Below are 57,671 nucleotides of genomic sequence, written 5' to 3'. Positions count from 1 at the left end.
GAAGGTCGACGCGGTCACCACCGACGACGCGATCCTGAAGGGCTTCGCGGCGCAGGCGCCGTCGCAGCTGAAGGTCGTCGGCAAGCCGTTCCTCGACCCGACGACCGGCAAGGCCTACCCGGAGAAGTACGGCATCGGCCTCGGGCACGACGACAAGGCCCTGCGCGACTTCGTGAACGCCTCGCTGGAGGCCGCGTTCAGCGACGGCACCTGGCAGAAGATCTACGACGGCACGCTCGGCAAGTCGGGCTCGGCGGGCAGCCCGCCCACCCTCGAGAAGTACTGATCCAGCCATAGACGGGGCGCCGCCTATCCAAACGGCGGCGCCCCGTCCCATGAACAAAGCGCGCCCCGCGAACAAGGCGCGTGCCGTGGACGAGCAACAAAGGGCGGAAGTGGAGGTCACCCCGGCGTGAGCGACTTTTTTCATGTCCTGACGGACAACTGGGACGTCATCGGCTCCCACTTCTGGGAGACGGTGAAGCTCTTCCTGATCTCCGCCGTCGGATCGATCGTCCTCGGCACGCTGCTGGTCGCGATGCGGGTCTCCCCCATCCCGGCGCTGCGCGCGTTCGGCAGCTCCTATGTACTGCTGCTGCGAAACACGCCGCTCACCCTGATCTTCGCGCTGCAGGTCTTCGCGCTGCCGAAGCTCGGCGTCAACTTCGAGTTCTTCACCGGCGCGTGCGTGGCGCTGACCGCTTACACGAGCGCGTTCGTGTGTGAGGCGCTGCGCTCCGGCATCAACACGGTGCCCGTCGGGCAGGCCGAGGCGGCCCGCGCGCTGGGCATGACGTTCCTGCAGGTGCTCACCAACGTGGTGCTGCCGCAGGCGTTCCGCACCGTCGTGCCGCCGCTGGTCAGCGTGCTCAACGCCATGCTGAAGAACACCACCGTCGCGGCCGGCTTCTCCGTCGCCGAGGCCGGCGCGATCACGTTCTACCTCTCCGAGCGCGGCGAGAACCAGATCTACGGCCTGCTGTGGATCACGATCGGGTTCCTGATCCTCGTGGTGCCGCTGGTGACCCTGCAACGGATGCTCGAACGACGCTGGAAGGTCGCCCGATGAGCAACGTTCTTTACGACCTGCCCGGCCCGAAGGCCCGCGTGCGGTACCGCATCATCGGCATCGTCAGCGCACTCGGCATCGTCGCGCTGCTCGCGTACGTCGTCTGGCGCTTCTACGACACCGGCCAGTTCGAGGCGCTCCGCTGGGAGCAGTTCCAGTACACGAAGATCCAGCAGGACCTCCTCGACGGCTACCTCACCACGCTGCGCGCCGCCGGCGCCGCGGCCGTGCTCGCGCTGCTCCTCGGCGCGCTGCTGGCGACCGCGCGCCTGAGCGACCACGCGGTCTTCCGCGCGCCGGCGTCGGGCTTCGTCGAGCTGTTCCGCGCCATCCCGCTGCTGATCCTGATCTTCTTCGCGTACTACGGCCCGATCCAGCTCGGCTACAAGGTCGGCCCGTTCTGGCCGCTCGTGATCGGCCTCACGCTGTACAACGGCGCGGTCCTGTCCGAGATCTTCCGGGCCGGCATCCTCGCCGTGCACCGCGGGCAGTCCGAGGCCGCGTACGCGCTGGGCATGCGCAAGTCGCAGGTCATGACGTCGATCCTGCTGCCGCAGGCGGTCCGGGCCATGCTCCCGGCGATCGTCAGCCAGCTGGTCGTGCTGCTGAAGGACACCGCGCTCGGGTTCATCATCCAGCTGCCGGAGCTGCTGTACTACGGCAAGCAGTTCGGCGGCCGGCTGCTCTTCGGCTTCCCGTACGTCCCTGGGTACCTCGTCGTCGCCGCCGTCTACATCGGCACCTGCGGCCTGCTGTCGTGGTTCGCCTTCTGGCTGCAGAAGCGGCTCATGGGCGGCCCCAAGCAGACGAAGACCGCCGCGCGCCCGGTCAAGCTGGCCGACGTCAACCAGGCCGTCTGAGCCTGGCCGTTGGTTGATTGGCAACGTTGCGCGTAGTACGTACGCTGCGCGGGTGGCGGACACCGGCTTTCGTTTGGGCATCGACTTCGGCACCTCGAACACCGTCGCCGTCCTCCGCTGGCCGGACGGGCGCACGAAGCCGCTGCTGTTCGACGGTTCGCCGCTGCTGCCCTCCGCCGTGTACGTCAACGCCGACGGCACCATCCTCACGGGCCGTGACGCGGTGCACTCGGCGCGCCTCCAGCCGCACCGCTTCGAGCCGTACCCGAAGCGCCGCGTCGAGGAAGGCACCGTCTGGCTCGGCGAGCAGGACGTCCCGGTCCTCGACCTCGTCACGACCGTCCTGCGCCGGGTCGCCGCCGAGACGTACCGGGTCGCCGGCGCGTACCCCAACGAGGTCAACCTGACCCACCCGGCGACCTGGCCGCCGCAGCGCCGCCAGACGCTGTCGCAGGCGGCCACCGCCGCGGGCTTCCCGAGCCCCTTCCTCTCGTCGGAGCCGGTCGCCGCCGCGTCCTATTTCGTCGGTACCGTCGGCACGCACGTCCCTGTCGGCGGCATCGCCGTCGTGTACGACTTCGGCGCCGGCACCTTCGACGCGAGCGTGGTCCGCCGCAACGCCGGCGGTGGCTTCGACGTCCTCGCCAGCGAGGGCCTTCCCGACGCGGGCGGGCTGGACGTGGACGCCGCGGTCGTGGCGTACCTGGGCCGCGCGTTCACCGGCCGCGAGGGCGATCAGTGGCGCCGCCTCACCAACCCCGAGAGCGAGTCCGACCGGCGCGCCGCCTGGCAGCTGTGGGAGGACGCCAGGCTCGCCAAGGAGATGCTCAGCCGCGCCGCGACCACGTATGTCCATGTGCCGCTGTACGACGAAAGTGTGCCGATCGGGCGCGAGCAGCTCGAGCAGCTCGCCCGGCCGATCCTCGACCGGACCGTGACGGCGACGCAGCTCGCGGTGTCGTCGGCGGGCGTCGCCGGGCAGCCCCTGGCGGCGGTGTTCCTGGTCGGCGGCTCGTCGCGCATCCCGCTCGCCGCGACGCTGCTGCACCGGGCGTTCGGGCTGGCACCGACCGCGATCGAGCAGCCCGAGCTGGTGGTGGCGGAGGGCGCGCTGCACCTCGCGCCGCCGACGGGGCGGGCGCATGTCGGAAGCGCGCCGACGCCGGTCGCGTCGGGGCCGTTCGGCCCGGTGCCGACGTCGGGGGTGCCGTCGCCGTCTTCCGGTGGGCCGTCCTCTGGTGGGCCTACGTCCGGTGGGCCGTCTTCCGGTGGGCCGTCGCACGAGGTCAGCGGGGACGTCGCGACGCAGCCCGTGTCGGCGACGCCGGTGTCCCCGGGGTTCAGCATGCCGTCGATGAACCCCGGGTTGCCGCCGCTGTTGCAGACCGGATCGATGCCGGTGGTGCCGAGCCGTCAGCAGCCGCCGCAGGTGTACCAGCAGCCGCAGCCACCGCAGCAACGGCCACCCGTTCCGCAGCAGCCTGCGCCGCACCAGCCGCCCGTGCCGCAACAGCCGGTCCAGCGCCCGCCGGTGCCGCAGCAGCCGCCGGTCCAGCGGCCGCCGGTCGGTCAGCCCGTGCCGCAGCAGCCCGCGCAGTACCAGCCGCCGGTTGTCCCGCAGCAGCCCGTCCCGCCGGTTCCGCAGCAGCCCGTTCCGCCGGTCGTTCCGCAGCAGGCGCCCGCGCAGTACCAGCCGCCGCTGCAGCAGCCGGTCCAGCCGCAGGTGCAGCAGCGGCCGCCGGTCGTCCCGCCGGCGCAGTTCCAGCAGGCGCCGCCGGTACAGCGGCCGCAGGTGAACGCGCCGCACCCGGCCGGGCCTCCGGTCAACGCCGTGCAGGGCTGGGCGCCCACGTCCGGTCCGCCGGCGTCCGGGCCGCCCGCCTACCCGTCGTCCGCGCCGCCCTCGGCGAACGGCCGGCGCGGCAAGACGCTCGTCGCCGCCGTCGGTGGCGGGGTGCTCGCCCTGCTGCTGGTCGTCGCGGGCATCGTCTGGGCCGTCAACCGCAACGGTGACGACGGCGAGCCGGGCATCGGCGGCAGCCCGACCAACCAGGCGGGGCCCGCGGCGTCGCCGGCCTGCGGGCACAAGGTCGGGTTCCTCGGCATCCTGGCCGGAACCGGCTCCAAGGACAGCAACGGCATGCGCAACGCGACCAAGCTGGCCGTCGACGACTACAACGCCAAGCACGCCGGCTGCAACGTCGGGTTCGCCGAGTTCGACACGAAGGGCACCGAGGAGGGCAGCAAGGCCGCCGCCGAGAGCCTGGTCGCCGACAGCGAGGTGATCGGCGTCGTCGGTCCGTCGTACCGCGCGGAGGTCCTCGGCGCCGCCCCCGTCCTGGAGAAGGCCGGCATCCCGTTCTTCACGACGTACGCGCCCGACATCGACCTCGCCGCGAAGAACTGGTCCACGTTCCACCGGCTCATCGCCAACGACAAGGAGCAGGCGGCGGCCGGCGCCCGGTACATCAAGAACACGCTGCGCGCCTCGAAGGTCGTCCTGGTCTACGACGACTCCGACTTCGGCGGCGTCGCCCGGCAGGCGGTCACCGCCACGCTCGGCAGCAGCGTCACCACGAGCGTCTCGATCCGCCGCACCGCCACCGACTTCTCCGCCGCCGTCACCCAGGTCTCGAACGCCGCCCCCGAGGCCGTGTACTACGCGGGCGAGGCCGACGACGGCACCGCGTTCCTGAAGGCCCTGCGCGCCGCGAAGCCGGCCATCGCGGTCGTCGTCAGCGACCGGCTCTTCACCCAGCTGTTCGTCGACACGCTCGGCAAGGCCGCCGACGGCATCGTCGTCACCTGCCCCTGCATCCCGAGCGACCACGCCGGCGACGACTACGCGTCGCGCTACCAGGCCGCGTACAAGACCAGCGCCGGCTACTACGGCCCCGAGGCCTACGACGGCGCGAGCATCATCCTGGCCGGCTTCACCGCCGGCAAGGCCACCCGCGCCGACATGCTCGCCTTCGTCAACAAGTACGACGCGAAGGGCATCGCCCGCCCGTACAAGTTCGCCTCGAACGGCGACCTCTCGGTCCCCGACCCCCTGATCTGGTCCTACAAGATCGGCGGCGGCTACGCGTCGTCGGAGAGCTCGATCGCCCCGTAGCGGCGCGCTGCGGGCGTCCGCAGCGTCCCCTCGCTCACGTCCGGCCGCCGGCCCACCTCACGCCGGCGGCCTGTGTCGGGGATGCATGGGCCTTTCGGCAGGCCTAGCGGGCGATCTCGGTGACGCGCGACTCGCGGACGACGGTGACGCGGATCTGACCGGGGTAGGTCAGCTCCTCCTCGATCTGCTTCGCGACGTCGCGGGCGAGGACGGCGGCGCCGATGTCGTCGACGTCGTCGGGGCGGACCATGACCCGGATCTCGCGGCCGGCCTGCATCGCGAAGACCTTCTCGACGCCCGACTTGCCGGCGGCGATCTCCTCGATGCGTTCGAGGCGCTTGACGTACGCCTCCAGGCTCTCCCGGCGGGCGCCGGGGCGGCCACCGGAGCAGGCGTCGGAGGCCTGGGTGAGGACGGCCTCGATCGTCTGCGGGAGGACCTCGTTGTGGTGGGCCTCGATGGCGTGCACGACGTCCTCGGACTCGCCGTACTTGCGGGCGACGTCGGCGCCGATCAGCGCGTGGCTGCCCTCGACCTCGTGCGTGAGCGCCTTGCCGATGTCGTGCAGGAACGCGCTGCGCTTGATGAGCTTCGGGTCGAGGCGCAGCTCGCTGGCCATGATGCCGGCGATGTGGGCGGTCTCGACGAGGTGCTTGAGGACGTTCTGGCCGTAGGAGGTGCGGTAGCGCAGCCGCCCCAGCAGCGTCATCAGCTCCGGGTGCAGGTCGGTGATCCCCACCTCGACCAGGGCGTCCTCGGCGGCGCGCAGGCAGAGGCGCTCGACCTCGTGCTTCGCCTGCTCGAACACCTCCTCGATCCGGTGCGGGTGGATCCGGCCGTCGAGGACGAGCTTCTCCAGCGTGAGCCGGCCGATCTCGCGCCGGACCGGGTCGAAGCACGACAGCAGGACCGCCTCGGGCGTGTCGTCGATGATCAGGTTGACCCCGGTCGTCGACTCGAACGCGCGGATGTTGCGCCCCTCGCGGCCGATGATCCGGCCCTTCATCTCGTCGCTGGGCAGGTGCAGGACGCTGACGACGCTCTCCGCGGTCTGCTCGCTGGCGACCCGCTGGATGGCGTCGACGACGATGTGCCGGGCCCGCTGGTCGGCGGTGTTGCGGGCGTCGTTCTCGATGTCGCGGACGAGGAGGGCGGCCTCCCGCTTCGCCTGCGCCTCGATCGTCTCGATGACCTCGACCCGGGCGGCCTCGGTCGTCAGGCCCGCGACCCGTTCGAGCTCCTCGCGGTGCCGCTCCTCGCCGGCGGCGATCTCGACCTCGCGGCGGGTGAAGGCCGCCTCGCGTTCGAGCAGGTCGGCCTCGGTGCCGGTGATGCGCCGGTCACGCTCGGCGAGCCGCTCGGCCTCCTCGGCGAGCAGCCGCTCCCGTTCGTCGAGCCGGCGCTGGCGCCGCTCCGCGTCCTGCGACTGCTCCTTCGCGACCGCGGTCAGCTGGCTGACCTCCCGCTCCCCCGCCCGGCGCGCGGCCGCCCTGGCCTGCTCCGCGTCGACCTCGGCCTGCCGGTGCGCCCGCTCGAGCAACGAGTCGGCCTCGGCCCGCGCCGCGTCGAGGATGCGCCGCGCCTCCGACCTGGCGGAGCTGGCCTCCGCTTTGGCGGCGGCGGCTTCGGTACGCGCAGCGGCCGCCACGGCCCGCGCCTCGTCCACGGCGGCGGTGGCGTCCTCGGCGGCGGTGCGCAGGGATGCGAGCGAGTGCTCCTGCCGGTCCTTCTCGGCGAGGAACGCGGGATCCTCGGCGGCAGGCTGAGCGGGCGCGGCGGCCGTGGCGTGCAGCCGGCGCATGATCTTCAGCGAGACCAGCAGCGCGGCGAGGACGCCGAGGCCGATGACGACGACCACGACGACGAGCACGACCTGCAGGCCGGTCACGCGGTCACCTCGGCGGCACTGGTCGCGTGCTGACGACCTGCGAGTCGTTCGCGGAGGATGGCAGGGGCGCACTCCGTCACGACGTCACCTCGCTCCGCTCGGCGCTGCGCAGGGTGGCGCAACGCGGGATGTTGTGGAGGAGACGCCCGACCACAGCCTGCCATCAAGATGTATCAATATCGGGACACAGGGTGCCCCGAAGACCGGTCGACACCACACCTCCCGCAAGGCATGGCGCTTATATGTCGTGCATAAACGTTGCTGATCTGTGACGCGATCTATGTTGTGCGGTAAACCCGCGGTGGTTGGGCGGTCTCCATCTGGTAACGCCGAGGCTAGGTCGTGAAGGGCGCTTCGGTCAAGGACTCATGATCGGGCACCATACGGGACTTAAGTCCGTCAAGACCCCCGCCAGGCGAAACACCCTACCAGTGACATTTGACCAGACCTTTCCGGCATGTCGGTCGCACTCACCCCGAAATTGTCGACCGCCAGTAGTCACCCGTTCGCAACCTGCTCAACCTCGGCATCAGTCCTGCTGCAATCATTCCACCACACACCGTGCGCCCACCAACCACACCATCGAAGCTCGTCGCACTCCACCCCTTCCGCCGCGCCATCGACGCCAGGTGGCGTTCTGCCAGCTGTCCTCACCTCGCCGACACCTGAGCCACGCCCATACCCTCCGGCGCCCCCTTCTACGCGGTGACGCTTCTCTCGGGGTTGGCGACCGGCCGGTGTACGTGATCCACGGAGAGATCTGGTCGCGATCGCGGCCAGACCCGTCCTTCGATCAAGCCGCCGGCGAACTCAGCCGCGCTCTCCTCGGGGTTGGCTCGGCACTGCTCCGGCTGTAGAACGTGCCGGCGTCAACACCGCCCAGAAGCTCGGCGCCGCCCCTAGGCAGAATCAAGCGCGGCCCGAGGCAGCCTCGGCGTCGATGCCGTCCGCGAACTCAGCCGCGCCCGCCCAGGGCGGGCTCAGCGCTGGTCGGGGTCGATGGCGGCGTCGGCCAGGGCGTCGGCATCGATACCGTCGGCGAACTCGGCGGCGTCGTCCCGGGCCGCCAGGCCCTCCTTGACCAGGCGGATGGCCATGCCCGGGGGGTACCCCTTCCGCGCCAGCATCCCGACCAGCCGGCGGAACACCGCCTCGGGTGGGGCGTTGGACTCGACGCGGAGGCGCCTGGCGACCAGGGCCCTCGCGGTCTGCTCCTCGACGTCGGGGTCGAGCTCGTCGAGTGCCTCACCGACCTCGTCGGACGAGACGCCCTTGCGGCGCAGCTCCCCCGCCAGCGCCCTGCGGGACAGTCCCTTCCCGTGGTGCCGGCTGGCCACCCACGCCCGGGCGAACGCGGCGTCGTCGATGATGCCGACCTCGTCATACCGGTCGAGGATCTCGTCGGCGATCTCGTCCTCGACGCCACGCTTGCGCATGGCGGTGGCGAGCTCGAGCCTGGTCCTCGGCCGGACGGCGAGCTGCCGCAGGCAGATCTCCCGGGCCGCCTCCCTCGGATCGAGCGGCGCCGCCGGCTGTCCACCACGGCGGGAGCCGCCCCGCCGCCCCGACCGGCCTTCCGAGCCGTCGCCCCGCCGCCCGGCCCCGTCCTGCTGAGGATCGGACTGAGGCCCGGCCTCCGCGGGATCTCCCCACAGCCCTGCCTCACCCTGCCGCTCCGGAATGAAGCCGCGACCGAGACCGTCCGGCCGCTCCGAGACAGAGCCACGCCCGGGACCGTCCTGGGACTGCCTGCGTGCCCCGCGCTTCTGACCCGATCGGCGACCCCGGCTGGAGCCACCACCGGCGTCACGGTCCGACGCCGGAGCGGCGGCGGCCGGCAGGTCCCCGGCAAGACTGCCGCTCCAGGGATCCCCGGCGGCGTCGAGCGGAGACGTGGACGACCGCTCGCCGGCCGCGCCACGCGGCGCGGCGGATGCCCGCCCGCGCCGGGTGCCGCGCTCAGAACCAGAACCAGAACCGGAGCCAGGGCCAGGGCCAGGGCCGGAACCGGAGCCAGGGCCGAAGGCCTGACCAGGTGGAGCACCGCCCAGAGCTGTCGGCCAGCCCGGCGGGATCTCGCCGGATGGAATCCCGCGCCCCGGGGCGGTCGGCCAGCCGGGTGGGAGCTCCCGGGTGGTCGTCGGCCACGGCGGCGGAGCGCTGTCCGTGCTCACACCCGCCACAGCATCACCGGACGGGTCGCGCGGCGTCGCTCTCGCGGCCGCGGCGCCGCCCGGCTGGGCCTCGGCGGACAGCCACGGGTTGTCGTCGCTCATGTCAGCGAGGATCCAGGGCACGCCGCTCGCCGCCGGGTCAGAACCAGCGGACGCACCCGCCGCGGGGTCGGGACCGGTGAAGGAGGGCTCAGCGTCCTCGGGTTCGGTTGACTGCTGGCTGGGATCGTCGGATCGCCGCCTGCCCGGCACGAGCACACCTCCGAAAACCATGAACAGCGCGGGCGGGCCGGCCGTGGGACGGACCTCCAAACCAGGAGACCCTCCCACGAACCGGCACCGATCGCCGCGTGAGCCGCGCTAGGCCAGACGCAGGGCGCAAGGGTGTGGGGCCCAGCGCCAAGGAACAGCGCCCGGAACGGTCAGAAGTCGACCGGAGCCACCTCGGGGCCGCTGGCGGCGTCCGTGGCCTGGCCGACACCCACGCCCAGCTTCTCCTTGATCTTCTTCTCGATCTCGGCGGCGACGTCGGGGTTCTCCCGCAGGAACTTGCGGGAGTTCTCCTTGCCCTGGCCGAGCTGGTCGCCGTCGTAGGTGTACCAGGCGCCGGCCTTGCGGATGATCGTCTGCTCGACACCCACGTCGATGAGGGAGCCCTCGCGGGAGATGCCCTTGCCGTACATGATGTCGAACTCGGCCTGCTTGAACGGCGAGGCCACCTTGTTCTTCACGACCTTGACGCGGGTCCGGTTGCCCACGACGTCGGTGCCGTCCTTGAGGCTCTCGATGCGCCGCACGTCGAGGCGGACCGACGAGTAGAACTTCAGCGCGCGACCACCCGTGGTGGTCTCCGGGCTGCCGAACATGACGCCGATCTTCTCGCGGAGCTGGTTGATGAAGATCGCCGTGGTGCCGGCCGTGTTGAGGGCACCGGTGATCTTCCGCAGCGCCTGGCTCATGAGGCGGGCCTGCAGACCGACGTGGCTGTCGCCCATCTCGCCCTCGATCTCGGCGCGGGGCACGAGGGCCGCGACGGAGTCGATGACGATGATGTCGAGCGCGCCGGAGCGGACCAGCATGTCGACGATCTCGAGGGCCTGCTCACCGGTGTCCGGCTGGGAGACGAGCAGCGCGTCGGTGTCGACGCCGAGGGACTTGGCGTAGTCGGGGTCGAGGGCGTGCTCGGCGTCGATGAACGCCGCGATGCCACCCTGGGCCTGCGCGTTGGCGATCGCGTGGAGCGCGACGGTCGTCTTACCGCTGGACTCAGGCCCGAAGACCTCGATGACCCGGCCGCGGGGCAGCCCGCCGATGCCGAGCGCCACGTCGAGGGCGATGGATCCGGTCGGGATCACGGACATCGGCGCGATGACCCGCTCACCGAGCCGCATGACCGAGCCCTTGCCGAACTGCTTGTCGATCTGTGAGAGGGCGAGCCCGAGCGCCTTCTCCCGGTCAGGTTGCACTGCCATGTCCGTCACCCCTGAGTTCGCGGTCTTCGTCGGCGTTCGTTTATTCACGCTGACAAGGTAAGCGCCGGGTATGACAAAAAATCGGCGCCGACGCCTGAGGAGATTACCCGTACATCTGTTCGATCAACGAGCCGACACGCCAAAAAGTCACCTTAACCTGCTAGGAACACGCTCCGGGTATGCGGCGACTACGGCGCGCCACACCACGGCCGCGTCCTCGCCACCCGCGAGGGCTTCCTTGATCGTCTTGCCGCCGAGCTGGGTCAGCACCTGATCGTTGGCGATGCTACCGGCGTACGCCGCGCCGAACGCCTCTTCCAACCGCTGCCAGAAATCTGTCAGTCGCACGCGGCCAAGACTAAGACCTCCGCAGCGCCAGCGCGGCCAGCGGCACCACGGCGATCCCCGCCAGCACCGACAACGTGGCGAACCCGAACAGGTCGACCACGACCCCCGCGAGCGCGCCCGCGGTGGCCGCCGACACGCCCATGATGACGTCGGACAGCCCCTGCACGCCGGCGCGCTCCCGGACGGGCACGGACTCCGACAGCAGCGTGGATCCGGCCACCATCGTGCAGCCCCAGCCCACCCCGAGCAGGCCCATCCCGGTCGCCAGCCGGACCGTGTCGTCGCCGGCGGTGCCGCTCAGCGCGCACGCCGACGCGAGGAGCACGACGCCCGCCAGGATCACCGGTCGGCGGCCGAACCGGTCGGCGGCCCAGCCGACGACGGGCGACAGCGCGTACATGCCGGTGATGTGGATGCTGATCACCAGCCCGACGATGCGCAGCAGGTCACCGTGCGCGTGCACGTACTCACCGATGTGCACCGGGGTCATCGACATGACGCCGACCATCACCACGTGGCCGACCGCGACGGCGGAGACGCCGAGCCGCGCGCCGACACTGGCCCGGATCGCCGCGTAGGCCGACGACCAGGACGACGGCTTGTCGGACGCATCGGACAACGCCAACGAACGCGCCGTCAGCAGCGGATCCGGCCGCAGCAGGACGAACAGGGCGACCGCCCCGGCAGCGAACGCCAGAGAACTGAACAGGTACGGCCCCGCGTACTCGGGCGCACCCCACGGCATCGTCACCCTGTCCGCGAACGGTGCCAGATTCGGGCCGACCACCGCACCCAGCGTCGTCGCCCACACGACCAGCGACAGGTGCCGCGCCCGGCGGTCGCTGTCGGCGAGGTCGACGGCGGCGTACCGCGACTGCAGGTTGGCCGCCGAAGCCCCGCCGAACAGGAACGTGCCCACGAACAGCAGCGGCACGAGCCGCCACGACACCGCGGCCACCACCAGGAGCGAGCCGAGCACGCCCACGCCGTACGCGAACACCAGCCCCGGCCGCCGGCCGCCGGTGCGCATCAGCCGCGTCGCCGGGATCGCGATCAGCGCCGCCCCGATGACCGCGGCGCTGCCGGAGAGCCCCGCGGCGCTCGGGCCGGCCATGTCGGCGGCGAGCAGCGCACCGATCGACACCCCACTGGCGACGCCGAGCCCGCCGATCACTTGCGTGGACACGAGCAGGCCCAGGGTGCGCCGCTGGAGGACGGCAGGTGCGTCGATCACGCCGTCATCCTGGCGTAGGCACCGCAGCCCGCACCACCCCTTACCGCAGAGGCGGCGGCTACTCGTACTCCGCCAGCAGCGCCGCCAGGGCGGATACCGCGTCCGCCGCGTCGGCGCCTGTGGCGGACACCACCACCGAGGAGCCCGCGCGGGCGTTCAGCCCCATCACGCCGAGCACGCTCCGGGCGCTCACCCGCCGCTCGCCTGCGGTGATCTCGACGGTACTGGTGAACCCCGCAGCTGCCCGGACCAGCGCGCCGGCCGGGCGTGCGTGCAGGTCCGCCGGCAACACGACCGTCGCCTCAGAGCTTGCGGACATCGCGGGCCTCCGTCGCCGCCCGGATGCACTCCGCGAGGTCGGCACCGGCGCCGGCCAGTACCGCCGAAGCCACCGCCCCCTCGACGAACGGCGCGTCCACCAGGGTGGCCGTGTTGGCGACCCGGTCCTCGAGCACGGTCTGCGCGGTGAGGACGGCGCTGCCCAGGTCCGTCAGGACCAGCACCCCGGCGCCCCGGTCGGCCCGGTCGATCGCGACCAGGATCCGGTCGTAGCTCGTGCCGAGCCCGCCGTCGTCCGTGCCACCCGCCGCCTCGATCGGGACTTCCTCCCCCGCGACCTGCACGAGCATGTCCCGCAGCCCGTGCGCGAGCCGTTCGCTGTGTGAAACCAGCACGATTCCCACCATGTGTGCCACGTGAGCAATGCTATGCAGCCGCCGTACCGCCAAAATGCTAGGCATGAAGAAGTTCATCAACGATCCGGACGCCGTGGTCCGGGAGGCCCTCGCCGGGATGGCCGCCGCGCACCCTGAGCTGCGCGTGGACCTCGACGAGCAGATCATCGTCCGGGCCGACGCGCCCCGCCCCGGCAAGGTCGGCCTCGTCTCGGGCGGCGGCTCCGGCCACGAACCGCTGCACGGAGGGTTCGTCGGGCTCGGGATGCTCGACGCCGCGTGCCCCGGCGAGATCTTCACCTCCCCCGTCCCCGACCAGATCCTGGCCGCCACCAGGGCCGTCGACGGCGGTGCGGGGGTCCTGCACATCGTCAAGAACTACACCGGCGACGTCATGAACTTCGAGATGGCCGCGGAGGACGCCGAAACCCCGATCGAGAGCGTCCTCGTCGACGACGACGTCGCGGTCGACGGCTCCACCTGGACGGCGGGCCGCCGCGGTACGGGCGCGACCCTGCTGGTCGAGAAGATCGCCGGCGCGCTCGCGGAGCAGGGTGCGGCACTCGCCGAGGTCGCCGCCGTGGCGCGGGACGTCAACGAGCGGTCGGCCTCGTTCGCGATCGCCCTCACCGCCGGCACGACCCCGGCCGCCGGCAAGCCCGGGTTCGACCTGCCGGAGGACGAGATCGAGGTCGGCGTCGGCATCCACGGCGAGCCCGGCCGCGCCCGCGAGCAGCTGCGCCCCGCCCGCGACCTCGCCGCCCGCATCGTCGAGCCGATCCTCACCGCCAAGCCGCTCGCGCCCGGCAGCGAGGTGATCGTGCTGGTCAACGGGCTGGGCGGGACACCGCTGCTGGAGCTCTATCTCATGTTCAGCGAGGTCAGCCGGCTGCTGGCCGATGCTGGTGTACGGGTGGCCCGCAGCCTCGTCGGCAACTACGTCACCAGCCTGGACATGGCCGGGATGTCGCTCACCGTGTGCCGTGCCGACGAGCGGATCCTGCGCCTCTGGGACGCCCCGGTCCGCACCCCCGGCCTGCGGTGGGGTGCCTGACATGGATGCCACTCCGCCCTCCGGCGGCCTGACGTCCGGCTCCGACGGGACCCCGCCGTCCGGCGGGGTGCCCGGGGTGGACGCCGCGCTGGCTCGTGCGTGGGTCGCGGCCGTCGCCGCCTCCGTCACCGCGCACGCCGCCGAGCTGACCGACCTCGACGCCGCCATCGGCGACGGCGACCACGGCGTCAACCTGCGCCGCGGGTTCGACGCGGTGGTCGCGGCCCTCGCCGCGTTCGACGCGGACACGGCCGGCGCGGTCCTGACGAAGACCGGCACGACCCTGGTGTCGAAGGTCGGCGGCGCGTCCGGCCCCCTGTACGGCAGCCTCTTCCGCGCCCTCGGCAAGACCCTGTCCGACGACTCGTCCGTCACCGCCTTCGGCGCCGGCCTGCGGGCTGGCCTGGACGCGATCGTGCGGCTCGGCAAGGCCGAGCCCGGCGACAAGACCATGGTCGACGCGCTCACCCCGGCCATCGCCGCGTTCGAGGCCGCGACCCCGTCCGGTCTCGCGGCCGCCGCCACCGCGGCGGCCACGGCGGCGGCGGACGGGGCGGCCGCGACGACGCCGCTGCAGGCCCGCAAGGGCAGGGCGTCCTACCTCGGCGAACGCAGCGCCGGCCACCAGGACCCGGGCGCCACGTCCACCGCGCTGATCTTCGCCGCTCTCGCCGACGTGACCTAGACCCCGAGGCTGCGTCCGATGATCTCTTTCATGATCTCGGTCGTGCCGCCGTAGATCGTCTGGACGCGGCTGTTCAGCCAGGCCTTCGCGACCGGGTACTCCATCATGAAGCCGTACCCGCCGTGCAGCTGGACGCAGCGGTCCGCCACCTTGTTCTGCAGCTCCGTGGTCCACCACTTCGCCTTGGCCGCGTCGGCGACCGTGAGCCGCCCCGCGTTCTGCTCGACGATGCACTGGTTCAGGAACGTCCTGGCGATCGTCACCTCCGTGTCGAGCTCGGCGAGCACGAACCGGTTGTGCTGGAACGACCCGATCGGCTTGCCGAACGCCTGCCGCGTCTTCGCGTAGTCGAGCGTGATCGCGAGCACCTGCTCGGCCGACGCCACGGCGGCGACGGCGATGCCGAGCCGCTCCCGCGGCAGGTTCGCCATCAGGTGGTAGAAGCCCGAGTTCTCCTGCCCGAGCAGGTGGTCGGCGGGGATGCGGCAGTCGTCGAAGAACAGCTCGGCGGTGTCGTTGGCCTTGAGGCCCACCTTCTCCAGGCGGCGCCCCCGGGTGAACCCGGGCGTCCCCGACTCGACCACGAACAGGCTGATGCCGTGCGCCCCGAGCGCGGGATCGGTCTTCGCCACCACGACGACGAGATCCGCCAGCTCACCGTTCGTGATGAACGTCTTCTGCCCGTTGAGGACCCACTCGTCCCCGTCCCGCACCGCCGAGGTCCGCACCCCGGCGAGGTCGCTTCCGGCGCCCGGCTCGCTCATCGCGATGGCGGTCACGATGTCCCCGGAGCAGAACCCGGGCAGCCACCGCTTCTGCTGCTCCTCCGTCGCCAGGTCCGTCAGATACGGCGCCACGACGTCGTTGTGCAGCCCGAACCCGAGCCCGGACGCCCCTGCCGCGACGATCTCCTCGACGAGCACGGCGTTGAAGCGGAAGTCCTTCTGCCCGCCACCCCCGTGCTCCTCGTCGACGTCCATCCCGAGCAGCCCGGCCGCGCCCGCCTTCCGCCAGACCTCCCGGTCGACGATGCCGGCCTTGTCCCACTCGTCGTTGTACGGCACCGCCTCGCGGGCCAGGAACGCCTTGCACAGTTCCCGGAAGGCGTCGTGCTCGGCTTCGTACAGGTGCTGTTCCATGACGTGCAGTGTTCTCCGTGAGACGCGGTCTCGCCTACCCCTATCGTGCCCTGCCCGGCGGGCGTGAATCAGAGGCCGAGCATGCCGTACAGATGGTCCGGTAACGGTTCGGCGCCGGCCGGCGCGGTGGTGGTCAGGCTGGTGCCGAAGTCGGAGTAGGTGGCGGTGACGGGGTTGTCGGGGATCTCGACCTTCATCGCGACGAGCCGGTCGTGGTCGTCGACCGTCGCCTCGAACGGGATCCTGGTGGCGACCTGCCCCAGCTGCATCACCTGCGGGATGTTGACGGGCCCCCAGGTGGTCACGCGGGTCATGTCGACGGTGCCGTTGTAGGAGCGGTTCTCGCGGCGTACGTCGTGCGTCGCGGCGATCAGCGCCTGGATGCCGGTCGGGTCCTTGACGGCGCTGAGGCCGAGCGAGCCGGGCCGCGTGATGCGGGCGGGATCGACGCGGAACCAGGTGGCGCCGTCGAAGCCGGGCAGGGGCAGGCCGGTGAGCCGGGTGTACGCGGTCCCGCGCACCGCCACGGTGTCGATCTTCAGGGTGGCACCGTCGGAGGTGACGCTGACCGTGGCGTCGAGCAGGTCCGCGACCGGGTCGATACCGCCGGTGTAGCTGCCCTCCTTGGCCACCACCTTGAACCGGTAGCCGCCGTTGATCAGCGCGCCGAGGCTCTTCGCCAGCTCGCTCTGCGAGGGTGCGACCGACGGGCCGGCGGTCGGCTTCGGCGGGTCGCTCTTGCCGAACGAGCACCCCGCCAACGCCACCGCCGCGACCAGCCCCACCGCCAGCGCGCCCACCAGCCTGCCGCGCCGCGCACCACCCCGCGAACCCGCCGGCTGAGCGCTCCACGCACCAACCCGCGGACCCGCTGGCCGAGCGCTCCACGCGCCGCCCGGCAGGCCCGCTGCCCGAACGCTCCGCCCGCCGCCCGGCAGGCCCGCCGCCCGAACGAGCAGCGCGGACAGGCGGGCCGGTGCGGGCGACTGGCCCGGGGCGGATGGCCGGAGTGGCTGGTGTCGTGGCATGGGGGGTCAGCCGTTGAGCAGGCCGTAGACGGCGGCGGGGGCGGCGGCGACGTCGGCGGCCTTGGGCGCGGCGACCGTGACCGGCTGTCCGTGGCCGGTGTAGTCGACCGTCAGGGCCTGCTCGGCGACCGTGCCGTAGGCCGGGACCGTGATCTTCAAGGACACCAGGTGCTTGCCGTCGAGGGTGGCCGTGAACGGGGCCGACTTTGCCTTGTCGCCGAGGGCCTGCAGCACCGCGGCGTCGTCGATGCCGAGGTCGCCGCCGCTGCTGAGGTCATAGGTGCCGGTGATGGTGGTCGGGTCGCTCTGCGTGGCGGTGGCGACGCGGGACATGAGCCCCTGGCTGACGGTCGGGTCCTTCGCCTCGATCAGCCCGATGATCGCGTCCTTCTTGACCTTCGTCCGATCCAGCTTGTACCACTTCTTGGCGTTGATGCCCGTGGTCGGGATGCTGGTCTTGAAGTAGTAGTCGGTGCCGAGGGTGATGCCCTCGATCGTGTACTTGACACCGCCGGCGGCGACCCCGTCGACCTTCACCTGCTGCTTGCCGGCGGGGTCGATCGAGCCTGTGAACGTGCCTTCGGGGATCTTCATCGTGTAGCTGTAGGTGCCCGCGTTGAGGTCCTTGACGGCCGCGGCGAGCGTGTCCTTCGCGGACGGTGCCTGCGACGCGCTGCCGCTGGAGCCCTTCGAGGCGCCGCTGGTCGTGTTGTCGTCGCCGCCCCCGCAGGCTGTCACCAGTGCCAGTGCGACCGTCGCGACGGCGATGCCGAACGTCCTGAACGTGCTGCTGCGCATGCCATTCCCTCCTTGATGACGCGCCCTGAGAACGCTGCTCCCTGCCCAACAGCGCGCAGACGACTTCGGGTGCGTCGATGGCCACGGAACCCCGCAACCACCCACGGAGACTAACCGCCGGGTCCGACAATTCCGCCCCGCGGGTCACGCCTGCAGCCGGGAGGTGCCGGTCAGGCGCCGCATCACCGCGTCGGCCACCCGTCCGGCGTCCCGGGGGTCGAGGCAGGCCGTCGTGATACGGATCCCAGGGGGTGTGAGCAGCCGATACATGGATCCGGGCGCCACGGCGATGCCGTCCTCGCGCAGCCCCGCGACCATCGACGTCTCGTCCGGCACGGGGAGCCAGACATTGATGCCGCTGACGCCGCGGGCCGGTAGGTCGCCGAGCGCGGCGCGCATCGCCTCCCGGCGGGTCGCGTAGACGTCGCGGGCACGGTCGACCGTCGTGGTGGCGTCCGGGTCCTTCCACAGCTCGACGACCAGGCGTTGCAGGACGGTGGAGACCCAGCCCGCGCCGAGTCGCATGCGCCCTTCGATCCTTGCGACGGTCACCTCGTCGCCGACGACCACCGCGACACGGAGATCCGGCCCGTACGGCTTGGACAGCGACCGGACGTATGCCCACGCACCGGTCGAGCCGGCCAACGGGTGCGCCCTGTCGTGCGCGAGCTCCGCCGCGTGGTCGTCCTCCAGGACCAGCAGCTGGCGGTACATGCCGAGCTGACGCCGCAACGCAGCGGCTCGCCGCCCGGAGATCACCGCTCCGGTGGGGTTCTGGGCGCGGGACGTCACGACCAGTCCGGCCACCCCCGCGCTCAGCGCCGCCCGCAGTCCTTCCTCGGTGGGGCCCTCGTCGTCGACGGGCACGGACACGGGCGTGTAGCCGAGCGCCGCGACCAGGTCCAGGAGGTTTGCCCAGCCCGGGTCCTCGACCGCGACCTTGTCGCCGGGGCGCAGGTGCGCGACGAGGGCGCGCTCGATCGCGTCGAGGGCCCCGCCCGTGACGGTGAGGCGCCCGGACGGGATGCCGTCGGCGGCGAACCGCTCACCGGCCAGGTCGAGCAGCTCAGGCAGCGGGCCTCCCCCGGAGTAGCCGACCGCGGGCATGGTTTCGGCTAATCGGATCAGATGCGGCGCGTACATCGGCAGCAGCGCCCGATCAGGGGCACCGCTGGCCAGGTCGAGGCCGCCGGCGGGCACCGCCAACCCGTGCTGGCCGCGCCTGGCGACAGGGGGGCGCGGACGGACCCGCGTGCCGCCGCGGCCCGCCGTCTCGACCAGGCCCCGCTCGCGTAACGACCGATAGGCGGCCGCGACGGTGGCGGGGCTCACGCCGAGGCCTGCCGCGAGCGCACGGACGGACGGCAGCGCCGCGCCCGGATCGAGCTCGCCGGTGCGGATGCCGCGCTCGACGCTGGCCGAAATCTCGGCTGCCGTCGCGCCGGTCGGCTGGTACTGTACTGCCACAGTTCAGGGATTGTACTAGAACAAACGAGGTCATGGTGGAAACCTACCAGCGAACGCCGAAAACGACGCCGAGACGGATGAGCGAGCGCGCGTCGTACGACGCCGATCTGGTGCACTCGGTCCTCGATGAGGGATATGTCTGCCACGTCGGATTCGTCGTCGACGGCGAGCCGCGGGTCCTGCCGAACCTGCACGCGCGCATCGGCGACACCGTCTATCTGCACGGCTCGACCGGGAGCAGTTCGGCGCTCGCGGCCCGCCCCGGCGGCCTGCCGATCTGTGTGACGGTGACGCTGATCGACGGGCTGGTCCTCGCCCGCTCCCAGTTCCACCACAGCGCCAACTACCGCTCCGTGGTCGCGCACGGCGCCGCGCGGCTGGTCACCGACCCCGGCGAGCGCGACCGGGCGTTCGCGGCGCTGGTCGACAAGATCATGCCCGGCCGCGCCGCCGACAGCCGCCCGCCGGACGCGAAGGAGCTGGCCAAGACCGCGGTGCTGGCCCTGACGCTGCAGGAGGTCTCGGCGAAGGTCCGCACCGGCGGCGTCGGCGACGACGAGGCAGACCTGCTCTTGCCGCATTGGGCGGGTGTTGTACCGCTGAAGCTCGTCGCCGGGCAGCCAGAGCCCGCACCCGGAGTGCTCGTGCCGCTCCCCGGCTATCTTCGCCCTGCCGAGGACGGCTGGCGGGGCACGCCGACGCTGCGGGGACGGCACGTCGTGCTGGAGCCGCTCGACCACGTGCACACGGAGGGCCTGTTCGCGGCGCTCGACGACGCCGAGGTCTGGACGCACCTCACCGTCGCCCGACCCGCCTCGGCCGCCGGGATGGCCGCGATCGTGGACGCGGCGATCAAGGATCCGGCGCGGACTCCCTTCGTACAGCGGGATCCGTCGACGGGAGAGATCCTCGGCAGCACCTCCTTCTACGCGATCGACGAGGCGCGCCGCTCGATCGCGATCGGGCACACGATGCTCGGCCGCCCGCACTGGCGCACGGCGATCAACACCGAGTCAAAGCTGCTGCTCATGGCGCACGCGTTCGACACGTTGGGCGCGGTCCGGCTCGAGTGGCACACCGACGTCCGCAACGAGCGCTCGCAGCAGGCGATCGCGCGGCTCGGCGCCGAGCGTGAGGGTGTGCTGCGCGCACACCGGCAGCGTCCCGACGGCAGCTGGCGCGACACGGTCTGCTTCTCGATGCTCGCCGACGAGTGGCCTGCGGCCCGGGACCGGCTGACCGCGGCGTTGGAAGCGGGCGGACGCTGATGCTCGGCGTGACCAACCCTTGGACGTATCTGCTGGGCACGGCCGCGATCGTGCTCCTGCCCGGCCCCAACTCGCTGTACGTGCTGTCCGTCGCCGCCCGTCGCGGCGTGCGGGACGGGTATCGGGGCGCTGCCGGGGTCTGGCTCGGCGACGCGGTGCTCATGGTCCTCTCGGCCGGTGGCGTCGCCTCGTTGCTGCACACCTATCCCTGGCTGTTTCTCCTGGTGAAGTACGCGGGCGCCGGCTACCTGGCCTATCTCGGCATCCGTCTGGTGGTCGACACCGTGCGGCGGTTACGGGCACCCGCCTCGGCACCGCAGCCGGAGCCGCCGGCCGACCGCCCGTTCCGGCGTGCGCTGGTGATCAGCATGCTCAACCCGAAGGCGATCCTGTTCTTCGTGTCGTTCTTCATCCAGTTCGTCGACCCCGGCTATGCCCATCCGGCAGTGAGCTTCCTGCTGCTCGGGATCGTCGCCGAGGTGCTGAGCGCGATCTATCTGTCCGTGCTCATCTTCGCCGGGCGGTATCTGGCCGAGCAGTTCCGCTCCCGGCGGAAGCTCGCCGCCGGGTTGAGCACCTCGGTCGGCGGCCTGTTCCTGGCGTTCAGCATCAAGCTGGCGACGGCCAGCATCTCCTAGCGCCGCGACCGGTCCCGGAACGCATGGAGGGTCCCCCACTGGTTATGGGGGACCCTCTTCGCTGCCCGGCCAGGCAAGTCATCAGTGCTCGACTATCAGGTCGGCGCGACCGAGGTCGCGGAGCAGGTCGTTGACGACGCGGTCGTCGTCACCCTGACGGCGCCGGTCGGCGGGGGCCCGGCCGCCGGTCAGCAGCGCCAGCCTGGCGCCGCCGCCGGTGCGGGCCGGGCCGTCGCCGGCGGCGCCGCGGTAGACGAAGTAGTGCACGGCGGCGCGGACGCGGGCCCGGTCGACCGCGCTCGACCTGGCGGTGTCGGCGATCAGGCGGCGCAGGGCCTCGGCCATCCGCTCGGCGTGCCCGACGTCCGTGGTGCCGCATCCGGTGCGCAGGGCGGCCAGGTATGCGTCCAGCTGGCGCAGCAGCACTTCCGACTCCTGGCGGATCGCCCGCTGGGCGATCGTGCGCTGTGCTGCCACCGGCTGCTCCTGTGTTCTGGGGATTGGTGCATCTTAGCCAAATTCCCCCTTTCGTACAAATCGGACTAATCCTATCGGCGGCGTCGAGCGGTCGGGGGAAAGTGTCGTACCCCGGGGGCAGGATGGAGGCATGGATGAGCTGGGTCGGTTCGGGGCGGCGACGCGGGAGTGGTTCGGTGCGGCGTTCGCGGCGCCCACCGCCGCGCAGGCGGGCGCGTGGCAGGCGATCAGCGCCGGCCGGCACGCCCTCGTGGTCGCGCCGACCGGCTCCGGCAAGACCCTGGCCGCGTTCCTGTGGTCCCTCGATCAGTTGGCGGCCCGACCAGACGTGGAGGCGGCGAAGCGCTGCCGGGTGCTGTATGTCAGCCCCCTGAAGGCGCTGGCGGTCGACGTCGAGCGCAACCTGCGGGCCCCCCTCGCCGGCATCAGGCAGGCGGCGGCGCGACTCGGGCAGGAGCCGCCCGACATCAGGGTCGGCATGCGCACCGGTGACACCCCGGCCGACGAGCGGCGAGCGTTCACCAAGACCCCGCCCGACATCCTGATCACCACACCCGAGTCGCTCTTCCTGCTGCTCACCTCGCAGGCCAGGGAGTCGCTGCGCAGCGTCGAGACGGTGATCGTCGACGAGGTCCACGCGGTCTGCGCGACGAAGCGCGGCGCCCACCTGGCGCTGTCGCTGGAGCGGCTCGACGCCCTGCTGGAGCGGCCCGCGCAGCGGATCGGCCTGTCCGCGACCGTCCGCCCGATCGAGGAGACCGCCAGGTTCCTCGGCGGGTCCGCGCCCGTCGAGGTCGTGCAGCCGCCCAGCGCCAAGACCATCCAGGTCGAGGTGCAGGTGCCCGTCGAGGACATGACCGCCCTCGGCGAGACCGACCCCTCGCAGGACGACGACGGGGCGCCCCGGCAGGCGTCGATCTGGCCCGCCGTGGAGGAGCGGGTCCTCGACCTGATCGAGGGCCACCGCTCCACGATCGTGTTCACCAACTCGCGACGCGGCGCGGAGCGCCTCTGCGCCAGGATCAACGAGCTGTCCGCGGCCCGTGCCGGCATCCCCGCACCCACCCCGCCACGGACGCCGGCGGAGATGATGGCGCAGGCCGGCACCGCCAACGGTGCGGCGCCCGTCGTGGCGCGCGCCCACCACGGCAGCGTCTCCCGCGAGGAGCGCAAGCACATCGAGGAGGCGCTCAAGTCCGGCCAGCTGCCGGCGGTCGTCGCCACCTCCAGCCTGGAGCTCGGCATCGACATGGGCTCCGTCGACCTGGTCGTGCAGATCGAGGCGCCGCCGAGCGTCGCCGCCGGCCTGCAGCGGGTCGGGCGCGCCGGGCACCAGGTCGGCGCCGTGTCCCGCGGTGTGGTGTTCCCGAAGCACCGCGGCGACCTCGTCTCCTGCGCCGTCGTCGCCGAGCGGATGGTCGAGGGCGGCATCGAGGAGCTGCGCTATCCGCGCAACCCGTTGGACGTGCTCGCCCAGCAGATCATCGCGATGGTGGCCATGGAGCCGTGGCACGTCGACGAGCTGGCGGCCCTGGTGCGCCGCACCGCCGTGTTCGCCGAGCTGCCCGAGTCGGCGCTGTTCGCGGTGCTCGACATGCTCGCCGGGCGCTATCCGTCGACCGCGTTCGCCGAGCTGCGCCCCCGCATCGTGTGGGACCGCACCGACGGGGTCCTCACCGCCCGCCCCGGCGCCCAGCGCCTCGCCGTCACCAGCGGCGGCACCATCCCCGACCGCGGGCTCTTCGGCGTGTTCCTGGCCGGCGCGGAGAAGGCCGCCCGCGTCGGCGAGCTCGACGAGGAGATGGTCTACGAGTCCCGCGTCGGCGACGTGTTCCTGCTCGGCTCGACCTCGTGGCGCATCGAGGACATCACTCCCGACCGGGTGCTGGTCTCCCCCGCGCCGGGCGCCGCCGCGAAGATGCCGTTCTGGAAGGGTGACTCCCCCGGCCGCCCCGTCGAGCTCGGCCGCGCGATCGGCGCCCGGCTGCGCGGCTTCGTCAAGGCCGGCGACGAGGCCGCCCACCAGCAGCTGCGCAGCGGCGGGCTCGACGAGTGGGCCGCTGACAACCTCCTGGCCTACCTGCGCGAGCAGCGCGAAGCGACGCGTCACCTGCCCGACGACCGCACCGTGCTGGTCGAGCGGTTCCGCGACGAGCTCGGCGACTGGCGGATGACCGTCCACTGCGTCCTCGGCGCCCGGGTCAACGCGCCGTGGGCCCTGGCGATCGCCCGCCGGCTCAACGAGCGCTATGGCGTCGACGCGCAGGTCATGCCCAGCGACGACGGCATCGTGGTCCGCCTGCCCGACATCGCCGACGAGCCGCCCGGCGCCGACCTGGTCGCGTTCGACCCCGACGAGATCGCCGGCATCGTCGAGGAGACCGTCGGCACGTCGGCCATGTTCGCCGCCCGGTTCCGCGAGTGCGCCGCCCGCGCCCTCCTCCTGCCCCGCCGCGACCCGCGCCGCCGCCAGCCGCTGTGGCAGCAGCGGCAGCGCTCCGCCCAGCTGCTCGACGTCGCCCGCGACTATGCCGACTTCCCGATCACCCTCGAGGCCGCGCGGGAGTGCCTGCAGGACGTGTTCGACGTCGCCGGGCTCGTCGGCGTCATGCACGACATCGCCGGGCGCAAGCTGCGCCTCGTCGAGGTGGAGACGCCGCGGCCGTCACCGTTCGCCCGGTCGCTGCTCTTCGGTTATGTCGGCGCCTTCCTGTATGAGGGCGACTCACCGCTCGCCGAGCGCCGGGCCGCCGCGCTCGCCCTCGACCCGACGCTGCTCGCCGAGCTCCTCGGCCGGGTCGAGCTGCGCGAGCTCCTCGACCCCGAGGTCGTCTCTGAGACCCAGCGGAGCCTGCAGTGGCTCGGCGACCAGCGCACCCCGCGCGACGCCGAGGACGTCGCCGAGATGCTCCGCGTCCTGGGCGACCTGTCCGACGCCGAGCTCACCGCCCGCGGCGCCGACCCCGCGTGGGCGGCGGAGCTGGGCGCGCAGCGCCGCGCCATCCAGGTCCGCGTCGCCGGGGAGCCCCGCTGGATCGCGGTCGAGGACGCGGCCCGATTCCGCGACGCCCTCGGGGTGGCGCTGCCCGTCGGCCTGCCCACCGCCTACCTGGAGCCGGTCGCGGACCCGCTCGGCGACCTCGTCACCCGCTATGGCCGCACGCACGCGCCGTTCACCGCGGCGACCTGCGCGGCCCGCTTCGGGCTCGGTGTCTTCGTCGTCGAGCAGGCGCTGCGCCGCCTGCCGGCGATGGTCTCCGGCGAGTTCACGCCCGGCGGCGCGGGCACCGAGTGGTGCGACGCGGAGATCCTCCGGCTGCTGCGCCGCCGGTCCCTGGCCGCGCTGCGCCGCGAGATCGAGCCCGTGCCGCCCCGCGCGCTGGCCCGCTTCCTGCCGCAGTGGCACCAGGTCGGCTCGTCCCGGGCCCGGGGCATCGACGCCGTCGCCGCCGCGGTCGAGCAGCTCCAGGGCATCGCCATGCCGGCATCCGCCCTGGAGCGGCTGATCCTGCCGGCCCGCGTCGCCGACTACACGCCTGCCTACCTCGACGAGCTGTGCGCGTCCGGCGACCTGCTCTGGTCCGGGGGCGGCGCCATCGGCGAGCATGACGGGTGGATCAGTCTCGCGTTCGCCGACACCGCGTCGCTGCTCCTCCCGCCGCCCACGGACGTCGGCGGCCCCGTCCACGCCGCGATCCTCACCGCGCTCGCGGGTGGGCATGCCTTGTTCCTGCGGACGCTGGCGGAGCGGGTCAACGAGATCCTCGCCTCGGCTCCGCCGGCGTCAGCGGTGGGCAGGGAGCTGCCGCCCGCGGCCGGGTCGTCGCCGAGGGGTGGCACGAGCTCGTCGTCCGCGGCTGGGGCCTCCGCGGCCGGAGGTCGGGCGCGTCCGGGCGGGAAGGGTGTCAGGTCATCGGCGTCCGGTGGCGAGTCGACGCCGTGGTCGGTGTCCGGCGGCGGGTCCGAGGCGTTCCCGGCATCCGGTGACGGGTCCGTGGTCTCGTCGGGGGCCGGTGGGCCAGCGCCTTTGTCTGAGCCTGACAACAGAGCTGTGGCCTTGCCCGCAGCGGGCGACGAGGCCACCACGCGAGGGCGTGCGGGTGATTCCGCCGGTGGCGCGGAGCCCGAGGCGGTCGTGCCGCCGCCGGTTCCTGTCGCCAGGCTGCGGAGGGCGAAGGCGGCACCCGGATCGATCAGCGAGACCCTGCGCGGCGTCGAAGCGTCGCTCCACGCCGGGTCGGGGGGCTCACGCGACGCCGGCGGTCCGGGTGGGGACTCGGACGGTTGGGGTGCGCCGGGGTTCGTCAGCGAGGCGGAGGTGCTCGACGCCGTCTGGGATCTGGTGTGGGCCGGGCACCTGTCCAACGACACGCTCGGCCCGCTGCGGGCGAAGCTCGGTGGGGGTGGAGCGCACAAGGCGAAGCCGGCGGCGCCGCGGTCGCGGTACCGGCGCGCGGGCATCGCGGCGGCGCGGGCGTCGCTCGCCGGTGGGCGGTCAGGGCCGCCGACCGGGGCCGGGCGGTGGCACCGGCTGCCCGATCGGGACCTCGACCCGACCCGCCGGGCGACCGCCAACGCCGAGCTGCTCCTGGACCGGCACGGAATCGTCACCCGTGGGGCGGTGATGGCCGAGGATCTGCCGGGGGCGTTCGCCGGCGTGTATCCGGTGCTCGCGGCGATGGAGGAGCGGGGCGCCGCCCGGCGGGGCTACTTCGTCGAAGGTCTGGGCGCGGCGCAGTTCGCGCTGCCGGGGGCCGTCGACCGGTTGCGGGGCGGCACCGACACCCGCGACGCGTTGGTGCTCGCCTCGACCGATCCAGCCAATCCGTACGGGGCCGCGCTGCCCTGGCCCGAGCGGGTCGTCGACGCCGGTGATGGTGAGCGCTCCGGGCACCGGCCTGGGCGCAAGGCGGGCGCGCTCGTCGTCACGGTCGGCGGTGACCTCGTCATCTATGTGGAGCGCGGAGGGCGGACGCTGCTGTCGTACGTCGAGGACACCGAACTGCTCGCCCTCGCCGCGAAGGCCCTCGCCGACGCCGTCCACGGGGGTGCGCTCGGCGCGATGTCGGTCGAGCGCGCCGACGGGGAGTCCATCCACGCGTCGGCGCTCGGTGACGCGCTGTCGGCGGCAGGGTTCCGGACCACCCCGAAGGGACTCCGCCTGCGGAACTGATCCACACCCCGATCAAGCGCTCCCCCGCGGAGCTGAGCCACACGCCCGACCGAACGCTCCACCCACGGGACTGAGCCACACCTGGTCAAGCGCTTCACCCATGGAACTGAGCCACAAACCTGATCAAGCGCTTCACCTGCAGAACTGAACCGCACGCGGTCGAACGCTTCGGCTGCGGAGCTGGCGACCGGCACGCGACCATCGCGTGTGACCACGGAAGGAGACGGCGCGATGAGTGAACTCGCAGGCGAGCGTCGGGTCTCGCTGTTCGAGCACGCCGGTGGTGCCCCGGCGTTCCAGGCGCTGGCGGCGGCGTTGCATGAGCGGTGCCTTGCGGATCCGGTGCTCAACCATCCGTTCGGGCATCCGGGGCATCATCCTGAGCATGTGCAGCGGCTCGGGACGTACCTGGCCGAGGTGTTCGGCGGTCCGCCCGCGTACTCGCAGACGTGCGGCACCCACTTCGGCATGCTCGACCTGCACGCGCGGATGGGCGCCGACGACGACCTCGGGGAGCGGTTCGTGCGCTGCTTCGTGCTCGCATGCGACGACGCCGGCCTGCCCCCGGACCCGGAGTTCCGGGCGGCGCTGCGTGACTACATGACCTGGGCGGCGGCGGACGTCATGCAGTACTCGCCGCCGGGCTCCCAGGTGCCCGCCGACGTCACGATGCCGCGCTGGACCTGGGACGGACCGCGGTGAGCCGGCCCGGCGGCCAGGGTCAGACCGGCTCGGCGCGGCGCTCCAGCTGGATGATCTCGTCGCCGTCGAAGAGGTGGGTGGTGCGGCCGTTCGGGACGTAGCCAGCGGCGGCGTAGAGGCGTTGGGCGCGTTCGTTGGATCGACGGGTCCACAGCGTCGTGCGGGTGTAGCCGAGGGCGTCGACCGCGCGGAGGAGGTGCTGTCCGTAGCCGTTCGACCAGTGGGAGGGGTGGACGAACACCATCGACACGTGACCGTACCCGGGAACCAGCGCACCCTCGCCGTCGTCAGCACGACCCGGCTCGACCAGCGCCATGCCGACCACCGTCCCGGCCATGCCGACCACCGTCCCGGCCTCGGCAGGCACCGCCCCTGGCCCGCTCGTCGCCGCCGCAGCCCGGGCCGGAGCGACCGCAGACTCGCCCTGTCCGGCCGTCGAACCAGCGGGTGCCGACCCGGCACCGGCGAGCGCGGCCGCAGCACCCGTGCGTCCGGCCGGGGAACTGGCAGGTCCGGCCACGGAACCGGCGAGGTCCGGTACGTGCTCGGTGAGCGCCGACCCGGATGGAGCTGGAACAGCCACCGGACCGGCAGCCCCGGCAGCAGAGCCAGCAAGCCCAGGCGCGGAGCCAGCGAGCCCAGGCGCGGAGCCAGCGAGCCCAGGCGCGGAGCCAGCGAGCCCAGGCGCGGAGCCAGCGAGCCCAGGCGCCGGGGCAGTGGACGGGGGCGTGGGCAGGGTGGCGATCAGGACCTGGGCGTCCGGGGCGGCCAGTTTCTCGCGGACGCGGGCGAGGCGTTGTGGGGTTGGAGGGAGGCCGCGGGCGGTGTTCGCCGCGTGCCAGACGTCGGCTGCGGCGGGCAGGTCAGCGGGGCGGGCGGGGCGGACGGCGATCACTCGGTCGATTGAAGCACCTGACGGGTCAGCGGGGTCAACCGCTGGCAGAGGGTGGGGTGGGGCCAGGTGACGTCGCGGAGCTCGTCTGCGTAGGAGCTCCAGTAGTGGCCGCTGCCGTCGTGGTCGAAGTAGGCGTGGGACTCGTACGCGACGCGGTGCAGCGGGTCGCGGATCCAGGCTCGCGGGTGCATGAGGCCCCACGAGGGCGGGCCCATCGGCATGTAGCCGCTGACGAGCAGGGCTCGGCGGTCGTCGATGTCGCGGAGGGCGTCGACGGTCTGCTGGGAGGCGCGTTCCCAGATCAGGGCGCCGGCGCGGCCGTCGGCGGCGAGGCGGGTGGGTTCGTTGAGGAGGCCAAGGCCGATGACGGCGGGGTTGTCGGCGGCGGGGGCCATGCGGCGCCAGAAGTCCGCCAGCGCGGTGGTCGGCAGGCCGGGGCCGCCGAGGCGCAGGAGGGTCTGCTGGTGGCGGCCGCCGCCGAGGGCGAAGTCGCCGTACCCGTGCAGGTCCAGCACGACGAGGAGGCCGGCGGCGCGGGCGTGGTCGAGCGCGAGGCGGACCCGGGCGACCTCCTCGGAGGACAAGGGGCCGAAGGGGACGGGCTGGAGGCGTTCCCAGTTGACGGCGAGGCGCACGAGGCGGATGCCGCGCGAGGCCAGGAACTCGTAGCTGGAGGGGGTTTCGTACGTGTAGTCGTCGCCGTACCGGCCGGGGTTGGCGCTGCCGAAGCCGCCGTTGACCTCGGAGGTGGCGAAGGAGCCGGCGGCCAGGTTGACGCCGCGGAGGTAGCCGGCGGAGGTGCCGTGGCGCTCGACGACGTGGGCCTGCGGGCCGACGACGTCGACGTCCATGCCGTGCGCGACCGGGCGGTAGACGGCCATCGGGTAGTTGGCCGGCCAGGTGCCGGCCGCCCAGGCGGTGACGGGCAGACCGACGGCGTCGGCGGCGGTGTACCAGGCATCGGCGACCGCGGACCACTGCGCCGCGTCGCGGTCGGCGGGCCAGCCGATCTCCCCGATGAACCCGGTCGCGTTGTTGCGGCGCAACCAGGCGGAGAAGTTGGCCAGCCCGGCGACGGCCCTGGCCTGGACGATGTCCGTGGTGCACAACGTCTGCAGCGCGCGCGGCCACGACACCGGCACGACCAGCGCCGTCACGAGCAGCAGCAGCACCATCGCCAGCGCCGGAGCTTTGCGAGCCACCGCACGCCACTGCCCGGCCGCCCCCGGGTCACACCCCCGAGAACCCCAAAAGGGCCTAGGCCTTCCTGGCCACACCCCCGTAGACGGAGACCTGGGTGTCGGTGACGTCTGGCGAGACCTCGGCGTCGGGGCGCCACTTCGTGACGAGCGGCAGGCCGGGGTCGACGAGCTCCAGACCGGTGAAGAACCGGGCGATGTCGGCGTGCGGGCGGACCTGCATCGTCACGCCCTGGCGGGCGTAGATGGCGGCGACGTGCTCCCAGGCGACGGGGTCGAAGTCGCCGGTGAGGTGGGACAGCGCGAGGTAGCTGCCGGACGGCAGGGCGTCGACGAGCTCCTGCACGATCCGGTACGGCTCATCTGCGTCGCCCACGAAGTGCAGGATCGCGATCAGCAGCAGGCCCACCGGCTGGTCGAAGTCGATGACCTCGCGCAGCTGCGGCGAGTCCAGGATCCGCCGGGTGTCGCGCAGGTCGGCGTCGATGTACTCGGTGCGGCCCTCGGGCTTGCTGGTCAGCAGCGCGCGGGCGTGGGCGAGGACGATCGGGTCGTTGTCGACGTAGACGATCCGGGAGTCGGGCGCGATCGCCTGGGCGACCTCGTGCACGTTGGGTGACGTCGGGATGCCGGTGCCGATGTCGAGGAACTGCCGGATGCCCGCCTCGCGGGCCAGGTACTCCACCGCGCGGCGCAGGAACGCCCGGTTCTCGCGCGGGGGGATCCGGCTGTTGGGGTTGGCCCGCAGGCCGGCCTCGGCGGCGCCCCGGTCGGCGGGGAAGTTGTCCTTGCCGCCCAACAGAAAGTCGTAGACCCGGGCCGGGTGTGGCCGGTCCGTCTGCAGGTCGACCGGCTCGTGGGCCTCGTCGGGCTTGGGCTTCATCCAGTCGGCGCCTGACATGTCCCACTCTCCGCCAGTTGTGATGCCATGTGTGATCGATCGGACGGCTGGATCATATGCCGGGACATCACCCTCCGTCACTCTCGACCACGTGCGGCGACGACACACCTACGAACCGTGAGCGACGGTCACGCGGTCGCCGGCCCGGACGCCGAGTACCTCGGCGGCGCTGCCACCGTTGACCGCGACGGCCAGGTAGCCGGCGGAGTCGGTGAACACCACGAGCCCGCCGGTGGGCGCGTCGCCGAAGGTGCCGCCCGAGACGGCCGGCGTGCCGTTGACGGTGACCGAGCCCCCGGGGAAGGAACCGGGCGAAGCCAGCTGCAGGTTGCCGAACCGGTCGACCGTCAGTACCGAGGCCACCACACCGGACGGCGTCACCTCGAGGAACGGTGGCGGTAGTCGTACAAGAGCCGCGGTGGCACTTCCTGCCAGGGACAGGTCGGCGCCGGCGGCGAGGCGGGCGGCCACCGGGGCGAACACGTCGCGGCCGTGGAAGGTGCGCGACACGTCCGGCGCGAACCACCCCGCGTTGGTGAGGTGGACGGCGCGACGGATGCCGCCGAGGGCCTCCGCCGCCGGGATCAGCAGGCCGTTGTCCGGCCCCACGAGGAACCCGCCGTCCGCGGCCTCGATCGCGATCGGCCGGCGGGCGGTGCCGACCCCGGGATCGACGACGGCGAGGTGTACGCCACGCGGCAGCGACGGCACTGTCTGCGCCAGCACGTGCGCCCCGCGGCCGACGTCGCCGGGCGGCACGAGGTGCGTCACGTCGATGACCCGCGCGGCGGGCGCCAGGCGGGCGATCACCCCGTGGCAGGCGGCGACGAACCCGTCCTCGAGCCCGTAGTCGGTGGTGAAGGAGATCCAGGGGTCCATCAGGATAGTGTCGGACGCATGCGGCTCTGCGTGTTCATCGAACCTCAGCTCGGCGCCACGTACGAGGACCAGCTCGCCTTCGCGCAGCACGCCGAGCGGCTCGGCTTCGAGGGCTTCTTCCGCTCGGACCACTACATGGCGACCCGCGGCGGGGCGCCCGGCCCGACCGACTCATGGGTGACGCTCGGCGCGCTCGCCCGCGAGACGTCCACGATCCGCCTCGGCACGCTGGTGTCCTCGGCGACGTTCCGGCTTCCGGGGCCGCTCGCGGTGGCGGTGGCGCAGGTCGACGCGATGAGCGGTGGCCGGGTCGAGCTGGGGCTCGGCACCGGATGGTACGAGCGGGAGCACCTGGCGTACGGGGTTCCGTTCCCCCCGGTCGGCGAGCGGTTCGACCGGCTGGAGGAGCAGCTGGAGATCGTGACCGGGCTGTGGGCGACGCCGGACGGCGCCACGTTCAGCTACCAGGGCCGCCACTACGACCTCACCGACTCGCCCGCGCTGCCGAAGCCCGCGCAGCGGCCCGGCCCGCCGATCATCGTGGGCGGCAAGGGCCTCAAGCGGACCCCGCGGCTGGCGGCGCGGTTCGCCGACGAGTTCAACGTGCCGTTCTCGAGCCTGGCGGAGACGACCGCGTCCTACGACCGGGTCGTCGCCGCGATCGAGGCCGAGGGGCGCGACGGGCGGGCGCCGATCGTCTTCTCGTTCGCGCAGACGATCGTGTGCGGCGCGACCGAGGCGGAGGTCCGGCGGCGGGCGGAGGCGTCCGGGCTCGACCCGAAGGGGCCGCCGGCGTCGGGCGGGCAGCTCTACGGCACGCCGGCGCGGGTGGCGGAGCAGCTGGCCGACTTCATGAAGGCGGGCGCGTCGCGGGCGTTCCTGCAGGTGCTCGACCTGCACGACCTGGAGCACCTCGACCTGCTCGCCACGGAAGTGGCGCCGCTGCTCCCATAAGCTGGGCCGGTGCCCGAAGGCGACACCGTCTGGAACACCGCCCGCGTGCTCGCCGACGCCCTGGAGGGTCACGAGCTGACCCGCAGCGACTTCCGGGTGCCGAAGCTCGCGACCACGGACCTCGCCGGCTGGCGGGTGCACGAGTCCGCCAGCTACGGCAAGCACCTGCTGCTCCGCCTGACCCGCGAGCCCGACCGCGCCTACACGCTGCACTCGCATCTGCGGATGGACGGGGCGTGGCGCACGTACCGCCCGGGCGAGCGCTGGACCGGCCGCCCCGCCCACCTGATCCGGGTCGCGCTGCACGCCGCGACGGCCGTCGCCGTCGGCTTCCACCTGCACGAGCTCGCGCTGGTGCCGACCAGGGACGAGCGCCAGCTGATCGGGCACCTCGGGCCCGACCTGATGGGCGACGGCTGGGACCCGGCGGAGGCGGTCTCGCGGCTCGCCGCCAGGCCCGACCGGCACATCGCCGACGCCCTGCTCGACCAGCGCAATCTCGCGGGCATCGGCAACCTGTACAAGGCGGAGGTCCTGTTCCTCAGGGGGGTCAACCCGTGGACCGAGGTCGGCGCGGTGCCGGACCTGCCCGCGATGGTCGACCTGGCACACCGGCTGCTGAACTCCAACCGGGGCCGCTGGACGCAGACGACGACCGGTTCGCTGCGCCGCGGCGAGACCAACTGGGTGTTCGAGCGCGCCGGGAGGGAATGCCGTCGATGCGGCACCCGGATCGAGCGCTGGACCGGCGGCGACCACGACCGGATCACGTACTGGTGCCCGCGCTGCCAGCCGGTTGTCTCGGCGACACCTGGCCCGTAGGCTGCGAACTCGCTGGTCAGGCGAGGGAGTGCTGGGCGTGCACGGAGTTCACCGGTTGGGTCCGACGGATCGGACGCTGCTGTGGGGCACGGCGGCGCTGCTCGTGTTCACGCTGGGTGCCGTCACGGTCGCGCGCTCGAACGGCGGACCGGTCGTGGGCGCCGACGACACCCACCTCTGCTACAACTCCGCGGGCGTCGGGGCCGCCTGCCTGCCGCCGGCTCCCACCGGTTTCGAGGACGCCGCTGTACCGTCAGCGCCGGCACCGTCACCCGTCGCCACGACCTCGTCAGCGGCGCCGCCACCGGTGGTGCCACCCGTGGTGCCTTCGCCCACGTCGAAGCCGCCCTCATCCACCGCCGCCTCGCGGTCTCCGGCGGCGAAGAAGACCGTCCCGGCGTGGGCCGTGGGCGTCGCCTACACGGTCGGGGCGCAGGTGGCGTACCAGGGCGGCGTCTATGCGTGCAGGCAGGCGCACAGATCACAGTCGGACTGGTCACCGGCCGCCGCGCCCGCGCTGTGGAGTCGGCTGTCGTGAGGCTCACGCCCGCGCACTGATCGTTGCGGGCACGCGGTAGGGTCTTGGGCGTGACGCTGGGTGTGGTGTTGTACCGGTGCATCACCGGCTGAGCCGGCGGGGGCTGTTCGCCGCCTCGGCCGCCACGCTCGTGGCTTCCGCGCTCGGCGCCTGCGACGGCACTCCGCTCGCCTCCGCGACCCCGGCCCCGACCCTGCGACCGCCCGACGGCACGCCGCTGGCCGTCTGGGAGCTGACCGGCGGCCTGGTCGGCACGGCGATGCTCGCCCTGCGCGCGCCCCGCCTCGTCGTCTTCGGTGACGGCGACGCGATCGCAGATGCCGCGTACCGGTCCCGCCTCGACCCGGACGCGCTGCAGAGCCTCGCCGCGGGCCTGCTCGCCGACCTGGGCTCCAGCGACGCGCAGAAGCCGCGGTCCGCCGCGCCGACGATCCTCAACGCGCCCGTGACGAGGGTGAGCACGTGGTCGCCGTCGGGGCCGCTCGCGTTCACCGCCGAGGGGTTCGACGAACTGAAGACCGACCACGTCTACGCCGACGTCCTGTACGACGCCCGCGACCGCCTCGCCGCCGTGCACAAGTCGGTGGCGGCGACGGCCCAGCCGTACCTGGCGGACCGGGTGCGCCTGGTCGCGATGCCGGTCGACGGCGAGCCCGCCACCGTGAACCCCTGGCCGGCCGACGTGAAGCTGCCCGCCCCCGACGCCGGTGGCCTCCGCAAGGCGGACCTGTCCGGCGAGGACGCGCGGGCCGTGGTCCGCACCCTGACCCGCGACCTGGACCAGCGCGGCGCCTGGCCCGCGTACACGTCGGCGTCCGGCGACACGGTCAGGGCCAGCTGGCGCTACCTGCTCCCCAACGAGTAGCCGCCGCGCGGCGCGTGGGATGCGGCGCGCGGCACGCTTCAGGCGGTGCTGGCTCGCGGGGTCGAGCGCAGGTCCGCCATCGCCTCGGCGACGCCCTTCAGGAACGCCGTCGCATCCGCCAGGTTGCCGATCGTGGCGCTGTCCTCGGCGACACAGCCGGCCGCCGCCGTGACGAACTGCTCATACGCCGCCACGCCCTGCTCCAGCTGCGCCGCCAGGGCGGCATGGGCGGGCCGGAGCGAGTCGCCGGCCGGGCCGAGGCTCATGGCACGCTCGACGGACGCGGTCCGCTGGGCCAGGTCGCGCAGCGACTGCTCGGCGACGGTCGCGTCGAGCACGGCGGCCTCCGCGTGCGGCCCGAGCCGGCCGACCAGCCCGCCCAGCATCGCCGAGGCCCGGTCGAGGCGCCGCCACGGCTCGGCGACCGTCAGGCCGCGGAGCTTGAACGACTCGCGCTGCCGGCCGAACTCCGCGATCGCCGTGCGCCCCGCGGGCAGCTTGGCGACGATCCCGACGAGCTTCTCCCGGGCCTGGGCGCCGACGAGGGCCGGGTCGGGCTCGGGCGGCACCGGCAGGGCCCGGAAGGCCCGCAGGTCCATCCAGCGCCAGATGGCGATCGCGATGGAGCCGCCGGCACCGGCCGCCCAGAAGGCGTCGGGCAGCCCGAGGCCGCTGTACGGCACGAGAATCGCGGTGGCGCCGGTCAGCAGGCCGGCCCGCACGGACCAGCCGCGCGCGGAGCGGTGCAGCCGCCGCAGTCGCTTCAGATGCTTCGCCCGCTCCGACGCCATGACCGGCACTCCCCCCAATAGAACGTTGAACTCGTCAGCCGGCGCTGGCGGTGTCTTCCGCTTGCTTGTCCTTCAGGCTCGCCCGGATCTCGTCGAGGCGGGCGACGCCGGCGTCCCGCGGGCCCGGGGAGGCCGCGGCGGGCGTGCTGGGCGTCGCGGGCGCGGCGGCGAGCTGGTCGCCGGCCATGCTCGCGCGGATCTGGTCGAGGCGGGAGCTGCCGGCCATGTCGAGCGTGGTGCGCTGGACCTCCAGCATGCGGCCCTCGACGGAGTTGGAGGCGAGCTCGGCGCGGCCCATCGCGTTGGCGTAGCGGCGCTCGATCTTCTCGCGCACCTCGTCGAGCGACGGCGTGTTGCCCGGCGCGGCGAGACCGCTCATCGACTCGAGGGACTTGGCGACGGTCTCCTGCATCTTGGCCTGCTCGAGCTGGCTGAGCAGCTTGGTGCGCTCGGCGAGGCGCTGCTGCAGCAGCATCGCGTTGTTCTCGACCGCGCGGCGGGCCTGGGCGGCCGCGTTGAGCGACTGGTCGTGCAGCGTCTTCATGTCTTCCATGCCCTGCTCGGCCGCGACGAGCTGGGTGGCGAAGATCTGCGCGGTCTGCTCGTACTCCGTGGCCTTGGTCTCGTTGCCCTCGGCGCGGGCCTTGTCGGCGAGGGTGAGCGCCTGCCGGGCCGAGGCCTGCAGCTTCTCGACCTCGCCCATCTGCCGGGACAGCCGCATCTCGAGCTGCCGCTGGTTGCCGATCACGGCCGCGGCCTGCTGCACCAGGGCCTGGTGCTGGCGCTGCGCCTCCTCGATCGCCTGCTGGATCTGCACCTTCGGATCGGCGTGCTCGTCGATCTTGGCGCCGAAGAGCGCCATCAGGTACTTCCAGCCCTTCACGGCGGGATTCGCCATCTCGCGGTCCTCTCTGCGCCGGCACTACAAACGTGCGGCTTCCATCGTGTCAGGCGAGCGCGAGAGCGTCACGCCCAGCGTCAACTCAAACGGTGGGATAATGCGGACAAAGCGGTGTGAAACACGTGCGACTCAGGGTGATCTCAGGGATGCGCACTACTGCACCTGCTCCCCGGTGAGCGCCGAGCGTGACAGCCGCTCCGCCTCCGCCAGACCGTCGCGCATGGCCTCCAGCCCGGCGGCGAGCTCTGCCACCTTCACCGCCGTGAGCGACGTGCCGACGTCGGACGCCGCATGGAGGGCCAGCAGCTCGGCCATCCGCGCGACCAGCCCTTCGAGACCCAGTACAGCGGACTGCATCCGCGCGAGCAGCATCTCGCGGGCGTCGTGCAGCCGCCGTGCCACGCCGAGCTGGTCGGTCACCGCCCGCAGGGCCCGCTCCCGCTCCGCCCGCAGCGGCCCGGCCGGCAGCCCGCCGATCCCCTGCGCCAGCGTCGCCCGGTCATGCTCGAGCCGGGCGACGTCGATGCCCGCCGACGTCCGCTCGACCAGCGTCACCTGACCCGCGAACCTGACCAGATCCCCCAGCGCCTCGGCCGCCCGCCCGTCGACCCCGGCCACCTGCACCCGCAGGACGGCGTCGGAGGGCGTCTCCGCTTGCCGATGCAGCGTCTGTACCGCCGTCTCGGCCCTCCGCAACCACCGCTCAGCGTCCCCACCACGCGCCGGCGCGGGCAGACGCTGCGCGGACCGCCCGCCCGACCCCCGCCCGAACAGCGCCCCGACACCGATCCGGACGCCGTACACGACACCGGCAACCGCAAGCCCCACCGGAATCCCGGCAAGCACCCCGGCCGGAGCGAGCGCGGCGCCGATCGCCCCACCCACTCCACCCAGCACACCGGCCGCGACAAGCCCCCAGGGCTCGGTCAGCTGCTCCTTCACACCCACAACTGCAAGTCTGCCTTCCACTGACGAGCACCGAACGAGACCGAAGTCAATCCGACTGTCAGAAGCCGCCAAGCACACCCGGGCCCCCAGTGTGGCAGGCCCGATCGAGCCCGCCGCGCCTCCCGTTTTGGCCGCATCTCCGCCGGTACGCCCCGCCGCCCGTCACCCTCCGCGCTCGCCCCCACCTCGGGCGTTCCACCAGCCCTCCACCGCTCCGGGACTCTCACAGGCCGCGCGACAACCCCACCCCAACGCCAACACCCCACCGGGGGCCAACTCCGCCAGCAGTCCCGGCCAGCCCTCAGACGGGCAACTCAGCCGTCGACCCAACGACCGCCCGCCCGGCAACCCAGCGCCCCAACTGCGCCACGGCAACGCCCCCGCCAGGCACGGCCAACGACCCAACGGACGGCAATCCAACGCCCCAACTGCGACACGACCGACATGGCAGCTCCCCAACAAAGCCACGGCCGCCACCGACGGCAACACGGCCGACACGGCAGCTGCCCAACAGGCACGGCCGAAGACCCGAACGGCAGCCCGGACAAGCGGTCGGACAGGTCACCCGAGCAGCGGCCTGAAATGCACGGCCGGTAGAGCCCAACAGCGGCACGGGCAAGCCGCCGGACGGGTCACAAAGCGGCAACCCAGCGACCGACGGCGGCACGGCCGACTGCCCGGCGGCACGAGTGGCAGCCCGACGGAGGCATGGCTGAGACCCGGACGGCGCCTACGGCACGACCGACGGGCAAGTGGCCCTCTGGCTATGGGCAGCGTGGAGCGGCAGGTGGTCGCGGCAACGACCGGTGGCGGGCGAAGGCGTCAGGCGGCGTAGACGACTTCGCGCGGGTTGCGGGTCGCCCGCAGTGTCGTGCGGAGCGGGCCGTCGTGGCGCACGGCCACCGACAGCTTCGCGTCGGCGGTGACCTTGGTCTTCGGGCCGCTGCGGCTGGACAGCCGGGCTTCCGGCGCGGACGGGCCCGCTCCCGCGGCGGCCGGGTCGGATGCGGGCGCGGCGTCCTGCGTGGACTCGGGCGCACCGACCGGGACGAGCACGCGTGGCAGGTCCTCCGCGGTGGCGAGCGTGTCGCTCACGTCGCGCAGCACCTCGGACAGCGCGGCACCGAGCGCCTCACAGATGGCGGCCAGCAGCTCGCTGGACGCCTCCTTCTGCCCGCGCTCGATCTCGGACAAATAGCCGAGACTGACGTTGGCGGCGGTCGACACCTCGCGCAGGGTCCGGTGCTGGGCCTGCCGCCGCGCACGCAGCGCGTCACCGATCACTCGACGAAGCAGCACCTTGGCACCCCCTCTGAGGCAGTCCGCGAATGGGTTCCCCGCGAAAACTGGTACCCGCCACGGTACCTGGTGCGGCGCCGATCGACACCCTACCCCGCCGTTATCGCGAGGTGATGGTGGTCGCCAGCACCTCGGCGAGAAGCGTGACGGCCGCTTCGACGGCACCCGCGCGCACCTCGGAGCGGTCACCCGGCAGGGTGAGCTCCCGGACGGCGGCGTGCTCGGGCAGGGGTCCGGCGACGGCGACGTACACCCTGCCGACAGGCTGGTCACCCTGCGGATCCGGGCCCGCGACACCGGTCGTGGCAGCGGCCCAGTCGGCGTCGCACCGCTCCCGCGCCCCGGCGGCCATGGCGGCCGCGACGGACGGATCCACCGGTCCATGCGAGTTCAGCAGCGGCGGCGGTACATCCAGCAGCGCCGCCTTCAAATCCGTCGCATACGCGACCAGTCCGCCGCGGAACACCACGCTCGCCCCGGGCACGGCGACGAACTCCGCGGCCAGCAACCCTCCGGTCAGCGACTCGGCGACCGCGAGCGTCTCGCCCCGCCCCTGCAGCGTCGCCAGCACCTCTGCCGCACTCACGCCGTCACCTCCCGCCACGTCCCGGCGCCGCGCGCACCGAAGGCGAGCCCGCAAGCACCGAAGACGAGCCCGCGTGCACCGAGGGCGAGCCCGCGGGGGTCCAGGGCGAACGGTCCGCTCATGCGACCGGCTCGTCCGCCACGGGCGCGACCGCCGGCGCGGCGATCGGCGTGCTCAGCATCTGGTCCTGGGCGGCCAGCCGGTCGGCCTCGCCGAACGTGTCCGGCCCGCCACTCGCGGCGCCCGCGCGGCGGCGGCGCAGGGAGTCGCGGCGCACCCGGTACGCCCGCAGGACGTAATCCAATCCAGTGACGACCGTCACGATGAGGGCACCCGCCATCAGCCACGGCCCCACAGCGGCGAGCCCGTCCGGCAGCGGCGTGAGGTACCAGCCGATCGCCAGGATCTGCAGGGCCGTCTTCGCCTTGCCGCCCCGGCTCGCGGGGATGACGCCGTGCCTGATCACCCAGAGGCGCAGGGCGGTGACCCCCCACTCGCGCACGAGGATGAGCACGGTCACCCACCAGGGCAGCCGGTCGTACAGCGACAGCAGCACCAACGCCGCGCCGGTCAGCGCCTTGTCGGCGATCGGGTCGACGACCTTCCCGAAGGAGGTGACCAGGTTGTACGTGCGGGCGATCCACCCGTCGACGTAGTCGGTCGCCGACGCGACCACGAACGTGATGCCCGCCGCGAGCTGCCAGCCGGTGTCGGTCAGCCCGCCCGCCACGACGAAGAAGACGAAGACCGGGACGAGCACCATCCGCACGACGGTCAGGACGTTGGCCGCGTTGAGCAACGGGACGGGCTTGAGAACGGTCATGAGGCCGCCGGACTGATCATCTCGATCGGGACGGCGACCAGGTCGACGCCGACGCTGTCGACGACCCTGGCCCGGACGAGGTCACCGGGGCGCAGCGAGAACGGGTCGAGCCCGTCGCCGGCGACGAGGGTCGTGGAGCCGTCGACCTCGGGCGCCTGGTGCCCGGCGCGCCCCTCGACCGAGTCGTCGAGGAGATAGTCGACGAGGACGTCGACCTGGGATCCGATCCGGTCGGAGGCACGCTGCGCGCAGAGCTCCTCGGCGAGGGCGCTCATCCAGTCGTACCGCTTCTTGATGTCGCTCTCGGACACCTTGTCGGGCAGGTCGGCGGCCTCGGTGCCGTCCTCGTCGCTGTAGTCGAACACGCCGACCGCGTCGAGGCGGGCCTCGGTGAGGAAGCGGGCCAGCTCGTCGACGTCCTCGCGGGTCTCGCCCGGGAAGCCGACGATCACGTTGCTGCGGGCGCCGGCCTCCGGGTCGAGCTTGCGCACCGACTCGAGCAGCTCCAGAAACCGCTCGGTCGACCCGAAGCGCCGCATCCGCCGCAGGACCGGCTCGCTGGAGTGCTGGAACGACAGGTCGAAATACGGCGCGACGCCCGGCGTGGTCGCGATCGCCTCGACCAGCCCCGGCCGGGTCTCGGCCGGCTGCAGGTACGACACCCGCACCCGCACGATGCCGCTGACCGCCGCCAGCTGCGGCAGGAGGCGCTCCAGCAGACGTGGGTCGCCGAGGTCCTTGCCGTACGACGTGGAGTTCTCGCTGACGAGCACCAGCTCGCGGACGCCGGTGGACGCCAGCCACTCCGCCTCGGCGAGCACCTCGTCCGGGGTCCGGGACACGAACGCGCCGCGGAACGACGGGATCGCGCAGAACGTGCAGCGCCGGTCGCAGCCGCTGGCCAGCTTGAGGGGGGCGACCGGCCCCTTCTCGAGCCGCTGCCGCATCACGCCGCGCAGGTGCGCCGGCAGGTGACCGGGGACGACGACCTCGACCGCCTCGCGGCGCGCCACCGGGGTCAGCGGCAGCAGCGTGCGCCGGTCGCGCGGCGCGTGCGAGGCGATGGTCTCGCCGGCCAGGATCGCGTCGAGGCGCGCCGCCATGTCCGGGTAGTGGTCGAAGCCGAGCACCGCGTGCGCCTCGGGCAGCTCGCCGGCCAGCTGCTCGCCGTACCGCTCGGCGAGGCACCCGGTCGCGACGACCTTGGCGCCCGTGTCGGCGGCGGCGAGCAGCGTGTCGATCGAGTCCTGCTTGGCCTTGGCGACGAACCCGCAGGTGTTGACGACGACCACGTCCGCGTCGGTGCCGTCGGTGGTGACCGCCCAGCCGCCGGCCGCGAGGCGGGCGGCCAGCTCCTCGGAGTCCACCTCGTTACGAGCGCAGCCGAGGGTGAGCAGGGCGACGCGACGGTCAGCATTGGCGGGCATGCTCCGAGGGTACCGGGCCGATCGGGGCTCAGGCTGCGGGGAAGGGGTCGCGGAACGTGAACGCATCGGATGACGGGCCGTTGCGTCGCAGCAGGTCCAGCCGCTCTCCCGCCTCCTCGACCGTCGGGATGTGCCCCGCCGGGATCCACCAGTTGACGGCGTACACGTCCCCGAGTGGCACGAACCACTCGCGCCGCCGTCGCAGCACGTCGAGGTGACCGCTGCGGAACGTGAAGTCCCGCAGCGTCTCGAGGCTCTCCCACACGGACAGGTTGACGAGCAGGTCGCCGCCGAACGGCCGCAGCGAGGTCGCGTCCGCCCCGCCGTCGTCGACGAGCCGCCAGACGAACCCCGGCCAGCCGTCGGCGATGGCGTTGATCCGGTCGAGGTCCCCGTAGAAGCCCGCCATGCGAGGGTCGTCCTTCGGCCCGACGGTCCGGCCGACGTTCAGCTGCGCGAGGTGGAAGGTCATGGCGTCATTCTAAAACTAACCGTGGTTATTTTTGGTACCGCCTAACGGTCACACAACACCCGTCCGGCCGGGGGTCGATCTGGACCCGGTCCCCGAGCGCCCCTTCCAGCAGCGCCAGGTTCGCCCCGCAGACCAGCGCCGCGTGCGTCTTCGCCACCCCGTCGAACGGGCAGTTCCGCAGCCGCCACACCGCACCGTCCTCGTACGGCTCGTACCCCAGCCCCCGCAGCAGCTCCTCGTCGCCTGTCGCGTCGCGCTTCAGGCGCTCGCCCTGCCGGCGGGCCGCCTCGTACAGGACCGGCTCCACCCCGGCCTCCTCGACGGCGTCGGCGAACACCGTGGCCAGGGTCCGGTAGTCCCGCGGCGGCAGGCTCAGCTCATGTTCGGCCGCGGCTCGCCGGTACAGCTTCGACGGCCGCCCCGCGCCGGGCCCGCTGCGCCCGTTGACCCGCGCGAACGACACCTCGACCAGGCCCGCCTCGGCCAGCCGGTCCAGATGGTGCGCGGCCAGGGTCCGCCCGATGCCCAGCCCGTCCGAGACCGCGTTCCGGCTGACCGCCTCCCCGCTCCGGGCGACGTACTCGTACACGGCCCGGCGCTGCGGCTCGGCCAGCGCTGCGATCGCATCGGCATCCACCCGACCAATCATCCCAGCAGCACAGCCACCACCGTCAGCGTCACCATCGACACCGCCGTGGACGCGACGACGGCGTCCCGCGGGAAGCGGCCGTCCACCCCGTACGCACGGGCGAACACGAACGTGTTCTGCGCGGTCGGCAGCGCGGCGCACAGCACCGCCGCGAACAGCCCTGCGCCGTGCAGCCCGAAGACGTACCTGGCGAGCAGGAAGCACACGAGCGGCTGGACGCACGACTTGAGCACCACCGACAGCGCCACCTCCACCGGCCGGGCGGGCGCCTGGTCGGGGTCGTTCGCGCGCACCAGCGACAACCCCAGCGCAACGAGGGCGGACGGCACCGCGGCGTCGCCGAGCAGCGCCGCGACCCCGGCCAGCAGCGGCGGCAGCTTCAACCCCGCAGCCCCGAGCGCCACCCCGGCGACGCAGGCCAGCATCACCGGACTCCGCAGCGGCACCGTCACCAGCCGCCGCCACGCCCGCCCGTCAGTTTCTTCCACCCGCGCCAGGTCCAGCGTCCCCAGGATCACCGGCGTGAGGATGGTCGTCTGGATGAGCAGCACCACCGCGATGAACGACGCGTCCCCGAACACCTGCACCGCCACCGGGATGCCGAGGTTCCCCGCGTTGACGTACCCGGCCGCCATGCCCGCGATGGTCTGCTCCCCCAACGACCGCCGGAACACCCACCGCGCCACCCCGAACCCGAACGCGCCCACCACCACCGTGGCACCCACGAACGCGGCAATCCCCGCCCCCGCAAGCCCGCCGACCGGCCGCCGACTCAACGTGTCAAGCAGCGCCGCGGGCATCGCCACGTAGAACACGAACCGCCCGAGCACGTCCACGGCCCCGAGCCCCAACACCCCGGTCCGCCCGGCGACGTAACCGACAGCGGTGAGCGCCCAGATCGGCACGAACGCCGCTAACACGCCCACCTCACCACGGCGCGCCCTCCCCGAGCACGACCGCCCTCACCCACTCACCCATGTCACCCACCCATCCCGCGCGCCGGCCCTCCCCCCGGACTGTCGCATCGTCCCCTCACCCCCCAGCACCACCCCGCCCCCAGCGTCACCTAGAGCACACGAGCCCCCGAACGCTTGCCGCTCGTCGACGACCCGCGCCCTTGTTCACGTCAACCGTGCTGATCGCCGCCACGCCCGCGGCATTCCTTGCCCCCGGCCACCGACCCCCGACGCGACAACCGGGCGACCTCCGCACGCCCATTGATCAAAAGGACAGATCTGGCCACGATGGCGACCAGCCCCATCCTTCGACCACGCCCACGGCCACAAAGATCAGCGGGGCTTCAACCGGCCCCGATCAACTGACTCCATCCGAAGACGGCAATGAGCAACACGGCAGCCACCGAGCAGGACCCAGCCACCGCCAACGCTCCCCATCGCGCACCCCCGCCCCTGGCAACCCGGCCCGTCCGCTCGCAGCAGACCACGCCCGCGACACACCCCGCCCTCGCCCCGCACTTCGCGCCCGTGCGGCGCGGCCCGCGGCCAGCGGATCACGGCCAGCGGATCGCGTGTCGTGGATTGCGGTGCGGGGAGCGGGTGGGAGTCCTTGAGAGCCGCGAGGATCTCAGGAAGGCCGTCGGGCTTGATCACAACGTCACGGGCCTTGGAGCCCTCGGAGAGCCTCCGCCGGTCCCCACGAATCCCACAAGAGCGGCCAGCCTTGACGAAGCCGACACGCAGCTCGCGCGTCCCCCGCCAAGGGAAGCGGCACCGGTCAGACGCCGACTTCAGCGGCCTTGAGCGGCGCGCACCTCAGGAAGCTCGTCAGGGCTTGAAAGAACGTCACGCCCCTTGGATGGCCCTGGAAGAGCCGTCGACACCGCACGTCTCCATGAAGCCACGAGGCGGCCAGCCTTGACGAGGCCGACGCGGAGCTTGCAAGCCCCCGCCGCGGAGTGGCAGCCGCTTGTCCAGCAGCGGGGTCAGGCGCCGTCTTCGGAGTCCTTCAAGCGGTGAGGACCTCAGGAAAAACGTCGCGGGCCTTGGACCTTCGGAGGGGCCGACGATGCCGCGGAACTCTCTCAAGTCGATGAGGCGGCCGGCCTTGGCGAAGCCGACACGCAGGTCGCCCGGCCCCCGCCGCGAATGTGGTAGCCGCTCGCGCGGCAGCGAGGTCAGGCGCCGTCTTCGGAGTCCATCCGAGCGGTGAGGACCTCGGGGAGCTCGTCACGCTTGACGAGGACGTCACGGGCCTTGGAGCCCTCGGATGGGCCGACGACGCCGCGGGTCTCCCTTAGTCCTTGAGGCCGGCCTTGGAGAAGCCGGCACGCAGCTTGCACGACCCCGCCGCGAGAGCAGCAGCCGCTACGCGGCAGCGAGGTCAGGCGCCGTCTTCGAAGTCCTTCATCAGGCTTGATGAGAACGTCGCGGACCTTGAAGCCCTCGGAGGGGCTGACGATGCCGCGGGTCCCCATCAAGCCCAGGTGGACGGCCGGCCTTGGCGAGTCGACGCGGAGCTTGCGCGTCGCCGTCACGGCAGCGGGGTCAGGCGTCGTCTTCCGAGTCCTTCAGAGTGGTGAGGACCTCGGGGAGCTCGTCAGGCTTGATGAGGACGTCGCGGGCCTTGGAGCCCTCGGAGGGGCCGACGATGCCGCGGGTCTCCATCAGGTCCATGAGGCGGCCGGCCTTGGCGAAGCCGACGCGCAGCTTGCGTTGCAGCATGGACGTGGAGCCGAACTGGCTGGTGACGACGAGCTCGATGGCCTGGAGCAGGAGGTCGAGGTCGTCGCCGATCTCCTCGTCGACCTTCTTCTTGGTGTCCTCGGGCTTGGTGGTGACGCCGTCGCGGAACTCGGGCTCGCGCTGCTCCTTGCAGAACTTGACGATGTCGTTGATCTCGGTCTCGCTGACCCAGGCGCCCTGGATGCGGATGGGCTTCGAGGCGCCCATCGGCAGGAAGAGGCCGTCGCCGCGGCCGATGAGCTTCTCGGCGCCCGGCTGGTCGAGGATGACGCGGGAGTCGGCGAGCGACGACGTCGCGAACGCCAGCCGCGACGGCACATTCGCCTTGATGAGACCGGTGACGACGTCGACGCTCGGGCGCTGCGTGGCGAGGACCAGGTGGATGCCGGCCGCGCGGGCGAGCTGCGTGATGCGCACCACCGAGTCCTCGACGTCGCGCGGCGCGACCATCATGAGGTCGGCGAGCTCATCGACGACGACCAGCAGATACGGGTAAGGGCGGATCACCCGCTCGCTGCCCGGCGGCGCCGTGATCTGCCCGGCGCGGACCTTGCGGTTGTAGTCGTCGATGTGGCGGACGCCGGCGGCGGCCAGGTCGTCATAGCGCATGTCCATCTCGCGCACGACCCAGTCGAGCGCGTCGGCGGCCCGCTTCGGGTTGGTGACGATCGGCGTGACCAGGTGCGGGATGCCTTCATAGCTGGTCAGCTCGACCCGCTTCGGGTCGACCAGCAGCAGCCGCACCTCGTCGGGCGTCGCCCGGGTCAGCAGCGACACGAGCAGCGAGTTGAGGCAGCTCGACTTGCCCGCGCCGGTCGCGCCGGCGATCAGGATGTGCGGCATCTTCGCCAGGTTGGCCACCACATAGCCACCCTCGATGTCCTTGCCGAGGGCCACGATCAGCGGGTGGTGGTCGCCGGCCGCGACGCGCGAGCGCAGCACGTCGCCGAGCGCGACATTCTCACGGTCGGGGTTGGGGATCTCGACGCCGACGGCGCTCTTGCCGGGGATCGGGCTCTGGATGCGCACGTCGGGCGACTTCACCGCATAGGCGATGTTGCGCGACAGGGCGGTGATCCGCTCGACCTTGACGCCGTGGCCGACCTCGACCTCATAGCGCGTGACCGTCGGGCCGCGGGTGAAGCCGGTGACGAGCGCGTCGACGCCGAACTGCTCGAACACGCCCTGCAGCGCCGCGGTCACCTCGTCGTTGGCCCGGGTGCGGCCGCGCGGGGCGTCGCCGGTGCCGAGCAGGTCGGGCGGCGGCAGCTTGTAGTCGGTGTCGGTGAGCGCGAGCTGCTCGGCGCGGGTCGGCAGCGGCGAGTGCTCCGGCGGATCCTTCTCCCGCTCCTTCTCCTTGGCCTTCTTGCGCGAGGCGGCCGCCGGCCGCGGCAGCACGACGGTGTCGTGCACGATCGCGTCGTCGCCGGAGCCCAGGTCGGGCGCCGAGGCGTCGTAGCCGAGCGGGCCCTCCTCGTCGTCCAGCGGGTGCGGCAGCGCGGCCTGCCGGCGGCGGGCCGGCGCGCGGCGCGCCGGGCGCGGCTCCGGCTCCTCGTAGAGCTCCTCGAACTCCTCGTCGACGTCGAGGGTCGGGTCCTCGACGCGGCCGAGCGCGAGATCGCGCAGCTGCCGCCAGCGCTGCGGGATGCGGCTGATCGGGGTGGCGGTGACGACCAGCAGGCCGAACCCGGAGAGCAGGAGCAGCAGCGGGACCGCGACCCAGGAGGTCACGGCCTTCTCCAGCAGGCCGCCGGCGGCGCGGCCGAGCAGCCCGCCGGCCTTGTCCATGAGCTGGGGGGCCTCGGGGCTGCCGGCCGCGAGGTGCATGAGGCCGGTGCCGCCGAGGAAGAGCGCGCTCCAGCCGACGAGGCCGCGGCCGCGGTGGTCCTCCTCGGGGTCGGAGCGCATGACCCGGATGCCGCCGACGACCAGCAGCACCGGCAGGATCGCCGCGGCGCCGCCGATGAACGTGTGGCAGATGCCGGCGAGCCAGTGCCCGACGGGCCCGGCGGACTGGAACCACAGCGCGGCGGTGAGCAGCACGGCGAGGCCGATGAGGCCCAGGCCGGCGCCGTCGCGGCGGTGCTCGGGGTCGAGCCCGCGCGCGCTGGCCGCCTGGCGGCCCACGGCCCGCGCGGCCCAGCCGACACCGTGCGCGACACCCATCCAGACCGCGATCATGCCCCGCCCGAGCAGCCCGAGCGGCGTGGCGACCATGGCGCCACTGCGCCGCCGCGCCCGTGGCGTCACCGTGCGACGCGCCGCGGGAGCCCGCTTGGCGGCGGCCCGGGAGGTCGAAGCCGAGGTCGAGCGGGTGGTCGAAGCCGCAGCAGTCCGCTTTGCCGGAGTCGTCCGTTTGGACGGCGTGCTCGAGCCGCCGCGGGCGCTGGGGGTGCCACCGCGGCCGGCCTGAGAGGTGCGGCCCGCCATGGTCACACCGTAGCGGTAGGCTCCGACATTTCTTCGGAGCGGCGGGTCGTGTTCCGGCGCTTTCTGTAGCGCACGTAGATTCCGGCGTAGGACACCGCCACCAGTACACCCACCAAAACCTGCAACAGGTGGGTGTAGCGCTCCGGATAGAGGACGCCTTCGATGTACTGGTCGATGAAGCCGCGCCCGACGCCGGTCTCGCCGGCCTTGCGGCGGGCCCAGTGCTCGACCAGCGTCAACGGGCAGGTGAGCGGGATGCTCACCACGGCGAGGCCCCAGGCGGCGGCCGCGAGATGCGGCCACAACGCCCTGGGCCAGCGCCAGGCGAGGAACCCGCCCAGCACCACGTACGCGAGATAGCCGAAGTGCACGACGAGCACGGTGGACGCCAGCACCTCGTACATCTCGCTAGACCTCCACCACCGTCGGGACGATCATCGGCCGGCGCCGGTACGCCTCGTTGACCCAGCGGCCGACGGTGCGCCGCACGATCTGCTGCAGCTGGTGCGGATCGGTGATGCCCTCGGTCGCGGCCTTGTTGAGCGCCTCGGTGACCAGCGGCAGCACCGCGGCGAACACCGCCGGGTCGTCGGAGAAGCCCTTGGCCGACACGGTCGGGCCGGCGACGACCTTGCCGGTCACCGAGTCGATGACCACGGTCGCCGCGATGAACCCGCCGTCGCCGAGTATGCGGCGCTCGGTGAGCAGCGACTCGCCGACGTCGCCGATGGCGAGGCCGTCGACGTACACGTACCGCGACCGGATGTGACCGACGAGGGAGGCCTTGCCGTCGACGAGGTCGACGACGTCGCCGTCCTCGCAAAGCACGACCCGGTCGTCGGGGACGCCGGCGTCGCGGGCGAGCTGGGCGTGCGCCCGCAGGTGCCGCCACTCGCCGTGGACCGGCATGAAGTTGCGCGGCTGCACCACGTTGAGCAGGTAGAGCAGCTCACCGGCGGGTGCGTGCCCGGACACGTGGACCTTGGCGACGTCCTTGTGCACGACGAGCGCGCCGGCCCGGGACAGCTGGTTGATCACGCGGTACACCGCGGTCTCGTTGCCCGGCACCAGCGACGACGCGAGCACGATCGTGTCGCCCTCGCCGATCTGCACGTGCCGGTGGTCGCCGTTGGCCATCCGGCCGAGGGCGCTCATCGGCTCACCCTGCGAGCCGGTCGACATCAGCACGACCCGGTCCTCGGGCAGCCCCATCGCCTCGTCGATCGGCACCAGCAGCCCCGCGGGGATCCGCAGCAGCCCCAGGTCGCGGGCGATGCCCATGTTGCGCACCATGGACCGGCCGATCAGCGCGACCTTGCGGCCGTGCAGGTGCGCGGCGTCGAACACCTGCTGGACCCGGTGCACGTGCGACGCGAACGACGCGACGATGATCCGTCCCTTGGCCCGGCCGAAGGTCCGCTCCAGGACCGGGCCGATCTCCCGCTCCGGGGTGACGAACCCGGGGATCTCCGCGTTGGTCGAGTCGGACAGCAGCAGGTCGACGCCCTTGGCACCGATCCGGGCGAACCCGGCCAGGTCGGTGATCCGGCCGTCGAGCGGCAGCTGGTCCATCTTGAAGTCGCCGGTGTGCAGCACGGTGCCGGCCGTCGTCGTCACGGCCACCGCCAGCGCGTCCGGGATGGAGTGGTTGACCGCGAAGAACTCGCACTCGAACGGCCCGAGCCGCTCGACCTGGCCTTCCTTGACCGTCAGCGTGTACGGCTCGATGCGGCGCTCGGCGAGCTTCGCCTCGACCAGCGCGAGGGTGAACTTCGACCCGACGAGCGGGATGTCCGGCTTGTGGGCGAGCAGATACGGCACGGCACCGATGTGGTCCTCGTGGCCGTGGGTGAGCACGATCGCCTGCACCTGGTCGAGCCGGTCGAGGATCGACGAGAAGTCGGGCAGGATCAGGTCGACACCGGGCTGCTCCACATCGGGGAAGAGCACCCCGCAGTCGATGATGAGCAGCTTGCCGTCGAGCTCGAACACCGTCATGTTGCGCCCGATGGCGCCCAGCCCGCCCAGCGGCGTGACCCGCAGGGCTCCTGGAATGAGGGGCGGCGGTGGTTCGAGCTCGATGTGTGCCACCGTCATAGGGCCACTCCGAGGTCGTTGTGATGTGCCATCTGGTCTGCGGTGCCGATCGTGCGGCCCGCCTCAGCGCAATCCTCCCGCAGCCGGCCGAGCTCCGCCGCGTTCGCCGGCACCAGCGGCGGGCGCACCGGCCCGGCGGGCAGGCCCAGCAGCGTCAGGGCGGCCTTGGTGAGGATGACTCCCTGCGTGCGGAAGAACCCGCAGAACGCGGGGAGCAACTGCAGGTGGAGCGCACGGGCGCGGGCGACGTCGCCCTCCTCGTGCGCCAGGATCATCCGCTTCGTCTCCGGCCCGAACACGTGCGTCGGCACGCCGACCACGCCCACGGCACCGACCGACAGCAGCGGCAGGGTCAGCTTGTCTTCACCCGAGTAATACGCCAGATCGGTGCGCTTGATCACCCAGGCGCTCTCGCCGAGGTCGCCCTTGGCGTCCTTCACCGCGACGACCCGGTCGTGCTCGGCGATCCGGCACATGGTGTCGGTCTCGATCGCCACACCGGTCCGGCCGGGGATGTCATACACCATCACCGGCAGCCCGGAGGCGTCGCCGATCGACCGGAAGTGCTGGAGGATGCCCGCCTGCGGGGGTTTGTTGTAGTACGGGGTGACGACGAGCAGACCGTCGGCGCCCGCCTTCTCCGCGGCGCGGGCCAGCTCGATCGTGTGGTGCGTGTCGTTGGTGCCGACGCCGGCGATCACCGTGGCCCGGTCGCCGACGGCCTCGATGACGGCCCGCAGCACCTGGTCCTTCTCGGCGTCGCTGGTCGTCGCGGACTCGCCGGTGGTCCCGTTGACCACCAGGCCGTCATGGTCCTGGTTGTCGACCAGGTGAGCGGCCAGCCGCGCCGCACCGTCGACGTCGAGCGAACCGTCAGCGCGGAATGGCGTGACCATCGCGCTGAGCAGCCGGCCGAACGGCCGGCCGGGGTCGGAACCGGTGCGTGTCATACGCACAACCTAGCGGACGCCTTCCGGTCGCTCAGCTCAAGATTCCCAGCTGTACTGAGCGGCGGCGACCTCGGTGCCGTCAGCCAGCGTACTGATGGTGAAATCCGCGAATACGTTCGGCGCCACGCGCTGCAGCTCCTTGAGGCAGGCGATCGCCACCTCACGGATCTCGACGTCCGCCGCCTCCGTCGCCCGCATCGTCACGAAGTGCCGCCACGCCCGGTAGTTGCCGGTCACGACGATCTTCGTCTCGGCCGCGTTGGGCAGCACCGACCGCGCCGCCTGCCGGGCCTGCTTGCGCCGGCTGGTGCCGTTCTCGACCTCGCTGAACCTGGCCTCCAGGCCCTCCAGCAGCTCGTTGTACGCCCGCAGCGCCGCCTCGGAGGCCTCCACGAACACCTTGTGCAGCGCCGGGTCCTCGGCGATCACGTCCGGCTCGACCATCTGGGCCTCGCGACCCGGCACGTACCGCTGCGACAACTGCGAATAGGAGAAGTGCCGGTGCCGGACCAGCTCGTGCGTGAACGACCGGGACACCCCGGTCAGGTAGAACGTGACGGTGCCGTGCTCCAGCACCGACAGGTGCCCGACCTCGAGAATGTGCCGCAGGTAGCCCTCATTGGTCGCGGTCGCCGGGTTGGGCTTCTTCCACGACTGGTAGCACGCCCGGCCCGCGAACTCCGCCAGCGCCTGACCGCCGTCCGCGTCCGTGTCCCATGGCACGTCCGCGGGCGGTTCGAAATGGGTCCAGGCGATGGCTTTGGCTTCGAGCATTTCAGGAGCCTACTAAACGAACAGCCAGTCGAATGGCGCCCACGGCAGGTTCCTGACCACTGAGAATATGAGCCACGCCACGAGGAATCCGATCAGCGTGCCGCTGGACAGCTGCATCGTCGGCAGCACCTTACGGTTCGCCAGCCGGTTGATGGTCCAGCTCGCGTACATGTACGCCAGGAACGGCGCGGCGAACACCAGCATCGCGTGGTGGTGCGCCGCCGCCGGGATGTCACCGTGCAGCATGTACCAGGCGGCGCGCGTGCCGCCGCACCCCGGGCAGTCGAACCCGGTGAACAGCTTCATCACGCACGTCGGCGCGTCGGTCGCGCCCGCCTGAGTCGGCCGCATGAGCAGCGTGTAGGCCACCCCGCCGGACACCAGCGCCGTCAGCCCGAGCGGCGACACCCACCTCGGCGTCCGCTCCGCCAGCCTCGCGAGCCGCCCCTTCGGCGGTGTCACATAGGCATACTGGTAGCCATACGGCGGCACCCCATGACCACCCGCGCCGGGCTGGACCACGTCCGCGGCGGACCCACCGGGCAGAAGGTGCGCGGCCATCCCGTCACTCACGGGCGCGGCCTGAAGGGGTGACGTCACGCTCTTCACGCTACACCGTCCCAGCCACCATCCCCGCCGCCGATCATGCGACAGCAGCGGAGGCGTCAGGTCAGGCGGTCATCGCCTTGGCCAGGTCGACCGCGAAGTCACCCGCGACGGGTAAGTCCACCCGCTCCAGCCCCAACCACCCCGCGAACCGCCGCAGCTCCGCCCACAGCGCCGAGGCCACCTCGGGGCGGGACGGGGCGCCGCGCCCGGTCAGGGGCTCCACCCACACGGCCGGCACCAGCAGGGTCGAGGAGCGGCGGTCGGCCTTGAGGTCGACGCGGGCCACCAGCCGGTCACCCAGGAGGAACGGCAGGACGTAGTAGCCATAGAGGCGCTGGAGCGGCGGCACGTAGATCTCGATGCGGTAGGTGAAGCCGAACAGCCGCGCCACGCGGGCCCGCTCCCACATCAGCGGGTCGAACGGGCTGACGAGGGTGGCCGCGCCGATGCGGCGGGGGGTGGGGGCCTCGTGGTGCAGGTAGGCGCGGGGCTGCCAGCCCTCCACCTCGGTGGGGATGAGCTCGCTGGACTCGACCAGCTCGGCGATCGCGGTGCGGGCGCCGGCCAGCGGCAGGCGGAAGTAGTCGCGCAGCTCGGCCTCCGCGGCGATGCCGAGCGAGCGGGCCGCGACGCGGACCAGGTCGCGGTAGGCGTCGGCCGGGTCGGGGGTGGGGGCAGCGAGGACCGCGGCGGGGAAGATGCGCTCGGGGACGTCATAGACGCGGGCGAAGGACGAGTTGCGGCTGGCGACGCTGACCTCGCCGGTGTAGAAGAGCCACTCGATCGCGGTCTTGGTCTCCGACCAGTTCCACCCCCAGTGGTCCTTGCTGCGGGGCTTGGCCAGGTCGCCCTCGACCTCGTTGGCGGTCATGGGGCCCTTCGCACGGATCTCTTCGAGGACCCAGCGGATCAGGTCGGGCTGCTCGCGGGCCAGGCGGACCATCCGCCCCCACGCGGCGCCGGACTGCATGCGCCAGCGCAGCGCCGGCTGCAGGTGGACCGGGACGAGGGACGCCTCGTGGGCCCAGTATTCGAACAGCTCGCGGGGGCGCCGATAGGCCATCCTGTCGAGCAGCTCGGTCGGGTAGGGGCCGAGGCGACTGTAGGCGGGCAGGTAGTGCGCGCGCTGGACGACATTCACCGAGTCGATCTGCAGCAGACCTGTGCGGCCGAGGACCCGCTTCAGGTGGCGCCGCTCGGGAACGCCGGTGGGGACCCTGTCGGCGAAGCCCTGGGCGGCGAGAGCGATCCTCCGCGCCTGCGTAAGTGTCAGCACCCCGCGAGGCTAACCCCGGGGTATGACAAAAAAGGGGCGGCCCGAAGGCCGCCCCTTTGCAACGATCGATCTATGCGCCGACGAGCGGCCGGGACGGCTCCCCGGCGTCCTTCGCGTCGAACGCGGCGCTCACCCGCCGGTCGATCTCGACGAGGTCCGGGTCGGGCACGTCCTCGACGACCGGGCCGGTGGAGGTGGCCGGGTTGGTCCGGCGCGCCGGGCCGGAGCTCTCCGAGGCGGGCTCCCGGATCGGCAGGGTGATCAGCAGGGCGATCATGAGCAGGATGTACGCGTTGCCGCCGATGAGGCCGAGGCCGTCGAACTTCATGTGGAAGGCCCACGGCGTGCGGCTGCACAGCAGCAGGTACGAGAACACCCCGAAGATCATGATGTGGCGCCGGCGGCGGGCCTCGGTGCTGCGGTCGGTCGCGTGGTCGAGCAGGACCGCCATCGAGGGCAGGACCCACACGAGGTGGTGGATCCAGCTGATCGGGCTGATCATGCAGCCGACGAGGCCGGTCAGCGCCAGCCCGGCGAGCTCGTCGCCGGCCTTGACCGCCTTGCGGACCCGCCACGCCCAGACGGCGAGCGCGCCGAGCACGAGCAGCGCCCACAGCGGCTTCATCGGGTCCGGGTTGAACAGGCGGGCGACGAGGCCGCTGAGCGCCTGGTTGGACACGAACGTCGCGGAGCCGACGCGGTCGGTGTTCCACATCGCGTCGGTCCAGAAGACCCGCGAGGCGTCCGGCGCGAAGGTCGCCGCCGCCCAGGTCGCGGCGGCCGCGGTGGCCGTGGAGACGGCGGCGGCGCGCCAGCGGCGGGTCACCACGAGGTACAGGATGAACACACCCGGCGTGAGCTTGATCGCGGTGGCCAGGCCGATGCCGATGCCGCCGAGGCGCGAGCCCCCGCGGACCAGCAGCAGCAGGTCGCCGACGACCATGAAGAGCAGCAGGATGTTGACCTGGCCGAAGTTGACGGTCTCGCGCACCGGCTCGAAGGCGGCGACGATGCCCATCGCGATGGCGAGGGAGAACCAGAACTGCCAACCCTGGCGCTTGATGACCGGGCCGATGAGCCAGGTGACGATGCAGCCGAGGGCGACGACGTTCATCGTCACGCTGATCGCGATCGCGGTGTGCCACCCGATCAACGCCATGGGCGACATCAGCGCGGCGGCGAACGGTGGGTAGGTGAAGCCGTACGGCGTGCCGGGCACCAGGTAGTCGTAGATGTCACCACCCTTGTTCACCCAGTAGTCCATGGCGCCGTAGTAGACCTTGAGGTCGAAATACCCGTTTCTCGCAGCGGCCACGTACAAGAAGGCCCACACGACGGCCCACACGGCCACCACGATGAGCACCTGCTTGACCCGGGGCCGAAGCTTGGGCCGGACGGCCGTCAACACGGCGACTCGTCCTCGCTCCGCCACTTGTGCTGCCCTCCACTCGCTCGTTGCTGGCTACCTGCTGCCTGACTCAACGGTTGCTCGGGTCCAACTGTGACGAGCCGCCGCTACCCAGCCACGTGGCTCTTCACACAAATTCCGTGGCCACTCCGTGGCGCGGAACACACATCCGTAGGCTGCTGCGTCATGACGCTCGGGTTCGTCCGACCGGCGCGACTCGACGACGTCGTCGAGATCACGCGAATCCAACTCACGACCTGGCGGGTCGCCTATCGGCGACTCCTGCCCCAACACATCCTCGACCAACTGGACGAGGACTGGATTACCCGCAGGTGGCGGGACGCAATCACGGAGCCGCCGACCCCCGAGCACCGGGTCCTGGTCGCGGTGGAGCAACAGGAGTCGCCCAGCGCCGGACCGACCTCAGCATACGTCGTGGGTTTTGCCGCGTCAGGTCCGGCAGACGACACCGCACTGGCTCCGGAGGAAGATCACACCGTCTTGACGAAGGCCGCCGCGATCACCGATGTCCTGGTTGAACCCAGGTGGGGACGGCGCGGCCACGGCAGCCGATTGCTGGCGGCTAGTGTCGATTTGTGGCGTACTGACGGATTTACGACAGCGCTTGCCTGGACGTTCGCTGAAGACCGTGTTACGCGTCGATTTCTGGAGAGTTCCGGCTGGGCCCCGGACGGGGTCAGCCGGTCACTCGATGTTGATGATCTGCTCATCCCGCAGATCCGTTGGCACACGTCACTCGAGGCCCAGGAAGACCCCGCCGTTACCTCGATGTGACCCTGTTGCGCCCGAATTGGGGCTTCCGGATCCCAGTATCTGGAATCGTCAGACGAAACGCGAATCGGTTACGCAACGTGACGCTAGTCGAGCAGCGGCCCGAGCCCGACGGTCAGTCCCGGCCGGGCGACGACGGCGCGGACGGCGAGCAGTACACCCGGCATGAACGACTTCCGGTCGAACGAGTCGTGCCGGATGGTGAGCGTCTCCCCCGCGGCGCCGAAGAGCACCTCCTGGTGCGCGACCAGCCCGCGGGCCCGCAGCGAGTGCACCGGGACGCCCTCGACGTCGGTGCCGCGGGCCCCCGCCATCTCCTCCGTGGTGGCGTCGGGCACCGGTCCGAGCCCCGCGGAGGCCCGCGCCGAAGCGATGAGCTGGGCGGTGCGCAGCGCCGTGCCGCTGGGCGCGTCGATCTTCTGCGGGTGGTGCATCTCGACCACCTCGACCGACTCGAAGTAGCGGGCAGCGCGCGCCGAGAACTCCATCATCAGCACGGCGCCGACGGCGAAGTTGGGCGCGATGACGATGCCGACGCCCGGCGCGGACGCCAGCAGGGACCGCACCTCGTCCAGCCGCTCGGTGGTGAAGCCGGAGGTGCCCACCACCGCGTGCACGCCATGCGAGACGCACCACCGCAGCGTGTCCATCACCGCGTCCGGCGTGGTGAAGTCGACGAGCACGTCGAAATCGGGCGCCAAGGTGTCACCGACGTCCAACGACGCCACGAGCGAGAGATCCGAAGCGGCGGAGACGGCCTGGCAGGTCTCGGTGCCCATACGGCCGCGCGCGCCCAGCACGCCGACCCTGATCTGCGAAGTCACGCGGGATAATTTATCCCAAAGCTCCCGCGAAGGCGGTGTCGTCGAACTCACCGATCACCGCGAGCGACATCGGCCGCGACAGCAGCTCGCCGGCCACCTGACGGACCATCTCGGGCGTGACGAGGTCGACCCGGCGCAGCACCTCGTCGACGGAGAGCAGCTCGTCATACAGCAGCTCACCCTTGCCGAGGCGGCTCATCCGGGAGCCGGTGTCCTCCAGGCCCAGCACGACGGCGCCCTTGAGCATGCCCTTGCCGCGCTCGACCTCCGCGTCGGTGACGCCCTCCTCCGCGACCCTGGCCAGCTCGTCCCGGGTGATGGCGAGGACCTCCTCGACCTTGCCGGGCGCGCAGCCGGCGTAGACCCCGAAGAGCCCGGCGTCGCTGTACTGCGACGTGAAGGAGTAGACCGAGTAGGCCAGCCCGCGCTGCTCGCGGATCTGCTGGAACAGCCGGCTCGACATGCCGCCGCCGAGCACGTTGTTCAGCGCGCCGAGGGCGAAGCGGTTGTCGTGCTGCCGCGGGTACCCCACGCAGCCGAGCACCACGTGCGCCTGCTCGGTGTCCTTGTTGCGGACCACGATCTGCCCGGACCGGGACGGCACCTTCGTGGTGCGGGAGCGCCGCGACGCCGGGTCCGTGGGGTCCGACAGGCCCGAGAACGCCGCCCGGACCGCCTTGACGACCTTCGCGTGGTCGAGGTTGCCGGCGGCGGCCACGACCATCTGCGACGGCTGGTACCGCCGGCGGTAGAAGCCGTCGATCTGCTTGCGGGTCAGCGCCGAGATGCTCGACACGGTGCCGGAGATCTGCCGGCCCAGCGGGTGGTTGCCGAAGATCGCCTCGGTGAAGACGTCGTGCACCTCGTCGCCGGGCTCGTCGTCGTGCATGGCGATCTCCTCGAGGATCACGCCACGCTCGGTCTCGACGTCCGCGTCGGTCAGCACCGAGTCGATGACCAGGTCACACACCACGTCGATGGCGAGCGGCAGGTCGGCGTCGAGCACGCGCGCGTAGTAGCACGTGTACTCCTTGGCGGTGAACGCGTTGGTCTCCCCGCCGACCGCCTCGATCTGCGAGGAGATGTCCAGCGCGCTGCGCCGCTTGGTGCCCTTGAAGAGCAGGTGCTCGAGGAAGTGGGACACCCCGGACAGAGCCGGGGTCTCGTCCCGTGAGCCGATGCCGACCCAGACGCCGAACGACACGCTTCGCATCGACGGAATTGCCTCGGTCAGGATGCGCAGCCCGTTGGGCAGCACGGTGCGGCGCACCGTGCCACCCAGCGGGTCATCTGCCAACGTCTGGGTCAGCGGTCGACTCACCATGTCTCAGCTGTGCCGGTTCCGCCGACGACGGAACTCGCCACCGTCCTCGCCACCCTCGGCGGAGCCGCCCTCGTCCGAGCCGCCCTCCGACGAGGCAGGCGCCGACGACTGACGGGGGCCGCGGTCGCCGCGGTCACCACGGTCGCCGCGCTCACGCGAGCGGGGGCCACGGTCGCCGGCTCACCGTGCACCAGCTGATGACGCTGCTGCGCTTCGGCAACTGCCTCAACGTCGAGGCCCGCAGCCTCCTCGCGTGCCTGCACACCCTGTGGT

Annotated in this window: 51 protein-coding genes and 1 pseudogene (1 of these 52 running past the window's edge); 15 read left to right on the top strand and 37 right to left on the bottom strand. The window is 72.2% G+C overall.

From position 1 onward, the window contains the following. The 4 genes from AB0J72_RS24360 to AB0J72_RS24345 form a co-directional block, all read left to right on the top strand. On the top strand, positions 1-286 hold the 3' end of the coding sequence (locus AB0J72_RS24360) for a glutamate ABC transporter substrate-binding protein (RefSeq protein ID WP_363402303.1). Its footprint begins 674 nt before the window's first position; only the last 286 of its 960 coding nucleotides appear in the window; its start codon lies off the left edge, out of view; the stop codon is at positions 284-286. Positions 287-412: 126 nt separating this feature from the next. After that, the gene (locus tag AB0J72_RS24355; protein ID WP_344507745.1) at positions 413-1,069 is read left to right on the top strand and encodes an amino acid ABC transporter permease; all 657 of its coding nucleotides are present in this window, start codon (positions 413-415) and stop codon (positions 1,067-1,069) included. Further along, complete coding sequence (locus AB0J72_RS24350) at positions 1,066-1,929, top strand: amino acid ABC transporter permease (protein ID WP_363402300.1); 864 nt, start codon at positions 1,066-1,068, stop codon at positions 1,927-1,929. The genes AB0J72_RS24355 and AB0J72_RS24350 overlap by 4 nt, the downstream gene beginning before the upstream one ends. 52 nt (positions 1,930-1,981) lie before the next feature. Then, positions 1,982-5,044 (top strand): ABC transporter substrate-binding protein, encoded by a 3,063-nt coding sequence (locus tag AB0J72_RS24345; protein WP_363402298.1) that lies wholly within the window; start codon positions 1,982-1,984, stop codon positions 5,042-5,044. A 103-nt stretch (positions 5,045-5,147) separates the two neighbouring features. Here AB0J72_RS24345 and rny read toward each other — a convergent pair whose 3' ends face one another. The 7 genes from rny to dhaM form a co-directional block, all read right to left on the bottom strand. Beyond that, positions 5,148-6,932, bottom strand: coding sequence for a ribonuclease Y (gene rny, locus AB0J72_RS24340; RefSeq protein WP_363402296.1), 1,785 nt, complete (start codon positions 6,930-6,932; stop codon positions 5,148-5,150). Positions 6,933-7,912: 980 nt separating this feature from the next. Then, a complete protein-coding gene (locus tag AB0J72_RS24335) occupies positions 7,913-8,587 on the bottom strand; it encodes a regulatory protein RecX (protein ID WP_363402493.1) in 675 nt (224 codons plus the stop codon). Between the two features lie 941 nt (positions 8,588-9,528). After that, a complete protein-coding gene (gene recA / locus AB0J72_RS24330; RefSeq protein ID WP_363402294.1) occupies positions 9,529-10,578 on the bottom strand; it encodes a recombinase RecA in 1,050 nt (349 codons plus the stop codon). Positions 10,579-10,725: 147 nt separating this feature from the next. Further along, on the bottom strand, positions 10,726-10,926 hold the full coding sequence (locus AB0J72_RS24325; RefSeq protein WP_363402292.1) for a DUF3046 domain-containing protein: 201 nt from the start codon (positions 10,924-10,926) through the stop codon (positions 10,726-10,728). Positions 10,927-10,936: 10 nt separating this feature from the next. Then, on the bottom strand, positions 10,937-12,160 hold the full coding sequence (locus AB0J72_RS24320) for an MFS transporter (RefSeq protein ID WP_363402290.1): 1,224 nt from the start codon (positions 12,158-12,160) through the stop codon (positions 10,937-10,939). A 58-nt stretch (positions 12,161-12,218) separates the two neighbouring features. Further along, positions 12,219-12,479 carry an HPr family phosphocarrier protein gene (locus AB0J72_RS24315; RefSeq protein ID WP_344507758.1) on the bottom strand — a complete coding sequence of 87 codons (261 nt, stop codon included), beginning with the start codon at positions 12,477-12,479 and terminating at the stop codon, positions 12,219-12,221. Further along, complete coding sequence (dhaM, locus tag AB0J72_RS24310) at positions 12,463-12,834, bottom strand: dihydroxyacetone kinase phosphoryl donor subunit DhaM (protein WP_344507760.1); 372 nt, start codon at positions 12,832-12,834, stop codon at positions 12,463-12,465. The genes AB0J72_RS24315 and dhaM overlap by 17 nt, the downstream gene beginning before the upstream one ends. Positions 12,835-12,898: 64 nt before the next feature. Between dhaM and dhaK the strand changes: the two genes are divergently transcribed. Both dhaK and dhaL read left to right on the top strand, forming a co-directional pair. Then, positions 12,899-13,888: a dihydroxyacetone kinase subunit DhaK gene (gene dhaK, locus AB0J72_RS24305; RefSeq protein WP_363402287.1), complete on the top strand. Its 990-nt coding sequence runs from the start codon at positions 12,899-12,901 to the stop codon at positions 13,886-13,888. A 1-nt stretch (position 13,889) separates the two neighbouring features. Further along, complete coding sequence (dhaL, locus tag AB0J72_RS24300) at positions 13,890-14,573, top strand: dihydroxyacetone kinase subunit DhaL (RefSeq protein ID WP_363402285.1); 684 nt, start codon at positions 13,890-13,892, stop codon at positions 14,571-14,573. On the opposite strand, the gene AB0J72_RS24295 is transcribed toward dhaL, so the two are convergent. The 4 genes from AB0J72_RS24295 to AB0J72_RS24280 all read right to left on the bottom strand — a co-directional run bounded on the left by AB0J72_RS24295 (position 14,570) and on the right by AB0J72_RS24280 (position 19,005). After that, positions 14,570-15,712: an acyl-CoA dehydrogenase family protein gene (locus AB0J72_RS24295; protein ID WP_363402283.1), complete on the bottom strand. Its 1,143-nt coding sequence runs from the start codon at positions 15,710-15,712 to the stop codon at positions 14,570-14,572. The two genes, dhaL and AB0J72_RS24295, sit on opposite strands and share 4 nt — an antisense overlap. Before the next feature lie 68 nt (positions 15,713-15,780). Next, on the bottom strand, positions 15,781-16,512 hold the full coding sequence (locus tag AB0J72_RS24290; RefSeq protein WP_363402281.1) for a hypothetical protein: 732 nt from the start codon (positions 16,510-16,512) through the stop codon (positions 15,781-15,783). A gap of 234 nt (positions 16,513-16,746) precedes the next feature. Next, on the bottom strand, positions 16,747-17,538 hold the full coding sequence (locus AB0J72_RS24285) for a hypothetical protein (protein ID WP_363402279.1): 792 nt from the start codon (positions 17,536-17,538) through the stop codon (positions 16,747-16,749). Positions 17,539-17,682: 144 nt separating this feature from the next. Beyond that, a complete protein-coding gene (locus AB0J72_RS24280) occupies positions 17,683-19,005 on the bottom strand; it encodes an aminotransferase class I/II-fold pyridoxal phosphate-dependent enzyme (RefSeq protein ID WP_363402277.1) in 1,323 nt (440 codons plus the stop codon). Positions 19,006-19,082: 77 nt separating this feature from the next. Here AB0J72_RS24280 and AB0J72_RS24275 point away from each other — a divergent pair, with 77 nt between their 5' ends. Together AB0J72_RS24275 and leuE are read left to right on the top strand one after the other, a co-directional pair. Further along, positions 19,083-20,273: a bifunctional pyridoxamine 5'-phosphate oxidase family protein/GNAT family N-acetyltransferase gene (locus tag AB0J72_RS24275; RefSeq protein WP_363402275.1), complete on the top strand. Its 1,191-nt coding sequence runs from the start codon at positions 19,083-19,085 to the stop codon at positions 20,271-20,273. Beyond that, positions 20,273-20,911 carry a leucine efflux protein LeuE gene (leuE, locus tag AB0J72_RS24270; RefSeq protein ID WP_363402273.1) on the top strand — a complete coding sequence of 213 codons (639 nt, stop codon included), beginning with the start codon at positions 20,273-20,275 and terminating at the stop codon, positions 20,909-20,911. Before AB0J72_RS24275 ends, leuE begins: the two co-directional genes overlap by 1 nt. Before the next feature lie 81 nt (positions 20,912-20,992). Here the strand turns inward: leuE and AB0J72_RS24265 are convergent, their stop codons facing one another. Next, positions 20,993-21,388 carry a hypothetical protein gene (locus tag AB0J72_RS24265; protein ID WP_344507776.1) on the bottom strand — a complete coding sequence of 132 codons (396 nt, stop codon included), beginning with the start codon at positions 21,386-21,388 and terminating at the stop codon, positions 20,993-20,995. 130 nt (positions 21,389-21,518) lie between these two features. Here AB0J72_RS24265 and AB0J72_RS24260 point away from each other — a divergent pair, with 130 nt between their 5' ends. Then, complete coding sequence (locus AB0J72_RS24260) at positions 21,519-26,561, top strand: DEAD/DEAH box helicase (protein ID WP_363402270.1); 5,043 nt, start codon at positions 21,519-21,521, stop codon at positions 26,559-26,561. Between the two features lie 231 nt (positions 26,562-26,792). Continuing rightward, complete coding sequence (locus AB0J72_RS24255) at positions 26,793-27,263, top strand: oxidoreductase (protein WP_363402268.1); 471 nt, start codon at positions 26,793-26,795, stop codon at positions 27,261-27,263. A 19-nt stretch (positions 27,264-27,282) separates the two neighbouring features. Here AB0J72_RS24255 and AB0J72_RS24250 read toward each other — a convergent pair whose 3' ends face one another. The 4 genes from AB0J72_RS24250 to AB0J72_RS24235 all read right to left on the bottom strand — a co-directional run bounded on the left by AB0J72_RS24250 (position 27,283) and on the right by AB0J72_RS24235 (position 31,143). Next, positions 27,283-27,600 (bottom strand): GNAT family N-acetyltransferase, encoded by a 318-nt coding sequence (locus tag AB0J72_RS24250; protein WP_363402266.1) that lies wholly within the window; start codon positions 27,598-27,600, stop codon positions 27,283-27,285. 554 nt (positions 27,601-28,154) lie between these two features. Further along, on the bottom strand, positions 28,155-29,360 hold the full coding sequence (locus AB0J72_RS24245) for a cellulase family glycosylhydrolase (RefSeq protein ID WP_363402265.1): 1,206 nt from the start codon (positions 29,358-29,360) through the stop codon (positions 28,155-28,157). 55 nt (positions 29,361-29,415) lie between these two features. Further along, on the bottom strand, positions 29,416-30,258 hold the full coding sequence (locus tag AB0J72_RS24240) for an SAM-dependent methyltransferase (protein WP_363402263.1): 843 nt from the start codon (positions 30,256-30,258) through the stop codon (positions 29,416-29,418). Positions 30,259-30,366: 108 nt separating this feature from the next. After that, positions 30,367-31,143 carry an SAM-dependent chlorinase/fluorinase gene (locus tag AB0J72_RS24235; RefSeq protein WP_363402491.1) on the bottom strand — a complete coding sequence of 259 codons (777 nt, stop codon included), beginning with the start codon at positions 31,141-31,143 and terminating at the stop codon, positions 30,367-30,369. Positions 31,144-31,155: 12 nt separating this feature from the next. Here AB0J72_RS24235 and AB0J72_RS24230 point away from each other — a divergent pair, with 12 nt between their 5' ends. From AB0J72_RS24230 to AB0J72_RS24215, 4 genes are all read left to right on the top strand, one after another. Next, complete coding sequence (locus AB0J72_RS24230) at positions 31,156-32,091, top strand: LLM class F420-dependent oxidoreductase (protein ID WP_363402261.1); 936 nt, start codon at positions 31,156-31,158, stop codon at positions 32,089-32,091. A 9-nt stretch (positions 32,092-32,100) separates the two neighbouring features. After that, on the top strand, positions 32,101-32,913 hold the full coding sequence (locus AB0J72_RS24225; RefSeq protein ID WP_363402259.1) for a DNA-formamidopyrimidine glycosylase family protein: 813 nt from the start codon (positions 32,101-32,103) through the stop codon (positions 32,911-32,913). A 55-nt stretch (positions 32,914-32,968) separates the two neighbouring features. Next, complete coding sequence (locus tag AB0J72_RS24220) at positions 32,969-33,451, top strand: carbohydrate-binding protein (protein ID WP_363402257.1); 483 nt, start codon at positions 32,969-32,971, stop codon at positions 33,449-33,451. 76 nt (positions 33,452-33,527) lie between these two features. Further along, positions 33,528-34,316, top strand: coding sequence for a hypothetical protein (locus AB0J72_RS24215; RefSeq protein WP_363402255.1), 789 nt, complete (start codon positions 33,528-33,530; stop codon positions 34,314-34,316). 38 nt (positions 34,317-34,354) lie between these two features. Here the strand turns inward: AB0J72_RS24215 and AB0J72_RS24210 are convergent, their stop codons facing one another. The 19 genes and pseudogenes from AB0J72_RS24210 to AB0J72_RS24120 all read right to left on the bottom strand — a co-directional run bounded on the left by AB0J72_RS24210 (position 34,355) and on the right by AB0J72_RS24120 (position 54,458). After that, a complete protein-coding gene (locus tag AB0J72_RS24210; RefSeq protein ID WP_363402253.1) occupies positions 34,355-35,107 on the bottom strand; it encodes a hypothetical protein in 753 nt (250 codons plus the stop codon). A 34-nt stretch (positions 35,108-35,141) separates the two neighbouring features. Next, positions 35,142-36,005: a PspA/IM30 family protein gene (locus tag AB0J72_RS24205; protein WP_363402251.1), complete on the bottom strand. Its 864-nt coding sequence runs from the start codon at positions 36,003-36,005 to the stop codon at positions 35,142-35,144. Positions 36,006-36,161: 156 nt separating this feature from the next. Further along, a complete protein-coding gene (locus tag AB0J72_RS24200) occupies positions 36,162-36,950 on the bottom strand; it encodes a hypothetical protein (RefSeq protein WP_363402249.1) in 789 nt (262 codons plus the stop codon). Positions 36,951-37,778: 828 nt separating this feature from the next. Next, positions 37,779-38,255: a helix-turn-helix transcriptional regulator gene (locus AB0J72_RS24195; protein WP_363402247.1), complete on the bottom strand. Its 477-nt coding sequence runs from the start codon at positions 38,253-38,255 to the stop codon at positions 37,779-37,781. A 100-nt stretch (positions 38,256-38,355) separates the two neighbouring features. Then, positions 38,356-38,841, bottom strand: a complete 486-nt coding sequence (locus tag AB0J72_RS24190) for a CinA family protein (protein ID WP_363402245.1) — start codon at positions 38,839-38,841, stop codon at positions 38,356-38,358. Further along, positions 38,838-38,963 (bottom strand): hypothetical protein, encoded by a 126-nt coding sequence (locus tag AB0J72_RS24185; protein WP_363402243.1) that lies wholly within the window; start codon positions 38,961-38,963, stop codon positions 38,838-38,840. The genes AB0J72_RS24190 and AB0J72_RS24185 overlap by 4 nt, the downstream gene beginning before the upstream one ends. Positions 38,964-39,103: 140 nt before the next feature. Beyond that, positions 39,104-39,664 (bottom strand): annotated as a pseudogene (gene pgsA / locus AB0J72_RS24180) (CDP-diacylglycerol--glycerol-3-phosphate 3-phosphatidyltransferase); the annotation flags it as partial. After that, positions 39,661-41,091 carry a 30S ribosomal protein S12 methylthiotransferase RimO gene (gene rimO / locus AB0J72_RS24175; protein WP_363402242.1) on the bottom strand — a complete coding sequence of 477 codons (1,431 nt, stop codon included), beginning with the start codon at positions 41,089-41,091 and terminating at the stop codon, positions 39,661-39,663. The pseudogene pgsA and the gene rimO, both read right to left, overlap by 4 nt. Positions 41,092-41,119: 28 nt before the next feature. After that, entirely contained in the window at positions 41,120-41,563 is a 444-nt protein-coding gene (locus AB0J72_RS24170) for a DUF3291 domain-containing protein (protein ID WP_363402240.1), read from the bottom strand. Between the two features lie 25 nt (positions 41,564-41,588). Further along, the gene (locus AB0J72_RS24165) at positions 41,589-42,200 is read right to left on the bottom strand and encodes a helix-turn-helix domain-containing protein (RefSeq protein WP_363402238.1); all 612 of its coding nucleotides are present in this window, start codon (positions 42,198-42,200) and stop codon (positions 41,589-41,591) included. An 8-nt stretch (positions 42,201-42,208) separates the two neighbouring features. Beyond that, positions 42,209-43,132 carry an AEC family transporter gene (locus tag AB0J72_RS24160; RefSeq protein WP_363402236.1) on the bottom strand — a complete coding sequence of 308 codons (924 nt, stop codon included), beginning with the start codon at positions 43,130-43,132 and terminating at the stop codon, positions 42,209-42,211. Between the two features lie 1,584 nt (positions 43,133-44,716). Next, on the bottom strand, positions 44,717-47,344 hold the full coding sequence (locus AB0J72_RS24155) for a DNA translocase FtsK 4TM domain-containing protein (RefSeq protein WP_363402234.1): 2,628 nt from the start codon (positions 47,342-47,344) through the stop codon (positions 44,717-44,719). Positions 47,345-47,346: 2 nt separating this feature from the next. Next, positions 47,347-47,748, bottom strand: a complete 402-nt coding sequence (locus AB0J72_RS24150) for a DUF2784 domain-containing protein (protein WP_363402232.1) — start codon at positions 47,746-47,748, stop codon at positions 47,347-47,349. A gap of 4 nt (positions 47,749-47,752) precedes the next feature. Further along, on the bottom strand, positions 47,753-49,441 hold the full coding sequence (locus AB0J72_RS24145) for a ribonuclease J (RefSeq protein ID WP_360559686.1): 1,689 nt from the start codon (positions 49,439-49,441) through the stop codon (positions 47,753-47,755). Beyond that, entirely contained in the window at positions 49,438-50,391 is a 954-nt protein-coding gene (dapA, locus tag AB0J72_RS24140; RefSeq protein WP_344507815.1) for a 4-hydroxy-tetrahydrodipicolinate synthase, read from the bottom strand. Before dapA ends, AB0J72_RS24145 begins: the two co-directional genes overlap by 4 nt. Positions 50,392-50,427: 36 nt before the next feature. After that, complete coding sequence (gene thyX, locus AB0J72_RS24135; protein WP_363402229.1) at positions 50,428-51,165, bottom strand: FAD-dependent thymidylate synthase; 738 nt, start codon at positions 51,163-51,165, stop codon at positions 50,428-50,430. 12 nt (positions 51,166-51,177) lie between these two features. Next, positions 51,178-51,726 (bottom strand): DUF2752 domain-containing protein, encoded by a 549-nt coding sequence (locus tag AB0J72_RS24130; RefSeq protein ID WP_363402489.1) that lies wholly within the window; start codon positions 51,724-51,726, stop codon positions 51,178-51,180. A gap of 109 nt (positions 51,727-51,835) precedes the next feature. Continuing rightward, on the bottom strand, positions 51,836-53,050 hold the full coding sequence (locus AB0J72_RS24125) for a crosslink repair DNA glycosylase YcaQ family protein (RefSeq protein WP_363402227.1): 1,215 nt from the start codon (positions 53,048-53,050) through the stop codon (positions 51,836-51,838). A gap of 70 nt (positions 53,051-53,120) precedes the next feature. Next, positions 53,121-54,458 carry a glycosyltransferase 87 family protein gene (locus tag AB0J72_RS24120; RefSeq protein ID WP_363402226.1) on the bottom strand — a complete coding sequence of 446 codons (1,338 nt, stop codon included), beginning with the start codon at positions 54,456-54,458 and terminating at the stop codon, positions 53,121-53,123. A gap of 186 nt (positions 54,459-54,644) precedes the next feature. Here AB0J72_RS24120 and AB0J72_RS24115 point away from each other — a divergent pair, with 186 nt between their 5' ends. Continuing rightward, positions 54,645-55,253, top strand: a complete 609-nt coding sequence (locus AB0J72_RS24115) for a GNAT family N-acetyltransferase (RefSeq protein ID WP_363402224.1) — start codon at positions 54,645-54,647, stop codon at positions 55,251-55,253. A gap of 83 nt (positions 55,254-55,336) precedes the next feature. Here AB0J72_RS24115 and dapB read toward each other — a convergent pair whose 3' ends face one another. Further along, complete coding sequence (gene dapB, locus AB0J72_RS24110; RefSeq protein WP_363402222.1) at positions 55,337-56,074, bottom strand: 4-hydroxy-tetrahydrodipicolinate reductase; 738 nt, start codon at positions 56,072-56,074, stop codon at positions 55,337-55,339. Positions 56,075-56,084: 10 nt separating this feature from the next. Then, positions 56,085-57,398: a pitrilysin family protein gene (locus AB0J72_RS24105; RefSeq protein WP_363402220.1), complete on the bottom strand. Its 1,314-nt coding sequence runs from the start codon at positions 57,396-57,398 to the stop codon at positions 56,085-56,087. Positions 57,399-57,671 lie beyond the last annotated feature (273 nt).

The sequence above is a fragment of the Dactylosporangium sp. NPDC049742 genome, from assembly GCF_040674675.1.
Classification (GTDB): Bacteria; Actinomycetota; Actinomycetes; order Mycobacteriales; family Micromonosporaceae; genus Dactylosporangium; species Dactylosporangium maewongense.
The sequence above is the reverse complement of the archived record's forward strand: the minus strand, read 5'-3'. Positions and strand labels throughout refer to the sequence as shown.

What these genes read in the sequence shown, in the direction of transcription:
- AB0J72_RS24350 (WP_363402300.1), top strand. Translation starts at nt 1,066, where the DNA reads ATGAGCAACGTTCTTTACGACCTGCCCGGCCCGAAGGCCCGCGTGCGG.
- recA (WP_363402294.1), bottom strand. Translation starts at nt 10,578, where the DNA reads ATGGCAGTGCAACCTGACCGGGAGAAGGCGCTCGGGCTCGCCCTCTCA.
- AB0J72_RS24315 (WP_344507758.1), bottom strand. Translation starts at nt 12,479, where the DNA reads ATGTCCGCAAGCTCTGAGGCGACGGTCGTGTTGCCGGCGGACCTGCAC.
- dhaK (WP_363402287.1), top strand. Translation starts at nt 12,899, where the DNA reads ATGAAGAAGTTCATCAACGATCCGGACGCCGTGGTCCGGGAGGCCCTC.
- dhaL (WP_363402285.1), top strand. Translation starts at nt 13,890, where the DNA reads ATGGATGCCACTCCGCCCTCCGGCGGCCTGACGTCCGGCTCCGACGGG.
- AB0J72_RS24295 (WP_363402283.1), bottom strand. Translation starts at nt 15,712, where the DNA reads ATGGAACAGCACCTGTACGAAGCCGAGCACGACGCCTTCCGGGAACTG.
- AB0J72_RS24285 (WP_363402279.1), bottom strand. Translation starts at nt 17,538, where the DNA reads ATGCGCAGCAGCACGTTCAGGACGTTCGGCATCGCCGTCGCGACGGTC.
- AB0J72_RS24275 (WP_363402275.1), top strand. Translation starts at nt 19,083, where the DNA reads ATGAGCGAGCGCGCGTCGTACGACGCCGATCTGGTGCACTCGGTCCTC.
- leuE (WP_363402273.1), top strand. Translation starts at nt 20,273, where the DNA reads ATGCTCGGCGTGACCAACCCTTGGACGTATCTGCTGGGCACGGCCGCG.
- AB0J72_RS24260 (WP_363402270.1), top strand. Translation starts at nt 21,519, where the DNA reads ATGGATGAGCTGGGTCGGTTCGGGGCGGCGACGCGGGAGTGGTTCGGT.
- AB0J72_RS24255 (WP_363402268.1), top strand. Translation starts at nt 26,793, where the DNA reads ATGAGTGAACTCGCAGGCGAGCGTCGGGTCTCGCTGTTCGAGCACGCC.
- AB0J72_RS24250 (WP_363402266.1), bottom strand. Translation starts at nt 27,600, where the DNA reads ATGGCCGGGACGGTGGTCGGCATGGCGCTGGTCGAGCCGGGTCGTGCT.
- AB0J72_RS24240 (WP_363402263.1), bottom strand. Translation starts at nt 30,258, where the DNA reads ATGTCAGGCGCCGACTGGATGAAGCCCAAGCCCGACGAGGCCCACGAG.
- AB0J72_RS24230 (WP_363402261.1), top strand. Translation starts at nt 31,156, where the DNA reads ATGCGGCTCTGCGTGTTCATCGAACCTCAGCTCGGCGCCACGTACGAG.
- AB0J72_RS24210 (WP_363402253.1), bottom strand. Translation starts at nt 35,107, where the DNA reads ATGGCGTCGGAGCGGGCGAAGCATCTGAAGCGACTGCGGCGGCTGCAC.
- AB0J72_RS24205 (WP_363402251.1), bottom strand. Translation starts at nt 36,005, where the DNA reads ATGGCGAATCCCGCCGTGAAGGGCTGGAAGTACCTGATGGCGCTCTTC.
- AB0J72_RS24185 (WP_363402243.1), bottom strand. Translation starts at nt 38,963, where the DNA reads ATGAGCGGACCGTTCGCCCTGGACCCCCGCGGGCTCGCCCTCGGTGCA.
- rimO (WP_363402242.1), bottom strand. Translation starts at nt 41,091, where the DNA reads ATGCCCGCCAATGCTGACCGTCGCGTCGCCCTGCTCACCCTCGGCTGC.
- AB0J72_RS24170 (WP_363402240.1), bottom strand. Translation starts at nt 41,563, where the DNA reads ATGACCTTCCACCTCGCGCAGCTGAACGTCGGCCGGACCGTCGGGCCG.
- AB0J72_RS24155 (WP_363402234.1), bottom strand. Translation starts at nt 47,344, where the DNA reads ATGGCGGGCCGCACCTCTCAGGCCGGCCGCGGTGGCACCCCCAGCGCC.
- AB0J72_RS24150 (WP_363402232.1), bottom strand. Translation starts at nt 47,748, where the DNA reads ATGTACGAGGTGCTGGCGTCCACCGTGCTCGTCGTGCACTTCGGCTAT.
- AB0J72_RS24145 (WP_360559686.1), bottom strand. Translation starts at nt 49,441, where the DNA reads ATGACGGTGGCACACATCGAGCTCGAACCACCGCCGCCCCTCATTCCA.
- dapA (WP_344507815.1), bottom strand. Translation starts at nt 50,391, where the DNA reads ATGACACGCACCGGTTCCGACCCCGGCCGGCCGTTCGGCCGGCTGCTC.
- thyX (WP_363402229.1), bottom strand. Translation starts at nt 51,165, where the DNA reads ATGCTCGAAGCCAAAGCCATCGCCTGGACCCATTTCGAACCGCCCGCG.
- AB0J72_RS24130 (WP_363402489.1), bottom strand. Translation starts at nt 51,726, where the DNA reads ATGGCCGCGCACCTTCTGCCCGGTGGGTCCGCCGCGGACGTGGTCCAG.
- AB0J72_RS24115 (WP_363402224.1), top strand. Translation starts at nt 54,645, where the DNA reads ATGACGCTCGGGTTCGTCCGACCGGCGCGACTCGACGACGTCGTCGAG.
- AB0J72_RS24105 (WP_363402220.1), bottom strand. Translation starts at nt 57,398, where the DNA reads ATGGTGAGTCGACCGCTGACCCAGACGTTGGCAGATGACCCGCTGGGT.